This window comes from Halocola ammonii, assembly GCF_049334165.1.
GTDB lineage: Bacteria > Bacteroidota > Bacteroidia > Flavobacteriales_D > Sanyastnellaceae > JBEGHD01.
Window position 1 is genome coordinate 1 of record NZ_JBEGHD010000016.1, and the last position, 57,671, is coordinate 57,671.

Sequence of the window (57,671 nt, forward strand, 5' to 3'; positions counted from 1 at the left end):
TTAACTCACCTTAATGTTTCAGGTTCCAGCGCTGAGTAGCCTGCTTTCAGCTACGGAAAAGGAAACACATAGGCACATAGGAAATCAAAGGCACATAGTCAGAGCTCTAATTTCTATGTGTCTTCGAACGATCATGAACAGTACTGGGAATTACTTCGGCTGAAAAATGCAGGTGAAAGAAGAAGAACTTCTATTGTGCCTATGTGGTTTTATCCTTTTGAAGTTACTCGCAAAAGTCTTAAAGTTCCTCCACTCCTTAGCTGAACTTAATATTTCAAGTTCCCAGCACTGAGTAGGTAGAAGCCTGTATTTGTCTGTAAAACAATTGATTAAAAACTTTTTTAAACCCTTGTCCAACACGATTGTTATTATTGGCAAAGCCAAACATTTCAATGAAAAAACTCAACAATCAAAAGATAGAAGGAAGCAGCGGAAGGCCAATTGTGCTTGACGCATTTTGGGAGGACCAATCGCAAAACATGCCAATCGTGATTTTTAGTCACGGCTACAAGGGCTTCAAAGACTGGGGTGCCTGGGATCTGGTAGCGCAAAAATTTGCCGATGCCGGTTTTCTCTTTATCAAATTTAACTTCAGCCACAACGGTGGTACCGTTGAAGATCCAATCGATTTCCCCGATCTCGAAGCGTTTAGTGAAAACAACTACTCCATCGAAAAAGGTGATCTAAACATGGTGATCAACTGGGTGGAGTTCACCAATATTTTACCCAAGAGCCGAATCGATCAAAGTGGCGTATTTCTCATTGGACACAGTCGGGGAGGAGGGATTTCACTGCTGCAAGCTGCGAGCGATGAACGTGTCAAGAAAGTCGCTACCTGGGCAAGTGTGGCCGATTTCGGAAAGCGATTCCCGGATGAGGATGCTCTGAGAGAATGGAAAGAGGAAGGCGTTTACTACGTGAAAAACGGTCGCACCGGACAGCAAATGCCGCACAAGTATCAGTTTTACGAAGATTACCTAAAAAACAAATCCGCACTGAATATCAAAAAGGCTGTGACAAAATTGAAGGTTCCACACCTGGCCATTCACGGTGATGCAGACGAGTCTGTTTCCAGAAATGCCGCCAAATCGCTTTCTCGCTGGGGAGAAAATTCCAGTATGAAAACAATTAAGAAAGCTGGACATACTTTCGGATCTTCGCACCCGTGGGAGAGCGAAGAACTCCCCGAACACCTCGAAGAAGTAACCGAAACAACGATCAAGTTTTTCCGCGGATGATTTCCGCAATTGGAGTAATCAAAATCGCAACGCGACCATGAGCACCAAAGACGCAGATGTAATAATTATCGGGGGAGGCATAGCAGGATTGACCTGCGCTCACTATCTCCACAAGGGTGGAAAGAAAGTGAAAGTCCTCGAAGCTTCCGATAGAATTGGAGGTCGTGTGAAAACCGATCGCTACAAAGGCTTTTTGCTCGATCACGGTTTTCAGGTCTTACTGACAGCTTACCCAGAAGCGAAAAAATTGCTCGACTACAAAGCACTTGACTTAAAGGAATTTGGCTCGGGCTCTTTGATCTACACCGACCGCGGAGACTACAAGCTCTCGGATCCTTCGCGGACTCCCGGAACCATGTTTAGTATGATTTTCTCCAGGGTGGGAACGCTTAGCGATAAAATTTTGCTTTACCGATTGAAGAATCGCCTGAAGCGAGATTCGCTGGAAAAGATTTTTTCCCGGCCGGAGAAAACCACAATGGAATACCTTCAGGACAAGGGCTTTTCTCACAAGTTTATCCAGCGTTTTTTCAAACCATTTTTCAGTGGGATTTTTCTTGAGCACCGCCTCAAAACTTCCAGCAGAATGTTTGAGTTTGTTTTCAAGATGTTTTCTGAAGGCAGTGCAGCAATTCCAGCAGAGGGAATGGAAGCGATTCCCCGTCAAATCGGAGACAGTTTGCCAGAAGGGTCGATAATTTGTGATGCTCCCGTTGAATTCTATGAGGAGGGAAAGGTAGTTTGCAAAGACGGTAAGGAGTACACTGCAGATCAAATTGTGGTTGCTGCCGACACGCCAGAGCTTTTGCCAAACTCCAAGCGTCAGCCACCCGCAGATGTTACCTGTCTTTATTTCGAATCGAATCAGCCGCTTTACGAAGAGCCGCTCATTGCACTTTACTCTAAGTCGGGTCAGCTGACCAACAACATCGCCATCCTGGACAATGTGCAGGAAACTTACTCCAATAGCGATTCTTCACTCATTTCCGTGACAGTGAAGTATCGAAGAAATTATTCCATTCGGGAAATTCAACAACGCGTGAAAGACGAATTGATCGACAATTTTCCTGTGACTACCTTGCAGTTGAGCCACGTGAAAAATTATCACATCGAGTATGCTTTACCCAACCAGAGATCGGTAAGAAACGAGGTAAAGCCAGGTGAATACGAGCTTTCAAAAAACATTTACAGGGTAGGAGATTATTTGCTCAACGGCTCACTCAACGCAGCCATGAAGACAGGACGGGAAGTGGCTGAGTTGATTTTAAACCCTTCGACCATCGAAGTTAAAGCGGAGTCTGAAAAGGCGTAAAAGAAAAACCCCGCGAAATTCGCAGGGTTTCTCCGTAAGTTCTCATGTAGAAAGAACTAGCTAGCGTACCACCAATCTCTTAGTGGTCGTTCCTTTTTTATTCACGATTTGGAAAAAGTACATTCCTCTCTGCCAATCGTCCACAGCAATCTCGTGGATCAGGTCGCTGCCGACAGTTGATTCGAATACTTTCTTTCCGGTCAGATCAAATGCCGAAATCTTGTCTCCATTCTGAAGTTTTGAAGCATCGATTTTTACCACATCGCTAGCCGGATTTGGATAAACTGTGAATTCTGGTTTCTCGTTTTCTTCAATTCCAACGGTGGTGTCCACTACATTGACGTCATCGATGTAGTAGAGCCCGATAGTTGTTTCGCCACCGTAAGCGAAGAAATTGATTCCTCCTGCAACAGGTTCTACGTAAGGGATTGAACCCAGCGGCTCTTCATTGATCACAAAGTTGATTTCGTCATTGTCCATAGACACAATTATTGTGACAGTGATCCACTCATCGTGGTTGAAACTTGTCGATGCCTGTTCAGTGCCTTGAACCTGAAGGCTTAAGCTTCCCTGGTCCATGTAGATGTCCCAGGCCCAGCCATCGCCAGGAGTGGTGGTCGTCTGCATATTGAAATAAGCTGCTGCGTCTGAGGGTACGAAAATTTTAAACTGGATGGCGTAGGTACCTGTTTCTACACCGAGAGGCATAAAAATGTCGGTTGGGCCTCCCTGAACCGAAGATGCTTCAAATTTCAAAGAGTTAGAGCCACTGGCTGCGAGGTCATCCGAAACTGGGGCATCTTCGTTTCCTCCTTCCGTCCCAGACCAGGTGGTGAAATCAGCTGATTGTTCGGCTATCAGATCTCCAGGATTGTAAGATTCAAAATCCTCATTGAGCAGGATTGTTTGTGAATAGCTAAAAGTGGCAGCAAAGACCGCTGCCAAAAAGAGTAAAGGTTTCTTCATGGTGATAAATATTGAGTTAGTAATCCATGAAAGTTAAGAAAAAGTTAAGCGACCTTGAAGCCATGCAATAAAAAAAAGCCACTGAAGTGCAATGCACGCCAATGGCTCGTTAAGTAGAAGTGTACTTTTGGTTGTAGTTCTTCCGGGACTCTTATTTTTTCAAAAGTCCGATTTCTATTAGTCTTTCTTCGAGGTAGCCACCTGCTGAAATTGGTGCATACATTGGCTCTTCACCTTCTGGAACGCACTCTTCAAGGCAGTCGAGGCGCATGTCGCTCCGTGGATGCAGGAAGAAAGGAATTGAGTAACGCGATGTTCCCCATTTTTCTCTCGGTGGATTGATAACTCGATGTGTGGTCGATCTCAATTTGTTGTTCGTCAGTCTCTGTAGCATGTCGCCAACATTCACCACAATGTGGTCGGGCAAAGCTGTCACGTCAACCCATTCACCTTTTTTGTTCAACACCTGAAGGCCTTCAGCAGAAGCACCAATCAATAGCGTGATGAGGTTGATGTCCTCGTGCTCACCGGCTCTCACAGCCGATTTCGGCTCTTCTGTAATTGGAGGGTAGTGGATAGGACGAAGGATGCTGTTTCCATTTTTGATCTTGTCGTCAAAGTATTTCTCATCCAGCCCGAGGTAAAGTGCGATTGCGCGAAGCATCGACTCACCAGTTTTCTCAAGGGCTTTGTAAGCCTTGATACCGACCTTGTTGAATTCAGGCAATTCGTCAACATAAATGTTGTCAGGGTATTCTTCCTTGATTGGGTCTTCGCCTTCAACCTCCTGGCCGAAGTGCCAAAATTCTTTGAGATCTCCTGCATTGCTGTCTTTGGCGTGTTCTTTACCAAAGGAAACATAACCGCGCTGTCCTGCTAGCTCTTCTTTCTCGTATTTCTTCTTGGTATCTTCGGGCAAGTCAAAGAACTTCTTTACTTCGGAGTAAAGCTTCTCAACTGTAGATTCGTCAATCAGGTGGTTTTTAACGGCCACGAACCCGATACGCTCGTAAGCCTCTCCCAATTTTTTCACAAAAGCTGCTCTCTGCTCTTCGTTTCCTTCGGTGAATTCCTTTAGATCAACACTCGGAATTCCCATCACTTCGTTGCTCATGATTTGCTTGTTTTAAAGTTGCGTTTGTAGGGCAATTTACAAAAATGAATGTTATCTTTTCTTTGCCCGAGGTGCCGGCTTACCGGTCTTTGATGACTGTCGATACTTCATACTCAATTGGAATCTCCATTCCGTTAGGCGCCTGAGGTCCTGGCTGCAGTTCTATAGTTCCACTAAACTTTTGAGAGATGTCTCCTTCAACAGTCCACAAGGTTTTTCTGTCGAGCTTGAGAGTTGCTGTTCCAGTACCAGAGATTAAGTACTTTGCCTCGCTGCCACCAATTTGTACATAGGCATCCTTATCAGCAGTGGCTATTTCCGAATTCATCCTAATAGTGACAAACTCATCTGTTACCTCCACCAGCTCAAAGGTAGCGTCTTGAGTTGCTTCCATGCCAGACTGAAGCTCTATGGATTTTGTCCAGGTATCGCCTATAGAAACCTTTTTTGAGGGGAAAATGGATGAGAGTTGCTCAACGCTTCCCTTTATGGCTGCCTTGCCGTAAGCCTGACTCATTTGAGCTCGTACCTGCTGCTTTTCCATTTCAGACATTTCGGGAAATTGACTCAATGCCTGTGAATATAATTCGTCTATTCCAGAGATGGCGGTTACTTCACCCTTCGAAGTCATTTCAATCGAAAAGGGCTTTTTGGTCAATTCCTTCAGGATTTTCGACATCATGTCTACGTCATCGCCTTCTCTTCTCGAAGAGAAGGATTGATTGATGACGCCTGATTCCATTGACAATTCCATCCACACAAAAGAGACGTCAAAAACATATCCATTTTCGGTGACAGAAACCACTTCGAACTTCGAATTGCTGGAGCTTTCCATATCTACATTCTGCGTAGTACCCTGAATGTTCTGAGTCATGGTGCTCGTTGCAGTAATGTTTTGATAGTATATTTCTCCTTCTTTGAGATTGAGCTCGAGCTCGTATTTTTTTGCCGGAGAGAAGAGCAAAAAGAGCATGCTTAAAATGTAAATCATGGTAAATGGTAGTTTGGATTAAAATTATTCTTCACTGTCAGAATCTCCCTGGAAAAGCCTGAATGAAACTCCGGCCATAAGAGAAATTCCGTGGTGGTGAATGTCGCTTCTTTCAAAGTACTCTGTGTCGCTCACGCTAAGAATGCTGTATTGATATTTCGCGAGTACGTAGCACAAAATGTTATCTGAAATCTGATAACCTGCACCAAGCTCTGCCAATCCGGCCAGGTCAATTCTATTGGCCTCTTCGGTTTTATTCGCTGTGATAGGTTCTCCTCCGTTGTAGGAGAATAGCTCGGGAATGTCAAACTCTGTTTTGATGAGGTAACCTGGAGCGACACCGAGATTTCCGAAACCGTAGAGTTTGTCGGTGACATTAAGTCGATAGCCCGCTTTAATCGGTAGGGTCACGTAGTGAAAGTCGAAAACTGTGAGCGAGTAAACACTGTTAAACTCGTCTTCCCTCGAATAAAGAACTACCGAATTAAACCCGCGCTTTTCATAAAGCAGGTCTGCACCAATCGTAATATTTTCGTTGAGTCGATACTGATAATTGAACCCAGCAGTAAAGCCGAATTCGTAGTCGGTACTTTCCAAAAAATCGTTGTGAATAACATCGGTGACATTGGGGCCACCGGTAAGACCAAAAAAGTGATCTTGCGAAAATGCTGTTGAAGAAATCAAAATGGTAAGCGCCAGTAAAATGTTTTTCATCTTTGAAGAATATGAAATTAGAGTGCTCAAAGATGTGGAAAACTGGTCGGTTTCAAAAATTAAATCTTTGCTAACTTCCTTTGCTCAACCACCGTTTAACGTGAAGCGTAAAATGACAATCTTACAAGGACAAAAAATAATAGTCAATCGAAAACCGTTGGAAAAGCTTTTTACTTTTGCCACAACTGTAAGACGCCCTAAATTTTAAAGACAAATCGCATGAAAATCAGTAAGCTCAATTTTCTTTTGCCACTTCTAACTTTGGTATTTTGTGGAAACATAGTACTCGCACAAGATGAGCAGGAAGAAGAACTTTCGCTCGAGAGCGGACCGCTTCAAAATCAGTTTGAGTATCTAATAGAAGAATCTAACAATTACCAGCAGTACGAAGTAATTCCAAAAGACTGGATGCAAACTTTTAAGGCGAGTTTGAAGGATTCTCTTGCAGCTATCAGTACCGAAATCAAGGATCTCAACTCACAGATAGACGAGCAGGAGGAAACTATCTCGAGCCTGGAAACAAAGTTAAAAGGCACAGAAGGCGAGCTGGCGGAAACGCAAAACGCCATGGATAGCATGAACTTCGTTGGTACGGTTCCAATGAAGAAACCATTTTATCGCGTAGTGATTTGGTCGATAATTGGTGGCCTTTTGTTGCTGTTACTCATTTTTATCTTCAGATTCAATCGGAGCAACAGCGTGACAAAAGATGTAAAGGGAAAACTTGCAGAGCTTCAGGATGAAATGGAGCAGCAAAAGAAACGCGCCCTGGAGCGCGAGCAAAAGCTCAGCCGCGAACTACAGGACGAGCGCAACAAGAATAGAAAATAGAACAGACCTTCCTGCGACTGACTCATTTTTTTTGAGTTGGTACGTTTTCGGGATATTATTTTTAAAAAATGGGTAGAGCATTTGAATACCGAAGAGCCGCTAAGGAAAAGCGGTGGGACAAGATGTCCCAACTTTTTCCAAAACTCGGAAAAGCTATCACGATCGCAGCTAAAGAAGGTGGCCCTGATCCCGAGATGAATGCCAAATTGAGAACGGCTATTCAAAATGCGAAGTCGGAGAACATGCCCAAGGACAACATCGAGGCTGCCATCAAGCGTGCGTCAGGGAAGGATGCCGACCAGATGGTGGAGATGACTTACGAAGGAAAAGGTCCTCACGGAGTGCTCGTTTTCGTAGAATGCGCGACAGACAATTCCACCCGGACTGTAGCTAACGTAAAGTCATACTTCAACAAGGCCGGAGGCTCGCTGGTGCCGAATGGCTCTCTGGAATTTATGTTTGATCGAAAAGCTGTTTTCGTGATTGACGAACAAGAGAATTGGGACCCCGAAGAAATGGAGCTCGAACTGATCGATTTTGGCCTCGAAGAAATAGAAGAGAACAACGGTCAGTACTACCTCTACGCTGATTACACCCAGTTTGGAGCACTTGGTCAGGCGCTTGAAGACAAAAACATTGAAGTGTCGAAGTCATCTCTCGAACGCATCTCCAACAATCCACAGGAATTCACTGAAGAACAGTTGGAAGACATCGAAAAGCTTCTTGACAAAATCGAAGATGACGAAGACATTCAGGCAGTTTACACCAACGTGGCATAAGCCGCTGCAAAATTGTTCTTCTTTAAAAATTCTCAGTGAACTGATTCACGCGCTTCTTTGCGCTGCTTCTCTATTCGTTTTTTACGCTCCTTTCGCCTCAGGCGCATGTTGAGCACTTCGACCAGAAGCGAGAAGAACACCGCAAAGTAGATGTATCCCTTGGGCACGTGCTGATCGAAACCTTCGATAGCAAGCATGAAACCAATAAGAATGAGGAATGCCAGAGCCAGCACCTGGAGAGACGGGTGTTTGTTGATGAATGTGCTGATCTGACCTGCAAAAATCATCATCACGATGATTGAGACTACAACTGCAATGATCATCAGCAGAATTTCGTCTGTTAACCCGATGGCCGTTAAAATTGAGTCGAAAGAAAAAACAAGGTCGAGAATAACAATTTGCGTGATGGCACTTGCAAACCCGCGCGTTTTCACCGCTCGATCCTCGTGATCTTCACCTTCAACCTTTCCGTAGATTTCCGTGGTACTTTTTCCAAGGAGAAACAGCCCACCGGCAATCAATATCAAATCTCGTACACTGAAGTCTACTTCAAACAAACTGAAGATCGGCTCTTTTGCCTGAATGATAAATGTGATTCCAAGAAGCAATGCCACCCGCATAATCAAAGCCAGGCTGAGTCCTAGCAATCGTGCTTTTCGCTGTTGTTCCTGCGGCAATTTGTTCGATACGATTGAGATAAAAATGATGTTGTCCACTCCGAGGACGATCTCTAAAAATGTGAGCGTTAACAGTGCAATCCACGTGTCTCCCTGAAGAAATATTTCCATTTGGCAAGTTTGATTTGTCGTGCCAAATGTAGCAGAAATCACGATGACGCTCTTAACATCAATAATTCGATTCAGAAAAATATTCGTGTAACTTCGCCCGAACAGATCGCCCCGATGATTGAACAGGTAGCATTTTATATTTTCGCAGCAATATCTTTTTTATCTGTGGTCATTCCTATGATTCGTCACGACCACTGGACTTTTCGAGCACTCGAGTTTCCCAGGATTCAGAAATTCATTTTCGTTCTTGCAGTTTTCATAGTTGGGGTCATTTTCTATGTGCCCATTTGGTATTATCAACTGGTATTACTTGTGATGACAGTGATGTTGGCCAGAATTGGTTACCATATTTTTCCCTTTACCCCACTTTCGAAAAAGACGCTAAAGAGCACCTCCGAAAAATCTAAATCACCTGACGTTAGGCTAATGATCTACAACGTGTTTCAGGACAACACAAGGTTTGACGATTTTCTGGGAGAGGTTGACAAATACGACCCCGACATGATCATGATGGTGGAGACAGATCAGAAGTGGCTCGATGGGGTAGAGCTGCTGAGTTACAAATATTCCTATTCAATTTTGAAGCCTCTCGACAATACTTATGGAATGCTTCTCTTCTCAAAGTTTGAATTCGAAGACGATGAGATTCGCTATTTGATAAAGGATGAAATTCCCAGTATGAAGACGAAGGTGAAACTTAATGATGGGCGTAGCTTCTGGTTTTTTGGCCTTCATCCGGAGCCACCATCGCCAACGGAAAACGAATACTCAACAGCTCGCGATCGGGAACTGATGAAACTTGCCGAAGAATGCAGCGAAATGCACGATCCAATAGTTGTTGCAGGAGATTTGAACGATGTGGCCTGGAGCTACACCACAACCTCGTTTATTAAAGAGTCGGAACTGCTCGACCCGCGAAAGGGCAGGGGGTTCTTTTCAACTTTCCACACTAAGTCGGTTCTGATGCGCTGGCCCCTCGACCATATTTTTTGTTCTCAGCACTTCGAGCTTGTTCGGATGAAGAAGTTAAAAAACATCGGATCTGATCATTTCCCAATTCTCATTGAGTTGATGCTCAAGTAATCATTCTGTTTTTCGGTGCAGTTTCATACCGGGCGTAACTTCAGTCACAGTCTTTCCAAAGTTTACATCTCAATTTTGCACCCACATTCAGTCGAGGGATATCGGTTGGGTGTTTTTTGTTTTTTAATCTAACGCACTTAGAAATTTATGGAATGGATTACACAATCGTGGCCATGGTATGTAGCCGGGCCAATGATAGCATTGGTGATGTTTGCACTGATTTATTTTGACAAGACTTTCGGGTTTTCATCCAACTTGCGGACACTTTGCTCAGCAGCAGGTGCCGGCACGGTTTCCGAGTTTTTCAATTTCGACTGGAAGAACCAAAAGTGGAACCTGATTTTTTTGGCTGGAGCAATACTCGGTGGATGGATTTCCTACGAGTTTTTGATGGACTCAGAATCTGTGAAAATTGCAACATCCGTAGAGCAAACCCTTCAATCTGAGCTAGGCTTCGAAAAGGTGGGCGAGAAGTATCTCCCAATGGAGATATTTGGACCCGAAGCGTGGAAGTCGGCAAGTGGCATCTTGATTTTGATTGTCAGCGGATTTCTGGTGGGCTTTGGAGCTCGCTACGCTGGCGGTTGCACCTCGGGGCACGCCATCACTGGGCTGAGTAATTTACAGTTGCCATCCCTTATTGCCGTTATAGGCTTTTTTATCGGAGGCCTTCTGATGACCTATTTCGGCTTACCTCTTATTTTCTAAAGCCAGTAATTCACAAGTAGTTCCCTACAGTTTGTCTGTGAGGGAAGCACTGGTCATTTTTTCACAAAGGACAACAACAAAGAGCATGAAGTATTTGAAATTTATTTTGACGGGAATCGTCTTCGGAATTGTAATGGCTAAGGCGGAAATCATTTCCTGGTATCGCATTTACGAGATGTTTCGATTCGGCTCGTTTCACATGTATGGTGTGATCGGTAGCGCTGTGGTACTCGGCATTATCATCCACCAAGTAATCAAGCGAACAAACATGACTTCATTTTCAGGTCAGCCGATTGTATTTGCACCAAAGAAAAAATCTATTGCACGCTACCTGATTGGAGGAACGTTCTTCGGTCTCGGCTGGGCACTTGCCGGAGCTTGCCCCGGGCCCATGTTTGTTCTCATCGGGTTCGGCTATTTACCCATTTTGCTGGTGATTTTAGGAGCTCTTTTGGGGACTTTCTTTTATGGTTTGGTGAAAAAGTATTTACCGCACTAGGTAAAAAAAGCCGGAGCTGATCCTGAATTTCAGGATCACCTCCGGCAATCAAAATTATATTGACTTGAGCCATTAGATCTCATCCGCAAAGCGGTCGATCTTCTTTTCTTTCTTGTCGAGTTTGATCAGAAATTTTTTTCCTCCTATTTCTACTTCCACAGCCGTGTAAACTACGGGCTTCTGCGGATGCTCAAACTCGAAACTATCGTGATCGAATCCGTGTGGGTATCTCTTATCTACTTTTTCTTTTACTTCATTCGGTAAGTTGCTGTAACTAATAATAACGTTTTTCATAACTGTAACAGGTTTTTGGTGTTCCTATCACTTACGTCTTGTTAAGAAAAAGTTTCGTAAACTCCAAAAAATCAGCAGTTAAACTTGTGAGGTTAGGAGCAGATCGGGCTAGAATTTATTTTGAAGTGAAAGCTTTTCGTCATCCGAAACTACGAGTTCGCCACTGTCGATTTTCCACTGAATTGTTTTTCGAAGCAACTCGGGATCGGCTTCTGGAAAAGTAGAGCTCAACTGATCAATTCTGAGCTTTTTTGTCATGATCTTCTCGAGAAGTGTTCCTGAAATCTCATCCCAGAGAGCAGGTGAAATTCCCTCTTTTTTGGCTTTTGTACATACGTCACAGTGCCCACAGTGTGGAGCTCCGGTTTCTCCAAAGTATCTCAACAACACGCGACTTCGGCAATCAGTGGCGTTCAGGTAATCGATCATTCCAAGAAGTCTAATCTCTTCCCGTTGTTGACGGTTTTGAAAAATGTCAGCCGGTAAATAAAGTTTGTCCTCGTGAACTCTTTCGTAAGTGTAGCTCAAGCGAGGGCTGTCCGACTTTGGGATATACTCCAGGACCTTTTGATCGTGCAATTCGCTCAGCCACTTTACAATTTGCTTCTGGTCTACTTTGCACCTACTGGCCAGCAAATCTTCGCGAATTGAGGTGTAATACTCGAACAAACCGCTGTAGGAGCGCAGCAAGACAGTTATAAAAGGGTCGATCTTTGGGTGGCTCACCTGATAGCTGTAAAGCGCTCTTTGCTCAATTTTGAACATCACTTTCGAAGGGCTATAAACAGCTTCAGTCAATGAAAGGTAGCCCGCCATTTCGAGAAGCTTGAGCGAACTGAAAGTCTTAAATGCCGGCAGGCTGTATGTTTTCAAAAAGTCATCCAGTCTGAACTCCCGGCTGGCTCCAGTTCCTGCGCCAATTGCGATCGAGTAATAATTTCCCAGTGACTTATACACGGTTTTGATAAACTCCTTTTCCGGAAATCGATCTTCATGGCGCTTTTTCAGGAAATCCATATCCTGGTCGTTCCACAGCATTACACAAAAAGCCCGGTTTAAGTCCCTTCCAGCACGGCCGGCTTCCTGGAAGTAAGACTCAATGTTGGCGGGAATATCCATGTGAGCCACAACTCGAACATCTGGCTTGTCGATTCCCATCCCAAAAGCGTTGGTGGCCACAATGATCCTTGTTTCGTCTTTCAGCCAGCTTTCCTGCACTTTTGCTTTCCACTCAGGCTTTAGTCCAGCGTGGTACCACGAAGCGGAGACCTTGTTGGCCAACAAAAATTCCGCAATTTCTCTTGTTCGTTTTCGAGTTCCCACGTACACAATTCCACTTCCTTTTACTTTCGAAACGATTTCGAGAAGCTTATTGTATTTGTCATCGCGCTGCATTACCACGTAGGCAAGGTTCTTCCGCTCGAAGCTTTTTCGAACAACATTGGATTTTTCAAATTGGAGCTTTTCCTGAATGTCCTGAACAACGTCTTCGGTGGCTGTCGCGGTGAGGGCGAGTACAGGAACTTTAGGGTGCCACTGTCTGATCTCGGCAATTTCGAGGTAAGGCGGGCGAAAATCATAGCCCCATTGAGAAATGCAGTGAGCCTCGTCAACGGCAATGAGGTTGACGTTCATCTTTTTGAACCGCTCGAGAAACAAGTCGGTTTTGAGTCGCTCAGGCGAAACGTAGAGAAATTTCGTGTTGCCGTAAATCGAGTTGTCGAGCGCTCTGTCGATTTCGTTGTAGTGCATTTCCGAAGTTATGGCATAAGCTTCAATGCCCTTCTTCTTTAAGTTCTCTACCTGGTCTTTCATTAGAGCAATGAGCGGAGAAATAACGATGCAAATTCCTTCCCTACACATCGCAGGGACTTGAAAACAAATGCTTTTCCCACCACCGGTAGGAAGCAAAGCCAGCGTATCCCTACCTTCGAGAGCGTGTGTAATAATCTCTTCCTGGCTGGGACGAAAAGATCCGTAGCCCCAGTAATCACGGAGAATATGTAATGGGTTTTCGCTCATAAAATAGGATGAGAAGAAGGGAAAGTACAAATTTAATTTGCAGCAAACTTCCTTAAATAATTCCTTTATTTTGCCTCCTGTTAGAATCAAAATTCGCTTTTATGAGAAAGAAAATGGTAGCCGGCAACTGGAAAATGAATCTGCTCTGGGACGAGGCAAAGGAGCTCGTGAATGAACTCGACAAAAATCGAAGTCAATTTCCGGAGGATGTTTCCGTGGTGATCGCTCCGCCTTCGGCCTACCTGTCGGGAATTGCGGCTCTTTCAATAGACGTGCTCACGCTGAGTGGACAGAATTGCAGCGATCAAAAATCTGGTGCGTTCACTGGCGAGATCAGCGCAGAAATGTTGAGGTCAATGACCGTAGATTACTGTATCGTGGGCCACTCAGAGCGCAGGAGTTTGTTCGGTGAAACTGATGAACTCGTGGCGAAAAAAGCCAAAGCGTGTCTGAATGCATCCGTGCATCCCATTATCTGTTTCGGTGAAAAACTCGAAGAGAGAAAAGCTGGAAATCACTTCGAGGTTGTGAAAAACCAGGTTTCGGCTGCCATCGATCAGTTGAGCGAAGAAGAAATGAAACAGAGTGTTTTGGCCTACGAGCCGGTTTGGGCCATTGGAACTGGCGAGACAGCATCTTCGGAGCAAGCACAGGAAATTCACGCTTCAGTAAGAAAGTTGGTGGCAGAGAAATTCAATGATTCCGTGGCCGATTCAATAACCATACTTTACGGTGGAAGTGTGAAGCCCGCCAATGCCGAAGAGCTCTTTTCTTGCGAAGATGTAGATGGTGGTCTGATAGGGGGAGCGTCATTGAAAGCCGAAGACTTTTTAGCAATCATAAAAGCAGCCAAATAACTGTGGATTACGTTAAAGTCACCTTCACAATTTCACCACTTCAGCCAGCCAGAGAAATTCTCGTGGCAGAGCTCGGAGAGATCGGCTATGAGAGCTTTGTCGATACCGAAACTGGTATGGAAGCTTACATCCAAAAGCCCGAATTCGATAAATCAGCTCTAAACGATCTGCAGACTTCGAACCTCGAGGGAGTTGAACTCTCGTTCGATATTGAAAATGTACCCGACCAAAACTGGAATGCAACCTGGGAAGAAAATTTTTCTCCGATAGATGTAGACGGGAAGTGTTACATCAGAGCGCCATTTCACGAGGCTCCCAAAGAAGGAGTGCTGGACTTGATCATCCAACCTCAAATGTCCTTCGGCACCGGCCACCACGCCACTACCTTTTTGATGGCCAAAAAACTCATGGCAATAGACCTTCAATCGAAAGCCGTTTTGGACATGGGCTGCGGAACTGGCGTTCTGGCAATTTTAGCGCAAAAGCGTGGCGCGTCAAAGGTATTGGCTGTAGATATCGACCACTGGTCTTATGAGAACACGATAGAAAATGCGAAACTCAATGGAGCCGAATCAATTGAAATTCTGGAAGGCGGAGTGGAGCAAATCCGTGGAAGAAAGTTTGATGTAATAATTGCCAACATCAACCGGAATGTGTTGGTCAACGATATGTCCGCTTACGTTGCAACGCTCAACACTGGCGGGTATCTTCTACTCAGTGGGTTTTTCACGGTCGACAATCAAATTTTGGAGAAAGCCTGTGCCGAACACGGTTTGCAAAAAGTTGGAGAAGAGGAAAAAGACACCTGGTCACTTTTGCATTTTGCCAGGAGCTAGTTTCGCCTGACAGGTGAGTATAAATTTTTAACAACTTGTCGAAAATCCCCTACACGCTAGCAGCAGATTTTCCGTTACTTTGGTCAAAACACACGGGAAAATCATGTCAAAGTCGATTCTACTTTTAGCAGTTTCTGTTTTTCTTTTTTCAATCGTAAATGCTCAATCGAGGAAGGAGTTTACGCACAGTGCCGAAACTTATATCGAGGAGTTATCAGACTTCATGAGTGACTCAAAAAAGCGCGAAGGAAAAGATCTGGTAGAAGACAAGTTTGAACCGATTTTCCTCTCTGGAGCTTTTTCAGCAGAAGACTACGAGGTTGTGTTTACTCTTTCGGATCGAATGCTGGAGGAACGCCACAAAGCCTATCCAGAATTCGAGAACCTGATCCATTCTTTGATGGCTCTTTCCCAAAAGGAAGATTTTTCACAAAAGCTTAAAGAGTGGAGTGCTTTTCTCATAGAGATGATGGAAGACAGAAGGGCCGATCGCTTTGTTACCGATGTGTTAGCCAACAGCCGGGCACTTTTCGAGGAAGATATTTTCTTTCAATCGCGTGCAGTGGAGTGGAAGTCATCGTCAAAAGATTACCGCTTTGTGATCGACTCCTTGCCAAAAATTGAAATCGAAAATCACATGATTACCTGCTATTCCAAAGGTGACAGTTTGAGGATTTTCAATACAAGTGGATTTTATGCTCCTACAGAAGAAAAATGGTACGGATCGAAAGGAAAGGTAACCTGGGAGCGGGCCGCGCTCGACACGCAATCGACTTATGCTACCTTCAATGATTACGAGATTACCCTTAAGAGCCCGAGTTTCATTGTGGACTCTGTGACGTTCTACAACTCCTTTTTCGATCAGCCGCTTATCGGGCAACTAACCGAAAAGGTTTTGGCAACCAAAGGGCCGGAGGATGCCTCTTATCCGCGATTTGAATCGTACAACCAAAGATTGAAAATTCGCAATATCGTTGAAGGTGTGCATTACGATGGTGGTTTCACTATGGCTGGTTCTAAACTCTACGGCTCGGGAACTCTGGAAGATCCCGCAACCATGACTTTCATGAGGGAAGACATGCCGTTCTTGCACGCCAAAGCACTTGAGTTTGTGATTCGCCCTGATCGATTTACCTCTTCAAACACTGAAGTCACAATCACGCTCGAAGAAGACAGCATTTTTCACCCCAACCTGAATCTCAAATTTTCGAAACCAAACCGACAGCTGGTACTTTTACGAACTGATGAAGGTACTTCTCGCAGTCCGTACTACAACTCTTACCACGAGCTCGAAATGCACTTCGAAGCATTTTACTGGAACATCGATGACCCGCTAATCAGGATGGGCGCGCTCGAAGGGAGTACGCAGCGACAGGCTTACTTTGAGTCGGATCGATTTTACCGCGAGCAGCGCTACGATGAACTAATGGGGATGAGCATGACCAATCCGCTCATCGAAATTCTCGACTACACAAAAGAGTACAACACAGAGCAATTCACGGCCAAAGATCTTGCGCATTTTCTGCGGATTTCTTCAGAGCAAATTCACATGATGCTCATCAATCTAAACAACCAGGGTTTCGTGAACTACGACATCGAGTCTCGATTTTGCGTAGTTAAAGAAAAGCTTCACAACTACGTTATGGCCAGTGCTGGACGCGAAGATTACGATGTGCTTCAGTTTGGATCTCAAGTGAGAAGCGGTCCAAATGCACAACTCAACCTGCTCAACAATACCTTGTTGATGAAAGGAATTGACCGTGTGGCATTGAGCGACAGTCAGCAGGTTTCGATTTACCCGAGAGATCAGGAGTTGATTATGAGTAAGAACCGCGACTTCAAGTGCGGTGGAAAGCTTCAGGCAGGTAACCTCGAGTTTTACGGAAGTGAATACCAGTTTTCTTACGATGATTTTCAGTTTGATCTGGCCAATGTGGACTCCTGTAGAATTTATGTAGAAGATCCTGAGTCGCCCAAAGATCGCTATGGTAATCACAGGCTGAGGAGAGTGAAGAACGTGATTGAGGGAATTGCCGGGACGCTAAAAATTGATGCTCCTACGAACAAAGGCGGTGTGCACTCGCAGTACTATCCGCAGTTTCCAATTTTCAATGCTTCAAAGGAAAGCTACGTTTATTACGACAGCAAAGGAATTCAGGATGGAGCGTACAACCGTGATGAGTTTTACTATCAAATCGAGCCGTTTACGATCGACAGCCTCGACAACTTTGACAAAGATGAGCTCAACCTTGAAGGAGTATTTGTCTCTGGTGGTATTTTTCCCGACATTCATGAGCCACTTGGTCTTCAGCCGGATTACTCACTTGGTTTTGTGAAAGAAACACCGGAAGGCGGCTATCCGGCTTATGGCGGAAAGGCGAATTTTAATAACGACATCAGGCTCGACTACAACGGACTTCAGGGTGATGGCGATTTAACCTATCTCACTTCACTGGCGAGCTCAGAGAACTTTGTCTTTTTCCCGGATTCTACCAAAGGAACCACCAACAGCTTTGTAAACAACGAACAAGGCGGTAACATGAACGTCCCAAAAGTTAGGAGCGATGTAGTGGAGCTTTCCTACTATCCTACCGATGACTTCCTGGTGGCTGACTCTAAAGACAAACCCATCGACTTTTTTGAAAAAGAAGCCACACTTGATGGTAGCCTGAAACTTTCGCCAGCCGGAATGACTGGTGAAGGCGAAATGAAATTTTCCGGAGCATTCCTCAATTCGGATTTGTTCGATTACACAACCAGAAAAATTCTTGCCGATACCAGCGATTTCAGACTTTCTCAGGCGGACATGTCCAATCTCGCATTTCAGACAACCAACGTAAATTCCGAGATTAACTTCGATGAGCGCGTTGGTAATTTCGAATCGAATGGCGATGAAACTACAGTGGAGTTCCCTGCTAACCAGTACATCTGCTACATGGATCGCTTCAAGTGGTTTATGGATGAAAACGAAATGGAGCTGGCCTCAGATCGAAAAATCAAAGACGACTTCGTGATCGATACAGACGAAGGAAAGGCAGCTTCGAACTTCTTCTCGGTTAATGAGATGCAAGATTCGCTGAACTTCCTTGCGCCCAAGGCGATATACGATATCAAAAACACAGTCATTCGAGCCAACAAGGTGAAGTTTATCACGGTGGCAGATTCTAAAATCACACCCGACAGTGGAAAAGTAGTGATCCGTGAAAGAGCGAAAATGGATCCATTGCAAAATGCCACGATCGTATCGAACTACGTAACACAGTACCACCGCATTTTCGATGCTACGGTTGAAATCCGAGGGCGAAAAGAGTACAAGGCCGAAGGCGACTACGCCTACACCGACATGAACAAGCGCGAGCAGGTTTTCCACTTCAACGAGATTAGTGTAGACTCTACCCTGCAAACGGTTGCTGAAGGCCATGTGGCTCAGGAAGATGGATTCATGCTGAGTCCTTTCTTCGAATACTTTGGACAAATTAATCTGGAGGCTAACCGGAAGGATTTGGAGTTTGAAGGTGGTGTCCGGATTCTTCATACTTGCGATGAGGTGGAGCGAAACTGGCTCGAGTTTGAATCAGTTATCGACCCCAACGAGATTTACATTCCAGTAGACACCAACATGCGCGATAACATGTCGCAGAGACTCGGTGCTGGCGTGATGTACTCGCCCAATGTGCCAATCGAACTTTACGGGACTTTCCTCAGCAAAAAGAAAGACAACAAGGATGTTGGGTTAATTTCTGCCTACGGCTATCTGCACTACGACCAAAACAGCAAACAGTACATGGTGGGTGCAAAAGAGAAAATCAAGCAGCCAAAGCTCCCGGGCAACATGATCTCGCTCAAAACGGAGAGTTGCAAGATTACCGGTGATGGAAATATTGAGCTTTACGAAGAGCTCGGTGCCGTGGACATCGATCCGGTTGGATTTGTGACTCACGACATCAAATCCAATGAGACCACAGTGAAAGGCGCTGTTGGAGTAGATTTCTTTTTTGATCAGAAAATCTTGAAGAGTCTGGCTGAAAAAGTGAAAGGCTGGAGCGGTTTGCAAAACGTAGATATCGCCAAAACCCAGTACGAAAAGAGCATTCAGGAAAAGCTCGGCCTGGAAGAGTCTGACGAACTCATCTCAGAGTTGAGCCTGAAAGGTGAAATCAAGAAACTTCCGGATGCTCTCAATCAGGCATTTTATCTGGCGGATGTGACTTTTAAGTGGAGCGAGGAAGACGAGTCATACATTTCTGAAGGTCCGATAGGAATTGCTTCGATGGGCGAGACACAGATTTTCCGATACGTGAAAGGAAAAATCGAAATTGTAAAGTCGCGCAGCTACGATGTTTTCAGAATGTACTTTGAGCTCGATGCCGCTAACTGGTATTACATCGAATACAAAAACGAGATTCTGACAGTAACTTCTTCTGACGAGGAATTGCTAACGGCCATCAACGAACTTGATGCAGACGACAGGAAATTCAAAGACGATGACGGCAACAAATTCAGTTTCATGACATCGATGAATCAGCGACTTCGCCAACGATTTATCGAACGGTTTGATGAATTCAAATAAAAGTGAAGAAACAGAGGGGAAAATCGCTAAACCACTTCGGTCACACGGTCGTTTAGTAGGTTGGTGATTTTTCTGGCTGTGTCGTTGAAGTAGCGTTTGGTGCGGTAGCTACTTACCCATTGCACTCCACGCACTGCGTTGGTGAGAAAAATCTCATCAGCTGCAAGTAAGTGCTGCGGTGAAAGGCTGCACTCGTAAACTTTTATGCCAGCGTCCAGTGCCACGTTAATTACTTCCATCCGCATAGTTCCGGCAATGCATCCGTCATTGAGTCCTGGTGTGTAGAGCACACCGTTGCTCACAATAAAGATGTTCGAAGTAGTAGCCTCGATGATGCCGTTTTTAGTATTTTGAATTAGAGCGTCATCAATGTTTTTTTCTCTCGCGAAAAGTGCCGCCTGAATGTAGATCTCACAGTTGACAGATTTGTAAACGCTGAGAGGCGTAATTTGCTTTTGAATATCAGGGAAAATGTCGACTTTCTTTCCGTGACCGTTTAGCTCAAAAAGGTTATTGTCCATCGGGAAAGCCTCAATTACATATTCTGCCTCGTTGTCTTTTGGCAGGTAGTAGCCACCGGATGAGCGAGAGAAGGTAACTCGAACGCGGCCTCCTTCTCGTATTTCGTTTTTGTCTATCAACTGCTGAATTTCATCGCGCCATTTTTCCAAACCAAATCCTTCCGGAGCTTTCATTTTGTATGCCTTCAAACTGTCTTTTACTCTTTCGAAATGCCCCAGAAGAAAACACGGCTTGCCATTAATAACGCGGATAGTTTCGAAAAAACCATCTCCGTATCGAAAAGCGCGGTTCTGACAGCTAATTGTAGGTTGGCTACTGTCGAGGTATTTTCCTTTGTAAAAAACGTAGTTCATTTTTCGTTGTCAAAGTTGGGGCACTACATCTAGCAATGGTGCATTGGTTTCGATTTTTATTCCTTTCACGCCAGCTCCGGCTCCGGCCTCGAGGTCGCGATCTTTGTCACCTATAATAAAGGACTTTTTGGGGTCGATATTGTAGCGAGCGACAGCTCTTTCTACCATTAGGCTACCAGGCTTTCTGGAGAGTGATTTCCCAAAATTGTCGTGGTGGGGAGAAAAGTAAATGGCCGTGATCTCTACTCCGTTCTTTTTACACTCTTCCACAAAGAATTTGTGGATTTCCCTTACGTTTTCCTCGGGATAAATTCCTTTGGCAATTCCACCCTGATTAGTTATCAAAATCAGTTGATAGTCCTTTCTCCTCATTTCCTGAAGCGCTTCCATCACCGTTGGTAAAATGTGAAACTCCTCTAAGCTCGTTGTGTAATCTCCGGGATCGTGGTTGATTACCCCATCGCGGTCCAAAAAAATCGCTTTGTTCATCGGCTATTCTAAATTCGGCTTAAAGGTAGTAAAATGGGCAACTGAAGAAAAAAACAAAGCGACACAAGCTTTGGTGAAAAACACCTTTCACTCAGTTAGAGGCTAAATTGAATCATCTTTAGTATTATTATGCTCAATCACAAGATTTAATGACAGACAAGCAAATCCACTTATCCTCAACTGAAGCACTTTTTGTTTTCCACCCGAATCGTTGCACTAGTTTGGAGTTATTGCAGTTGGCGATTTCTAGTCTTGTAGTCAATCGAGTTATCAGGTTGAATTGTGAGCATAAAACAATTCACAGAAAACGAGCTGGTAGTATCAGAAGACATTTTTTCTACTTGTCATTAGCTGAGACTGAAAATGATACTGAATTTTCTTCTTTCGAAAACCTAATAGTTTCTCAACTTGGAGAAAGGCAGATTCTGCTCCAACACTTTATTAAGGAGCTGGATAAAAAGTTGAATGGAATTGAAGTTTTTAAGAGCTATGTTTTTGATTCTCTAAGGGCAAAAAGTCTTGTATGGAGTTCATTCAGTTTTTTTGGTCTGATAACTCCACGGTACTCACTTCGGAAAGATGGTAAATTCCTTCTTGAAGAGTTAAAGAGAAGATTTGATAATCGGAGGTTTGAGGATCCAACATTTCATCTCGTTTCTGTCGACCCCGAAGTCCGCGTTCTTGAAATGAGTGAAATGAAAGAGCTGCCAGAAGATCTAAGAGATTTGAGGTTGATGAGCTCATCAGACTGGAAAAGTGCCGCTACAGCTTCAGGTTTGGACCCACGAGGTTTTTTGCCAATTTAGCCGAAGCAAACTAAGTAAATCAGATGGCTCAAAACCGAAAGACGAAAAGAGAAAAGAAAAGGTCCAAAGTTGGCAGAATTGTGACAGGCCTGTTGGATTTTCTTGACTCAGTGATTTCTTCCCTGACCTAGTCCCAATATCCGACTTCCTCATTGAGCGGTTTTTTCGAATAGGCAAAAACGCCACTTCCCTTACCTACAAGTTTGCCATCAACGGTGAGCACACTTTTGGCCATTAGCTCTCTTCCTTCTTGAGAAACGAATCTTCCGGTGGCTACAACTTCACCATCGGTGATTGGTCTCAAGAACTGGATTTCATAACTCTTAGTCAACAGGAAAGTATCTCGAACCTTTGTAGCTGCAGCAAAATAAGCCGAGTCATCGAGGAGTTTGAAGTAGATGGCACCGTGAAGGCCTCCGCCAGCGTGAAATAGCTTTTTGTCGATCGGGTAGTGGATCTCACAAAACCCATCTTCAATCTTCATCTCCGAGCGCACAAAAACATCCTGATTGATGGGCGCTTTCAAATACATGTTTTTCAATTTCTCGAAATGCTCCTGGTCGGTCATGTCAGCTCAGTTTGTTTCGGCAAATTTATGACCGTCAAATTGAATTGTTTGCTTTTGCTGACCTGAATTAATCTCCAAATTGAATGGAGCTGGTTTTGAAGGAATTTCTGTTGGCATCCAGTTGCGGTCGGTCGGCACCAAAATGATCAGGCCATGCGCATCTCCCACTGCAGTAAACGAATCGCTGAAGTCTGAATACTCACTCAAACCAGTGAGTTCCTTTAGCTCTTTTCTGAGCTCAGGAAGCCGATCAGTTGGAGCACCAATTTCGGACAATTCAGTAATTAGACGAGGGTGAAAAGGTTCTTCTGAGGCATTGCTGAGCGTATGCCTGGCAATAAACTCGAGGATGTTACCATCTGCATCGGTAAAGTAAATGGCGTGAGCATCCCAGTTGGCAAAGTGCACCACCCGATCTCCTTTGTAGTCAAATAAATCGACTTTACCGGAGAGCCATTCTAGTGCTTGCTCATGAAGATTTTCTGGAATGTTAAAAGCAAAATGATAAGGTGTAAATTCTCCTTTTAGCTCTTCAAAAACTAATTCACTATTTCCACACTGGACTATCAGGGTCTTGTCGTTTGGAGTGGAAGTTTGTAACCCTAAGATGTTTTCGTAAAACGATTTTTGATCTGAAACTGACTGACAGAGCAGGGTGAGTTTACTTAATTCCATGTCGAAATGTTGATAAGCTTGTTCAAATCCTGTAGCACAAAAGGCCCTTTAATTCTACAATTTTGCGTTTCTTAGTTGGCGCTAAATACAGCGTAAACCTTTTGTAAATCCACATACGGAAAAAGACTTTTTTAATGGAGTCACTCAAATCATCTAAGCTTTCCAGTAGTGATCAGGACCAATTCAGTTTGCTTCCATTTGCTGTACTGGAGTTTAGCGAAGATTTGCGCTGCATTCACTACAACCATGAAGGTAAGGATAATTTTATAGGTCTCGAGGCCGATTTCCTTATAGGAAGACTCGTTACGGAGCTACCTCTTGAAGTTTCTACAAAAGATCGTTTCTTAGACCTTTTCGCAACCACTGCAAAAAGAAAGTCGACTGTTGTTTTCAATACGCTTAATGTGGAAGGAAGTGAAGTTCGAGTTCACATCAAACCATTGCTCAGTGAAGGCAAAATTTCTGGATACCTTACATTTTCCGAAATCGTAACAAAAGTTATTGAGCAGCCGGTTTTGACCAACGACATTGGAGAAATGAAACGGATGAACCAGGAGCTTTCTGAAAAGTCAAGGCTCTTCGAATCTGTTCTAAAAAATATTAGCGATGGGGTAATAGTTTCTGATTGTGACGGAAACTTCACCATTGTCAATCCTGCTGCGGAGAACATGTTTGGCTTTCGGCCACAATCTTCGGAAGCGATTATTTCGGATGATGCAATTCATTTGGAAACCTACGACCGCACTAAGGTTTTGGGCAAAAACGAATTGCCGATTCAGAAGGCCTTGCGAGGAGAGGTCATCGATCAACAAGAGCTCATTCTGGCGACAAGTGCTTACCCCGGTGGAATTGCATTGAGCTTCACAACCCGTCTCCTCAAAGACAGCAGGGACCGTCTGGAAGGTGCTGTTCTTGTGATGAGAGATATGAGCAAAACGAGGAAGGCACAAGAAAAACTCGAAGAGGTGAACCGAAACCTCGATAGCTTTGTGCAGGCTACAGCTCACGATCTGAAGTCTCCTGTTATTAACATGAAAAATCTCTTTAGCCTCATCGAACGCACGGAAGACGAGCAGAAAAAGGAGAAGATATCGCTAAAAATCCGTGAGTCTGTAGACAAGCTCGATGATCTGCTCGGGGCCCTTATGGAAATTGTAGATGCTCAGAAAAATGAAAACATCGGCATCGACCGGCTGTCTTTCCAAAAGACGTTCGATTTCATTGTGGATTCATTGCAAGAGCAAATCGAAGAAGCGCAACCGCAGTTTGAATTGAATCTTGAGGTTTCGCACATCGTTTACAACAGAGCTTATCTGCGAAGCATTTTTCACAATTTGCTCACTAACTCAATGAAGTACAGAAATAGAGACAAGCCACTGAAAATTAGGATTTCTACCTTTAAGAAGAATGGTTTTGTTGAGCTGGCATTTAGCGATAATGGAATAGGCATGAATCTTAAGAAAGATGGTGAAGAGTTATTCAAACCTTTCAAGAGATTGACGTCTCAGGCTCAGGGAAAGGGAATAGGCTTGAACCTCATAAAAAGTTTTGTAGAGAAAAATGGGGGAGAGGTGAAAGTTGAAAGTCAAAAAGGTCGTGGCACCACCTTCAGGTTATTTCTCAGGTCTTACCAAAAAGGCCACAAGCAAATTACATTATTTTAAGTCCGTCTTTCACAGTTCGGTTCGGTCCGAGTAGTGTCACGCCATCTTTGCCAACTGCTCCTATCACCAGACATTCCGACATAAAGTTGGCAATTTGTTTTGGTGGAAAATTCACCACAGCCACCACCTGGATACCAACCAGTTCCTTGGGTTCGTAGTGGTCGGTGATTTGAGCGCTGGTTTTCTTTGTGCCGATTTCATCGCCAAAATCTACCCAAAGTTTATAAGCTGGTTTTCGCGCTTCTTCAAAAACTTCGGCTTTTGTTACTGTTCCGATTCGCATGTCGATTTTCTCGAAATCGCTCCAGTTGATGTGTTCCATTTTTTAGAGTTTGTCGAGGTTATTCCTGATAATTTTCACAGCTTTTTCTAGCTCCTCATCGGTGATGTTCAAAGGAGGTGAAAGCCTGAAGCTCGATGGCTGAGACAAAAACCAAAAACCAATCAATCCATCATCGAGACAGAGCTTTGCAAGTTTTAGGACTGTTTCAGTCGATTTCATGTCCAGCGCAAAGAGTAACCCACGATGGCGAATTTCAGAGAATGCCTGGTGCTTCAATTTTTCGGCTAGTTCTCGTCCTTTCACTTCAGCGTTCTCCCAAAGCTTTTTCTCAGTGATCTCCTGCAGGCTGGCAAGAGCTGCTGCACAACTCACTGGGTTGCCACCAAAAGTGGTGATGTGACCGAGCATTGGGTCGCTAGTGAGCTTTTCCATTAGCTCAGTTGACGAGACCATTCCACCGATAGGCAATCCACCGCCCATAGCCTTGGCTATAGTGAAAATGTCTGGCACTACATCGAACTGCTCAAATGCGAACAGCGATCCTGTGCGCCCGAATCCCGTTTGAATTTCGTCCAAAATCATGAGGGCTCCAACTTCGTTGCATCGCTGGCGAACAGCCTTCAAATAATTTATTGAAGGAATCCGAACTCCGGCATCGCCCTGGATGGTTTCCAAAACCACACACGCAGTTCTCTCGTCAATCTTATCGAGGTGCTCGAGATTATTGAATTCAATGAAGTGAACATCGGGTAGGAGCGGACGAAAAGCCGATTTCTTCGTTTCGTTGCCTGAAATGCTGAGTGAACCGTGAGTGCTGCCGTGATAAGACTTCAGGCAGGAGACAATTTTGGTTCTACCGGTTGCGCGCTTTGCCAGTTTGAGTGCGGCTTCATTGGCTTCAGTTCCGGAGTTCACGTAGTAAATGCAATCGAGCGGTTGGGGTAGGTGATCCGTTAGCAGTCGCGCAAATCCATCTGCGCTTTCACTTGCGTATTCTCCATAAACCATGGTGTGCATGTGCTTGTCGACCTGATTTTTTATGGCTTCTACAACCCGCGGATGGCTGTGTCCGAGGTTGCTGACTGCCACTCCCGAGATCATGTCCATGTAAGACTTACCCGATTTATCGTAAAGGTAAATACCCTCTGCTCGCTCGATGTCGAGAGCAAAGGGAAATGGCGTGGTTTGCGCCTGGTTTCGGTCGAAGAAAAAACGCGAAGGTTTCATGATGGCAAAAATAATTGAATCAGCTAGCTTGTCTCTACTGAATTTGAGAAGGAGTCAACTAATTTCTATTTTTCTTGTTTTGAGAGATTAAACAGAATCTGAAAATCTATGTCTTCTCTTTCCAGTTCCGCCCAGCGGTGGTTGCTCGTCTTGTTTTTGGTTCCACTCATTCTGGCAGCGGCCTATTCTTCCTGGAGAGTGTACGATGCCTCCACCACAAGGGCAAACATCAAGGATGATTTTAGCGAAGTAAATGGAATTCAAAATGGAATTCTTTCAGTAGAGAGCTGGAAGGAGGAAATCAAGTCGATCATTGCCGGACAAATTGAAAGCTTCGAGCTTACAAAAGAGCAAGACAGCATTTTGCAAAGGCAAATCAGCGATGTGCTGGTTACGGTGATTGAGAAGGGGGATAGCGTAGTTCAGGCAAATGACGACACTTTTAAGAAGAAGCTCCGCAAAATCGGCTACAACATGGTGGTCGACAAAGAAAACCTCAAGTCGAAAGTTCCCGAATTCAGCCGATCGATAGTTAATGAGCTGACCAAAGAAAAGAGCAAGGAACGACTTCGAAAAATTGCTACTCAAAAACTGGAAGAGTTTGCCGAGCAAACGCAGGAAGCTGAAGTTTCGAGCGAAATTGATCAGATTGTCGAAAAGTACGACATGGCAGATGAAGCCAGTTTCAACAAGTTCGCGAAGCAAGAAACGGACAAACTCGAAGTTATAGCTTACCGCTTCACGTTCATCGTAATCGGAATTGTTTTTCTATTTCTCATTCCCTGGATTTTGCTTTACAGAAAAAAACTCAAGTACCTCCGGAAGCCGCTCTTCATCCTCTCTGTAATTTTGGCATTTGTGGTTTTGATGGCTGGGTTGATGTGCTCCATGATTGAGATTGATGCGCGAATCGCAAAACTTGAATTTATTCTGTTAGGCGAGAAAGTAACCTTCAACGATCAAATTCTCTTTTACCGAAGCAAGAGCATTTTGCAAGTGGTGCAAGTCCTTTTACAAACCAAAAAGTTCGACTCGATTTTGGTTGGTGGATTAATCCTCGCTTTCAGCGTGCTGCTTCCAATGTCTAAGTTAATCTCGACAGAAATTTACCTACTGGGCAACAACAAGCTCAGGAAAAATAAGCTCGTCTATTGGCTTTCTATGAAATCCGGTAAGTGGTCGATGGCCGATGTGATGGTTGTGGCGATCTTTATGGCTTATGTCGGTTTCAATGGAATTTTGGACAATCAGCTGGAAATCTTTAATACCTCCTACGAATCTGTGAATTCGATAGCGACCAACCTGACATCCCTTCAGCCTGGTTTTATTTTGTTTCTCGCCTTTGTACTCTTCAGTTTGTTGCTCTCACACTTGCTTAAGTGGATCACACCAAAGCTCGCAGATCCATTCGATAAGTAATTAAGTCCCGGTTTATCGAACGACAGTGATAATTCCCGATTGAGTTTGAAGGTCGATATCGGAATCGCTGGATGACTCGCCCCATTTGTAAGTGACGCGATAGTTGTAAACGTCAGGCTTAACGAAGTATCGACTTTCAGTGCCACCTTCCCACACTTGCTCAGGGTCGGTAGACTCAAAGATTAGTTTTCCCCAGCGATCGTAAATTCTCAAGTGAAACTCGCTGACCGGACAAGAAGCTACTGTTTTAAAAACATCATTTAGATTATCGCCATCGGGAGTGATTGCGGTCGGTACAAAAAGCTCGCACGGACAGTCATCGTCCAGGGCAATGTAAGATCGATTTATCTCAAAATCATACGTGAGTTCGCACCCGGCCTGGTCAGCCATGTGAAGCGAATAAGCGCCAACAGATAGTCCTTCGTAAATTCCCTGTGGCTGTGGATCGCCATCGTTCAAGGTGTATTCTACAGGTGGTTCAGCTCCCAGAACGGTCACTGCAATAGCACCGTTATCAAACCAGGGGCAGTTCACCGGCTTCAGTTTGTCGATACGCAAGTCGAGATCACTTTCGTTTTCTACAGTCGTTTCTACGATTCCAGAACAGCCTGCAGAGTTTCTCACAGAAACTGTGTAATCGCCAGAAGGGAGATGGTCAAAGATCGGAATGTCCTGCCAGTCCGTTACTCCTTCGAGTTTGTATTGAAAAGCTCCTGCTTCATCCACCATCACTTCGATGTAGCCGGTTGTGTCGCTACAGTATTCGCCTTCGACACTCACGAGAGAAACGTCAGCAGCTTCTTGTGTGATTTCAATAGTTGTAGCAAAATCGCATTCCTCTTCGTCAATCACATAAACATCATAAGAGCCAGCACTCAGATTCTCGAAGGATCCATTACCTTGACTGTTGGCTCCACCGGCAATGGAGAAAGAGTAGGGCTCGGTGCCACCTGCCGCTTCGATAGTAATTGATCCGTCATTGCCTGGACAGCTTTCGTTGCTGAAATCGGTTGTCACTTCAAAGTCGTTGCAAGCAGCTTCCTGGCAGGTAGTCACGGAGTTGTTTAGCAAGTTTTCAAGATTCGTATTCACGTAAGCTTCCATTCGGTCAACCTGGCCCTCGGTGAACATGAAAAGGCACTGGTCATCGCAGTACTCCATGTAAGTAGGCCAAAGGACCGGGTCGCTGCAATTCACAAATTCGTCTTCGGGGCAGCCGTAAGTTGCTTCATCCGTCACTGGAGTGTCAGCTACTTCATCGGTGCTGGCACAGCCGCCACCGCCCCAGGGATGCTCGAGGAGTAGGTAGTGACCAACTTCGTGCGTCATGGTTCTACCCAGGTTGTAAGTTGGATTAATATTGTTTCCATCGCAGCTAATAGAACTGAAAGCGGTCAGGGTGCAAACCACACCATCGCCATTACCACTTCCACCAAGGGGAGAGTAGCCAAGTGTTCCACCGCCCACTTCGCGAACCCAAAAATTCAGGTATCCGCTCCAGGCCGGATCGTTGTCACCATCAGTTTCATTGATTGTCACCGCGTAGTCTCCATCAGAAAGGCCAAAGCCATCAGGGTGATTCAGTGTTGCAAGGCAAAACTGGATGCACGATTCTTTATTAGAAACTGAGGGCCAAACCTGAGGTTGAAGTCCTTCCCAGTTGCCAATGTCGTCATTGGTGGCAGCAAAGTCGGCATTTAGCCTTGCCACCTGATCGAGAGCCATATCTATAGCGCAATCTTCACTGAGTCCGACATCCTGGAAGTGAACTGCTACAGGGATGAGTAGTACTTCATCGCAGTCGGAGCGCTCGTTACCCTGTTGATCCAGGTAGTTTCTAACAGATTCAATTTTCGCCTGGAATTGCTCAGCATAGTCAGGGTTTTGCATTTGCTCTGCATGGTATTCATCCGTGCTGCATCGTACAATTTCCGGTTCTTCCTGACTTAGTGCCAGACTGATATTAAGAAAGAGGAGTAGAGATGTGAGAAAAAAAGGTTTCATCTTGTAGGTTTGGAATGCAAAAATGCAAAGTTCTTTCCCAGTTCTAAAACATTCATCACAGAAATACTGCAATTGCATTAATCTTAAAATTTCAAGATTAGAATTGTTCAAAGCAAAAAAAAGAGGGGCGTCAACCCCTCTTTTTATTGAACCTAAATTATCTAACACATAATCTACTGCTTGAGCACTTTTCTGGAAAGCACCACTCCTTCTACCGTTTGTATCTCGATGAAATACAAACCATTTTCCATTCCTGCCAATGAGAACGTTCCGTTACTCCTTGTTTGGTATGATTCAACGACTTTTCCAGAAATGTCCATTATTTTCACCTTCTCAATCGATGAACTCTCAATTCCATCTATCTGAAAAACTGCACTCGTTGGATTCGGGAAAATCTTGAGGTTCGCTTCGTAGTATTCTTCAACAGACTCTACTATCCATTCGAACGGTGGTGAAACTACGGTACATGGCTCAGGGTTGGTGACTTCCACTGTGTAAGTTCCATCGGCCATATCATCTTTGTAGAGCAACCAGGGTGTGTCTTCCGGGGCCTCAATTGGTTCACCATCCAGATACCACTGATAGGTATAGAACCCCTCTTGTGGAAGGGCATAAATTAAAGTCTCTTCTTCGACAATTTGCGCTTCCAGAATTGTAACTATGGGCCCAACCCCAGACGACATTCCAAAATCAGGACACTCTTCTCTGTATACGCTTACCACGTACTGTCCTGGTTCTGTGGCGTAAAGTGAATCGTTGTTCTCTCCTTCGATTAAGGTTCCGTTGAGAAACCATTCTACATTAGCATAGTTTCCAGGGAAAGAAACGTGAATAAGAGTAGAATCACCTGCTCCGCAAAGCTCAGAGTTGTTGTAAGAGGTAATGGTCGGTGGTGCAAATACCCAGGTGTCCAACAAAATTGGATCTGATACACCCACACAACCGGAAGAGTCAACAATGGCTGTATACCAATCAGCGCCTGTAGCGGTCACATCAGTGCTCGCTCCGTTTTCACCTTCGATAGCATCTCCGATTTGAAAGTCATCATCTCCGGCATAAAATTCATGGTGCCATGAGTAAGAGTCGTATCCTTCGGGAACAGAAAGGGTGACAGGTTCACCAACACAGTAGAGGTAAGAGGCAATAGAATCCCAGGGTGCAACATTCCATCCGTTAACGCCATAGTTTGGTTCGGCTGTTATGTCCGGATTTACTCTGGGGCGAATATCAATGATGTTACTTGTGAGCTTGATACCATTTGGGCAAGTGTAGTGTCGTGCTTTCACCTGGTAAGAGTTAAACTCTGTGACTTCTTGAGAACTGCTGCTTCCTGCACCTATAAGCGGAGAAAACAGCTCCTCATAGCCCTGGTTTCCTATTTCTATGGTTTCTTCGAACCACTGAATACTGTTCCAGTTTTCTCCTGCTGACATAACAAGCTCAGCAGTGTCGCCCATGCAAAGTTGTGCATTGTCGGTGTAAATGCTGAGGTTGCGTTCTGTGTAATCCTGAATTTCGATCGGGCTGCTCATGATGAAAACGTTATCGCAAGCATCTAGCTCTCCTTCAACTGCATAAACTCCGATTTCTGAAGTTGAATAGGTGGTTTCAGTGGCGCCTTCAATGATTTCGAATTCACCGTCAACTTCCACAAACCACTGAAAACTGTTGTAATCCCCTTGAGCCCAACTCGGTACTTCCATCTCTGCTATGCTATCTACACAGAGGAATTGATCTTCCCAATTGACTAGGTTGGCAGACAGGTTTGCGTCAGCTGCGGCATTAAACATCGAAGTCGAGCTTGATGAGCATCCTTCGAAGGTTGCTACAACTGTCACTCGCACCTGCTCCTCAAAATTGAATGTAAGAGTGTTTCCATCGAATTCAACTATGTCATCTTCTGTGTAGTCAAATTCGGTGTGCATGTACCATGTGTAGTCATAACCTTCATCGGCCAGGGTGACATTTATTTCATCACCAACGCAACTTTGAAAGTCGGCATCGGAAATCAGGTTAGGCTGAGTTACCTCAAAGAAATCTACCTCTTGCGGTTCAGATTCGATAGTGATCTCTGGCCAGCCTACAGGAGTCACCTGTACGGTATAGTCTCCTTCTTGCCAGGCTTGCGCAATAGTGTAAGTAGGATTTGTATAGAATGCATCCATTCCATTATTGAACCAGGCATAACTTCCGTAAACCTCGTCCGTGGAAAGTGTTACTTCCTGACCTTCGCAAACATTGCCAAATTCATTTACTTCCTGATCGATGTGCACTTGCGGAGTGGTAAAAGCTGATTCCGAAACCGGGCGTGCTTCTGTCTGAACAGTGCAGCCATTTAATGTAGCCTCTGCTGCGTAATACACAATGTCAGAAGTAATATTAACGGTTGTTGATGAAGCCGTTTCACCATCAATATCGGATAGGTTTGAAGCATCAGGTCCTGAAAGCCATTGATAACTGTCAAAACCGCCAGTGGCATCAATTTCCAATTGGCTGGAACCTGATGTGTAAGAACCGCTTATGGAGATTTCAGCATCGATAACATTGAGGGTGTTAGAAAAAATGAATTCCCCATCCTGTTCGACTTCGACCTTGTAAGCTCCAGATTCAGTAGCTGAGTACGAGTTTTCTGTTGCTCCTTCAATGGCTTCACCATCGAGATACCACTGATAACTATCGTAGGTGTCTTCAGCTGACAGTAACTCTATCCCAGAGCCATCAGGGCACACAATTCCATCTTCATAGCTGATAGTTACACCAGAGGCGATCTCAATATGATAAACCTCCGAATAAGCCCAGCTGCCAAAAAACATTTGGAAGAATCCTGCCCAGACCCACATCTCTTCGTTGGCTGTGACGGTGAAGTTGTACGTGCCATCACCATTGTCAACAACATTGCTGTATTCAGACCATTCTGGGTCTGTTCCAAAGTCGGGCAAGACAGGCTCTTCATCGTGAGTGAAGTAGGAGGTAGGCGGATCGCTGTACCAATCCCACTGAAAAGTAATTTCAGTGCCGGGCGCAACTTCGTATGGCGCAGAAAGTCCCTCTGGAGAAACAATTGTCAGGTCTTGACTCATTGCTACTAATGCAATGAAACATGTCAAAAACGACAGAGTAATTTTTCTTCTCATAATACTTTTGGTTTAAAAATTATTTAGAAGCTCCATTTTTTTGGAGCCCGTTTTAAGACTCTGCAAGCTATTAAGAGGTTGAATAAATAAATGTTAATCACCGTGACAAAACGTGACACATAACTTGACAAAGCGTGACAATTGAAAGTTACGGCTTTCCAAATTTGAAATAGGATTGAAAAACAGGATCAATTTAAAGCTAACTAAAACAGGAAGATAAGATCTGTTTTATTTTTGCGATTCATGAAGAGAGTCTTTACTCAAGAAAAGTTGTGGTGTGAGGTGTAAGTAAATTGGCGTGACTCGGAGTAGGTTATCTGTTAGAAAGATTTCGGAGCAGCTCTGAGAGGTTTTTATCAGATGAAACATCCATTTTTTCTCGCAGCCTCTGTTTCCTTTTTCGAACTGATTCAGGTGTGATGTTAAAAATTTGTGCGATCTCTTTAGAAGATAGATTGAGAGTTAAGTAAGCACACATTCTCAGGTCGTTTGAGTTCAGTTCGGGAAAGTCCTCGCTTAGTCGGGAAAAGAAAACAGGATGAATCTCTTCAAAGTGAAGCTTGAAGGTTTCCCAATCCTGATCCATATTTCTGGCTGTTTTCAGTTGATTGATCGCTTCTGAAACTGCCTTCTCACGATGAGCCTCTGGTTTGCTGCGCCAATTTTCGAGTGTTCTCATCAAATTGGTGAATACTTCATTTTTGTTAACCAGATGCATGGCTTTTCCCAAAAGCTCACGATTTTTAAATTCAATTTCTTGCTGAAGTTTTTGTCGCTCCAGAGCATTGACACGCTCTGCAGTTTTCATTTCTTGTTCAAGGCGTTGTTTCTGAGCTTCATTTCTTTCTATCGATAGTTTGGCAACTTCCTGGTCCTGCTCAAGAATTACATTTCGTTGTCTAAGGTTCTGGTTAGAAGTACGCATTGTGATGATGAGAAGTACTACAATCAACAAGCCTCCGCTCGCGGCCAGAGTCCAAATAGTTTGTTGCCTTTCTGAGGTTTCTTTCAGCAGTTCGAGTTCCTTTTCTTTTTTACCAAATTCGTAGTTCATCTGGATTTCAGAAATCCATTTCGAGGTCTTGTTTTCCAGGAGTGTGTCTTTTAGGGCAAAAGTTTTTTGCAGATGGTCAAAGGCACTAGCGTTGTTCCCCGATTCTCGTTCAACTTTTGCCAACCACTGGTGAGCATCTATGAGCATAGAAAGGTTATCTGTTGTTTGAAAACCGTCAATTCCCTGGTTGAGGTAAATTTTGGCAGAATCGAGTTTTCCAATTCTGAAAAGAACCTTACCTAAGTTGAGGCTGTATTCCCATCGATACCAAGCCTGTTTGTTGTCATTTGAGAGTGAATATGCTTTTCTATAGTAATGAAGAGCCGAGTCAAGATCGTTATTGTCAAATAAAATGTTTCCGACATTATTAACGGCTGCACTCAGGTTAATAGAATCGTTCATCTCTCTGAATATTACAGCTGCCTCGTTGTATCTGGCAATGGCTGTGTCTGTCTGTCCCGTATTTTCATACGTGTTTCCCAGGTTGATGAGGTTGGTGCCTACGCGCCAGGCTTCACCTTCCTCACGACTCAGCTCCAGAGCTTTTTGCATGTAGTCCAGGGCTTTTTCGTGGGCCCCGTTTTGCTGATAGATAATTCCAATATTATTATAAATTGAATTCAGGTATTTGTTAGCCTTATTCACCTGGGCAATTTCGAGGCTTTCGAGAAAATAACGCAAGGCCTCTTCCTGCGCATTAAAATGATGATATAGAGCTCCGAGATTTAGGTTGGCGAGAATCTGGTACCTGATGTTTTGTTCGTCCTCTGCCTTGGCCAGCAGCGAAGTGAGATGATTATGGGCCTCCTCAAAGTTGAGTTTTTCTGTGGCCAATACACCTTTCATCAAAAGAGAGTCGAGGCTTTCGACTTTGCGATCTTGGGGTTCACTGGAATTATCGCAGGAGAAAATGCTCAAACCCAGGGTCAGACAGAAACAAAAGATCAAAAATCTATTCATGCTCCAAAGTTAACTATTCGGGCTGAATCGATCGCCAGCAGGCACTTTTCGAAGAAAGGGGTAAACATTTTCTTTGCTGTTGTGTTTCCACTTACTTCTATCGAGGGTGGGAAAACTTTTTACCTTTGATTCATCAAAATAATCAGAAATAAAACAAGAATACTTTATGAAAACTCGAATTTTAACAATCGCCTTGTGTTTTGCTGCATTCACTGCAATGTCACAAGTAAAAACCCCAGCTCCAAGTCCCGGTGCTGAAGTAGAACAAATTATTGGACTCACTGAAGTTCAGGTAGAGTATTCCAGACCTGGAATGAAAGGACGTGAAATTTTTGGAGGACTGGTTCCCTATAATGAAATGTGGAGAACAGGTGCTAACAAAAACACCATCATCGAATTTGAGCACGATGTAACCTTTGGAGGTAAAGAAGTTGCAGCCGGAGAGTATGCAATTTTCATCAAGCCAGGTGAGACTTCCTGGGAGATTTACCTCTACACAGATACAGAAAACTGGGGAACACCTGAGAAGTGGGAAGAATCAAAAGTTGCGGCCTCCGTAAAAGCAAAAGTGAATAGTATTGAGCCCGCTGTTGAAAACTTCACTATTGGATTTGATCATCTGTCAAACAACGATGGCCATCTTGTATTCAGCTGGGCAAAAACGATGGTAAGTGTTAAAATTGAAGTTCCCACTGCTAAAATTGCAGGTGAGAGTATTGAAATGACACTTGAAGGTCCAGGAGCACGTGACTACTACTCAGCTGCTAAGTACTACCGTCAGGAAGGTCAAAATCTGGAGCAAGCCAAGGATTGGATCAATATGGCTGTGAAAATGTCTGGTGATGATGCTTACTGGATGTTGCGCGAAAAGGCGCTAATCCTTGCTGAAATGGAAGATTACAAAGGTGCCATTGAGGCAGCTCAACTTTCCAAAAAATCTGCGCAATCTCAAGGAAATCAGGGATATGTTCGCATGAACGAAGAGTCTATCAAAATGTGGACGAAGATGAAATAAGCGAATTTCTTCTCTTAATAGAACTAAGGCCTCCGGACTTTCCGGGGGCTTTTTTTGTCTGATGCTGTGAACAAATTGAAGTAAAGTCCATTTGCACCAGCATAACAAATCGAAAAATCAACTAATCATGAAAGCAGCAGGAATAATCCTCACTATCTTAGGTCTTATCGGATCTGTAGTTTTTGGAATTCAGGCCATGAACGAATCCAAATCATTTAGCCTTTTTGGAGCAGAAGTAGCTGTCAGCAAAGCCGACTGGACACCACTAATTATTTCTGGCGTTGTGCTGGTTGTGGGAATAATCATTCTTGTTGCCAGAAAGAAAGGTTGATTTCAACCCGCCTACAATTCTTCTTTCTTTTTTAGAATCCAGCTCAATACGAAAAAGAAAACGGCTGAAGTCGCTATTCCAAACACATTAGGATCTAGCCCAAATGGCAGGTAAAAGTGAATGTCGCCCCAGGGGATGTGAATCAATTGCGAGGCATTTACATGCTGAGTGATTTCAAACTTGCGCATGCCTTCTATGCTCACGTCAGGAATTGGCATATGCTGCCTGAGGTTGTCGAATTGTTCGATGAGTTTTTCGCGCTCCACGTTGGGTGACAGCGAGACTTTAAACCACTGAAGACCCGCGGTGACAGCCCCGCCAGAAAGCATTGCCGCAATTGCGCCAATCCAATGACTGCCTTTCCAAAACAGTCCTCCGATAAGCGGAATGGTCAATCCAGAGACCATAAAGGCGTAGGAGGTAAGCATCACATCAAGTACCTGAGTGACCTGAGAGGCAATAAGCAAGGCGATGACTCCGATGATGAGAGTCATTACCTGAGAGAGGCGAAAGAACGATTTCTTCTCATGGTCCATTTTTTTGAAAAAGCCGATCACATCAGACACAATGTTTCCAGATGAAGCCATCAGGCAGCTGTCTGCAGTAGAAAGAATTGCAGAAAAATAAGCCGACATCATCAGTCCCATCAGTCCAACTGGTAGAACCGTTCGCAAAAGCATAGGTAACCCGGTTTCGGGGTCGGCCTCAGCAATGCCTGCTGTGCCCAGGTACTCAAACATGCCCTGGTCTGCCGCAGAGCGGGCCATTAGGCCGAGTGCCACGCCCATAAACGCCATGATCGGCCACTCGAAAAATCCCGCGTAAAACCATGCTTTCTTCGCAGTTTTTTCATCACGACACGAATAAATTCGTTGGTAGAGTGTCATTCCCACAAACCAAATGGGAATGATTGTGACAGCCCAGTTCGCCAGGTCTTGCCATCGCAGGTTTGTCATGCTGAAAAACTCATCTGGAAGAGAGTTGGTGAGCCCTTCCCATCCGCCAACCGCGGAGTACGAAACTGGAATCCCGATAAAAATCAGTCCACCCATGAGAATTATCCACTGCACGGTGTCGGTGTAGATCACAGCCTTTATTCCTCCCATCACGGTGTAGACAACAGCTATGGCGCCCATAATCCAAAGAGCACTGTCGAGGTTCAAATCCTGAAAAGTTCCAGAGGCGAGTTTGGCACCAGCCAGTAGTTGAGAACTTGTAAATCCTATGTAGCCAATAGCCGAAATGATTCCCGCAATCAGCGCCACCCAGGGATTAAACAGGTAACCAAAAATCTCTGGGAAGGTGTAGAAGTTCTCGAATGCTTTTGTGTTTTTGACTCTGGGAATGAGCACTACCGCACTGAGCCAGGCTCCGAGCAGTCCTGTGAAAAGCATCCACGAACCGGAAATCCCCATCATAAAACCCAATCCTCCCAGACCGATGGAGAAGCCGCCACCAACATCTGTGGCCACAACAGAGAGGCCCACGTGCCAGCTACTCATATTTCTTCCGCCTACGTAGTAGTCGTCCGCGCCCTTGTTGTTTCTCAAAAAGAAAAAGCCAACACCAAGCATGGCGACCATATAGACTATGAAAATGGTTATGTCGATCCAGTTCATCAGTTCAGGTTTTGATAAGAACTTTCGGAGATACCATTTTTTTAAACAAATTCCAAAAAGGATTTTGTGCAGTTAGCCTGATGTGGCTAAGGATTTCGGAGAATTTCCAGTAAAAACTCTAGTTGTGTATCGCGTTCGTGAAAAAGATCTCTTGGATCGAAGGGGACATAAAAGTCTGGAGCTAGAGGAGTTGGGTCTGCTTCAAAACTAGAAGTGGTATTCGAGCGAATAGTAGAAATGTAAACATTGAGCCCGCTGTTTTTCATTTGATAGGGTGCTGGGTTGCCCCAGGTACCGCAAAGTGGTCCAAGGCAAGGTTCTCCTATGATTGCCCCCAGTTCATACTTCTTAAAACAACCGGCAAAGTTGACTCCTGCAGATCCGGTTTTCCCATTGACCAGGAGAAATACTTCACCATCAAAAAAGTTTCGTTTGGAACGTTTCTCAGGTTCGTTGTAGTAAAGTGTATCTGTAGTGCCAACCGGCATTTCGATGATTTGCATGTAGTTTCTCGCTTCTTCGTTGCCTCCAAAAAACAGCTTCAGCATGAACCGCTGAAAGTTGTTGAAATTGTTTTCGTAATTGGCTTTTGAAATTTCGCTTTGTTTGGCGATGATGCTCTTCGGGACTGTGAATTTCTCTTCAGAAAAATAATTGAAAACTTCTTCCATCCTGTTGGTCTGTCCGCCCATGTTGTCGCGCAAATCGATGGCGAGATATTTTGTGTCGCTTTTTCGGATGTCGCGAAACGACCGCTTTAAAAACCTGTAGTACTTTCCGCTGCGGCCTTTGGCAAAAGACCCGATTTTTAAAACTGCAAGACTGTCTTCCGGATAAAACTCAAGGTCGTAGGTTTTGGCCCGATCCTCTTCAGGTGTGACCTTCCACTTTTTCTTTCCTTCCGATTTTAGCGTCTTGTAATCCTTTCCGGGGTAATCGATTCGTTGAGGGAGTTTGTCTCCAGGCGAGATGTATTCGATTTTGTTAATTGTATCCACCGGAATCATCATCGAGACTATCGAAGAGAAAATAGCATCTGTAATTCTTCGATTGCCGCGAATAGAGTTGCCTTCAAAAATTGAAAACTGCTCCACTTCCTTGTAGAGTTCATAGACATTATGACCGTTGATAGTAAAAAGTAAACTCCCGGGAGGAAGAATGTCCTGGCCGTCTTTTTCAATTATGAGATCTCCTTTGTCGGATTTCAAAACTGAAAAGTTCAGGTAGAGCCCGCCATTTCTCTTGTAGTGCTTTCCGAGCATGGAGAAATTGAGGTAAGTGTGGGAATCTTTCATCACGCTTAGTGCGGACGCCACAAATCCGGCAAAATCCAAAAAAGTAGCTCCTTCCATTACCGAGTCAGTTGCTGCAGCAAAAGCACTGTCGAGCTGAGCTTCGGTGCAGTAGGTAAAAGGATTTTGATGAGTTTCCCTGACGCGCTTTTCCAGCAGCTGCAGACCTTCTACCAAATCGTTGGCAGAAAAGACGCTGTCCATGGTTACTGCTTTTTGTCCATTTGCCAGAGCAGGGCAGAACACAAGCAAAAGAAAAACAGCCCGGAACAAAAGTGAAATTCCGGGCTGAAAGTGAAAAGGCGTTTTATTGAGGATCATCCTTAGTCTTCCTGGTTGCGTTTCTTCACCATTGTTAGAATCGTAGCAATGGCAACGGTTTCATCTTCTTCGTCATATACGTCAACGAGGAACTTAACGATACCTTTTGCAACATCGTCTGCTTCGCGCTTTTCCTGATCGATTTTTTCTTTCACGGTCAGTTTCACACCTATGGTCATTCCCGGATACACCGGTTTTGTGAATCGGCATTCTTCGATTCCGTAGTTGAGCAAAACGGGTCCTTTCTTAGGGTCCACAAACATTCCCGCAGCTTTAGAAAGAATGTAGTAACCGTGAGCCACTTTGCCTTCGAAGATTGTTCCGTCCAGCGAAGTAGCATCTACGTGAGCGTAAAAATTGTCTCCGCTCACGTTCGCGAAGTTGGTAATATCCGCTTCAGTCACAGTGTGCTTGTGAGTGAACTCTGTCTCACCAATCACGAGGTCTTCGAAGTGCTGGCGGAAAGGATGCTTCTCAGCTTCTTTCTGTTTCCCTCCGCGCTGATAAACCTGTGTGATTTCCGAAATGCTCGTAGGCGTTCCCTGCAAGGCTGTTCTTTGAAGGTAGTGCAAGACTCCTCGTTTTCCTCCGAGTTCTTCGCCACCTCCAGCACGACCGGGACCACCGTGAACCAACAGCGGCATTGGCGAACCATGACCGGTTGATTCTTTGGCGCTTTCGCGATTTAAAATCAAAATTCTTCCGTGGTGAGAAGCTGCACCGAGTACAAATTCTCTGGCCAGACTGTCGTCAAAAGTTGCCATGGTGCAAACCAGCGAACCTTTACCCATGTTGGCCAACTGAATTGCTTCGTCCATGTCTTTATAAGGCATCAGCGTGCTCACAGGTCCGAACGCTTCTATGTTGTGACTCTCCATGTTTTGGAGCGGGTTCTTGTTGAGCAGCAGAACAGGGGAGAAGAATGATCCTTTGTTTTTATCAGCTCCGCTAACCTCAAAGTTCTCGAGATCACCGTAAACCATGTCGCTGGTTTTGTTGAGCTCTTTTAGCTTTTGGCGAACTTCTTCAACTTGTTCTTTTCCAGCAAGTGCACCCATTTTCACGCCTTCCGTTCTGGGATCACCGATCACTGTTCTGGAAAGCTGTTTTCCGAGAGCAATTTGCACGTCTTCAATGAGTTTTTCCGGAACAATCACTCTTCTAATTGCGGTACATTTTTGTCCACATTTAGAAGTCATTTCTCTTCGAACCTCCTTGATGAACAGGTCGAACTCTTCTGTTCCGGGCACGGCATCTTCGCCAAGCACCGCGGCATTGAGAGAGTCCGCTTCCATGTTAAACGGAACGGAGTTTTCGATGATCGCCTTGTGGGTTTTGAGCATTCTACCGGTATCGGCAGATCCAGTAAAAGTCACTACATCCTGTGGCTGTACAAAGTCGAGGAGATTTCCTGCCGACCCACAAATCAATTGTAGCGCTCCATCGGGAAAGATTTTTGATTCGATCATGTCTTTCACCACCATCTCAGTGAGGTAGGAAGTGAGTGTTGCGGGTTTCACCACAGCTGGAACTCCAGCTAGAAGGTTTACCGCAATTTTTTCGAGCATTCCCCAAACCGGGAAGTTGAATGCGTTGATGTGGATAGCCGCACCTTCTTTAGGTACCAAAATGTGGTGACCAATAAAAGTTCCTTCTTTTGAAAGCGGAGCGGCATCGCCTTCCACGTAGTAAGGTTTGTTCGGGAATTGTTTTCTGAGGCTTGCGTAAGCAAAAAGATTTCCGATTCCACCGTCAATGTCTACCCAGCTATCGGCTTTGGTGGCACCAGTAGAGTAGCTGAGATCGTAGTATTTTTTTCTTCGTTCGAAGAGGAAAAGCGCCATGGCTTTGATCATGCGGCCGCGCTCGTGGAAAGTCATTTTCTTGAGAGCCGGGCTACCGATATTTCTGGCGTAATTTAGAACTCCCTCGAAATCGATACCAGCTGTGCTGGCTACTGCGAGTTCCTCTCCAGTAATTGCATCATAGAGTTGCTTTCCGTCTCCTTCGCCTTCAATCCATTTTCCCTGAACGTAATTCTTGAGTTTCATCTATTCGGATTTTTCTGATTGTCTAAAAAAGTAAACTGCACTTAGAGCATTCCAACAACAACTTCTTCAGCGCAGTTCAATTTGGGTAAAATTAGCCCAATTCGCGAAGTTGGCAAAAGACAAACTTCCGGGAGTTTGGAATCTGTGATGGATTCTGGTTTTTATCCTTTGATCAATTTTTCCAGAATTTGCACTGAACTTTGCCAATCGAAGTTTTTTCTTACCCAGGTTCCTCCTGCTTTTCCCATCTCCTGAGCTTTTTCTGAGTCTTTCAGCAATTGGCTGATAGCTTCGACATATCCTTTTGTGGATTTAGCAACGAGCAGGTGCTGGTCTGGTTTGCCACCCAGCGCGTTGTTGGCCAGGGGAGAAGTTATGCAAGGCAATTCCATGCTCATAGCCTCCAGGAGCTTGTTTTGAAGGCCAGTACCGATGAGCATCGGAGCAACAAAGATCTTCGACTCGGCATAGGCATCTCGGATGTCTTCCATCCACCCCGAAACAATCACCGAGTCGCTTTTTCTCTCCAGGATGCTGCGATGGGGCCGGACTCCGGCAATCAGTACTTTTATCCCAGGGAATTCCTTTTGTAGCTCTGGCAGAATTTCATCGATAAGGTAAATTGCCGAGTTCACGTTAGGAGCATAGCTCATGTTTCCTGTGAACAGAAGGTCAAACCTCTTCTCTTTTTTCTGGGGTTTAAAGAATTCGAAATCGACACCGTTTGGGATCACTTTAATTTTATCGCGATCGGGATGAAAAATGAGCTTGCGATCCTGCTCAGAAATGATTGTGTGGTTTTCGAAGTAGTCAAAAATCAAATTCTCGTAGGCTACCAATCTTCTCGATTCCTTGCTCAGGAACCATTTTGAATACCACTTAGCGTCTTTAATCCTGCGATCCATCCCTTTGTTGAAAGCGTCCATGTAATCCAGCGTTTTCGGAATGGTGTGCAGGTTTTTCACGTATTCGGTAGTGCGAATCAACTGGCAGTAAATGTGATCTGGTTTTACGTTTTTTATGAGCCGCTCAATCTGCCTGTGAATTTTCCACTGGTAGAAGTAGTGGACCTGAAAAGGCTTATCTGAGAAAAAAGCCATGAACATGCGCCAAATGATCAAAAGCCTGTTGAGCCTGATAATGGTTACTTCAGCGCAGATTTGCTCTAGCTCTTTCCTGGCTTCTGGATGCGGGACGGTGTCGGTAAGGCAGCACAGGTGAACATCGTGCTTTTGCGCCAGCAGTCTCACCTGATGGTAAGCACGCAACTTGTCTCCTTTTTCGAGAGGGTAGGGAATACGCGATAGGAGTACGAAGAGCTTCATTAGGCAGACAGCGATTTGTAAAATTCAACGAGCTCTGCGCTCAACTTGTGATTGTCGTACTTTTTGCTGACCAATTCTCTTGCTCTTTCGCCCATCTGAGCAGCCAGTTCCGGATTGTCGACAAACTTTTGGATAGCTGCTACAAATTGTTTGGCATTTGACGCAATCATGATGTCTTCACCGTTTTTACAGTCGATTCCCTCGGCTCCAACAGAAGTGCTGATGATCGCCCGGCCGAGAGCCATTCCTTCGATGATTTTTACTCGAATTCCACCGGCAGACAGCAAGGGGACTATCATTATCGCATTTGAGCAAATGAACTTTTTGGCATCTTCAACTTCACCAATGATGTGAACGTTCGGCTGAGGCTCATCCATCAGATCGTCTGGCATTTCTCGCCCAGCAAGGTGAAGCTCGAGTTCAGGAAACTTTTCGTGAATGGTAGGCCAGATATCTTCTAAAAACCATAAAACTCCTTCGAGATTGGGCATCCAGTTCATGCTACCCAAATGAAAAAGGGCGAGCCTGGGCTTGTTATCTACCGGGCAAACGTAATTGTTGAAGTCTATCCCAAAAGGGATGTTCACCATTGACTTTTCGAAGCCGAGTTTCTTGTAACGTTTTAGGTCTTCATCGCTGATGGTGGCGATTCCATCGACTTGCTCCATCACGTCCAGTTCATACTTTTTCAGTTTTCTCGACAAATAGCGCAAATAAGCTTTTTTGGCAATGCTCCTCGTGCCTCGCGCTATCCGATCCCAAATTATGTATTCGAGGTTGTGGCTTCGCAAAACGATTTTCGCATTTGAACTTCGCCTGATCGTACCGATGTAAGGTGTCATGAAAAGACTTTCGAGATGGATTACGTCAAACGATTCCTCTTGCAGAAGCTCGGTGAGTTTGATGTCGAAGTCGGTCGAAAAAAACCGGCTGATGTTGTAGGAATCCTGAGTGATGAGGCTGCTGAAGGCGTCAACGATATTGACTCTGGTGTCTACAAAAACGCCTTCAATTTTAGTCTTTTCAAGTATGTCCTTTGGGACGTTCTCCAGTTCAAGTCGGTGCTTATGCGTAGAGATAGTGAGCAACTTCACATCACAGCCCTGTTCGATTAATCCACGGGTTATGTTTTCCATGGCAATACATCCACCATCTACAGCAGGAAAAGGTGGTTTGTGGCAGAGTTGCAGAACCTTCATTCTCCGATCTTTTTCTTTTTTCTAAAAATTTTGTCAATAAACTTCGAGTACGCTTCTCTGTCGAGAAGAGTAGAATCCGTTGCAGCCTTGTAGGTCAAAAATACTCCCAATGGAAAGAGGATCACAGAGCTCATCCACATTCCTACCACAGGCTCAAAAACATCTTCACGCACGAGCTTTTCGCCAATGATAGTGAGAACGTGGTAAACAATGAAAAGACCGAGTGCAACCACTGTGGGCAATCCCAGTCCTCCTTTGCGGATGATGGCTCCGAGAGGTGCACCCACAAAGAAGAGCACGATACAGGCAAAGGCAAGGAAAATTTTTCGATGCCATTCAATTTTGTGTTTGTTGACGTAGTTGAGTTTCCCCTCCATGTCTTTTTGAACTCTTTCAATGTAGCTCTTTGCTCCGCGGCTCAGGTCTTGAGCTTGCTCGATAGCTCTGGCTTTTTGTGAAGGAGTGAGTCGCTCCAGGAAGAACTGCCGGTTTGCAACACTATCTGGTAGCACAGCAAGAGAATCGCTGTAGCGCTGAAACCTGATGCTGTCTCTGGTGATGTACATATTTTTCAATACGTACTTCTGAATATCGACTTTTCGCTGCTCGACCCTGTTTTTAATCGAGTCGATGGCAAAATCCAGTTGCCCCAGTGTCATCATCTCATAAGAGTTTCTGAACAGGTCTTCATCGGTCTTGCCAAATTCAAACCCGGAGAGATCTATCCTAAGAATTGCCTTTTCGAAATGATTAGTAATACTTGGGTAGCCCGGCTGCGGGCCTGATGGGGCGGTTTGCTCATCGTAACTGTGGCCGTCAAAAAGAGTTAGCACTAAAAATCGCTTGTCTTCAGTCTGCTGCATCTTCCCATTCTCAGCGCGAATCACCGTTCGGTTTCCCTTGTACGCTTCGCGGTGGTCGTAAATCAACACATCTGTCAGCTCGTTGGTGTCTTCATCTTTGTGACCCACGCGCATGCTGATTCCTTCGATTCCGTTGTAGAAAACCCCATCAGTTAGATTGAGTGCAGGCCGTTGCTGAATGATGCTGTAGAGCAGCGACTTAAATTTAAGGTTGGCAATCGGCCAAACATTATTGGCAAAGAGGAAAGCTCCCAGGGCAAAAATTGTCATGAAGACGATTAGCGGACGCATAATCCTGAGCAGAGATAGTCCGCTCGATTTCATTGCCGCCAACTCGTAGTTTTCGGCCAGCCCGCCAAAAGTCATGATTGAGGAAAGCAAAATGGCCAGTGGCAGAGAAAGGTTGACCAGTCTGGCAGACGCGTAAACCAATAGCTCCAAAATAATGTGGAGTTCAATTCCTTTGCCCATCATGTCATCCACATACTTCCACAAAAACTGCATCACGAACATAAACATGGTCACCAGGAAGGTCACCAGAAAAGGTCCGATAAATGATTTGAGTAAAAGTTGTGAGAGTTTCTTCACGGATGATGCTTTTTTAGAAGCTGCGCAAATATAGGAGAATGGCGGTCATGAGGTGAATCATTTCCTTTTCTCTAATTCATTTTCTACAAAACAAAAATCTAAACTTTATTGCGTAAAATCTGACGGCCTGTCCCAATTTGTTTTAAATCGGCAGACGGGTAACAATCCTCGAACTGCACATCATTGTACTCAGTCAAAGTCGCACATTCTCTTATTTTTGGAATTCAAACCAAAAAAATAGAAAGTATGCTTAACCGATTGATAGCGTTTTTAACTATTTCTCTTCTTGCGTTTACGGCCAATGCTCAGGAACCTTCGCCCCTAGAGATTGAACTGGAGCCATTTATTTCCGGACTCAGCAACCCTGTTGGTTTAGAACATGCAGGTGACGAAAGGCTCTTTGTGATTCAAAAAAACTCAGGAATCATAGAGATTTACAATCTCGATGGCGATTTTATCGGAGACTTTCTAGATATCGATGGTCTCTCCACGGCCAGCGAACAAGGGCTTTTGGGGTTGGCGTTTCACCCTGATTATCAGGAGAACGGTCGGTTTTTCGTGAACTACACAGATGGTAGTGGCGACACCGTCATTTCGGAGTTTACGGTTTCCTCCGATCCCGATGTTGCAGATGATAGTTCCGAGCAAATCCTTTTGGAAATTTCGCAGCCATTTAGCAACCACAACGGTGGTGGTCTCGAGTTCGGACCAGACGGTTACCTGTACATTGGAACCGGAGATGGCGGAAGTGGAGGTGATCCACAGAACAATGCACAAGATCCACAAGAGCTTTTGGGAAAGATGCTTCGAATAGATGTTGACAGCGGTGATCCTTACGGCATCCCGGCCGACAATCCTTTCGTAGACGATGCTTCTACGCTTGACGAGATTTGGGCCATAGGGATGAGAAACCCCTGGCGTTACACTTTTGATGACGAGAATGGCGATTTGTGGACCGCAGATGTTGGTCAAAACCAATGGGAAGAAATCAATGTGGAGCCCGGTGATTCTGAAGGTGGGCTGAATTATGGATGGCGCTGCTACGAAGCTTCTTACGAATACAACACCGATGACTGCAGTGGCGATTTTTTCTTTCCCATAGCCGAATACTCACACAGTGGTGACAATTTCTGCTCCATTACTGGCGGCATCGTTTATCGCGGTTCTCAATTCCCAAGACTGTTTGGACACTATTTCTTCACTGACTACTGTGCTGGAGACATCATCAGTTTGGTGGAATCCGAAGAAGGATCATTCGAGGAGAACACTCTTCTGGAGACGAGCACTTTTGGATATGTGGCTTTTGCTGCTGACATCAACGGACAGCCCTACATCGTGGACATTAATGGAAATGTTCAAAAAATTGTGGATCCCTGCGGTGACTTCGACCCGGAGATTTCGGCAAACGTTGATTTCAATGCTGCCAGCGCAAGTGAAGGAGCACAGTACTATTGGTACCTCAATGGAGAGCTGGTAGAAGGTGAAAATGATCAGGTGTTTGCTCCGTCCGAAAATGGAGAAGTCTATGCGGTGGTAGAAAACGAAGATGGCTGTGCGATTCAAACGAACACAGTAGATCTAACAAATGTTTCTGTTGAAGAGAACACCAAAGGTGAAATCAAAGTCTATCCAAATCCAACTTCCGACAGCATTTTTGTAGAAGGAGTTGAGAAAAACTCTCGGCTTGAAATTGTCAATTCTGCAGGCCAGATTATTGAAGTGCAATTCAATTTTCAGGATGCCTCCAGGGCTTTTGCAGATGTAAGTAATCTACCTTCCGGCATGTATTTTATTCGTGTTCAGGGAAGTGATTCAAGCGTGGTCACACCATTTTCAAAGAGATAGATAAATAATTGTAAACCAGTCATTTATATTTACTCATGTAAAGCTTTAGTTTGAGTGTCTTTATTTGATTCCAGGTTTTGTTGAAATTGCTAACTTTCAGCTTTTAACCTAACCTATTACAAATGAAAAAGATTTCAATTCTAGCTTTACTTTCTTTAGTCATTCTCTTTTCTTGTTCCAATCCTTCGGAAAAGCCAGAGGATCAAAATCCCAAGGTAGAAGCAGCCAAGAAAAAGGAGTGGTCGATTGTGCTGCACGGTGGTGCGGGGTACATGACTCCAGAAAATATGGATGGTGAAAGAGAGCAGGCTTATCGGGCTCATCTGGACACGGCCTTGTCGATTGGTGAAGAAGTCCTCAAAAACGGAGGCTCAAGTTTGGATGCGGTTGAGCAAACCATCAACTATCTCGAAGACTGCCCTTTGTTTAATGCCGGAAGAGGAGCCGTGCTTACAAGCGATGGCAAAGCCGAAATGGACGCATCCATCATGTGGGGAAAAGATCGTAACTGCGGGGCAGTCACAGGAATTGGAAATGTTAAAAATCCCATCTCAGCCGCACGAAAAGTCATGGAAGAAAGCGATCACGTTTTTTTTAGTGGCAGCGGAGCAGAAATTTTTGCCGAAGATCAGAATCTCGAATTGCGCGACAACTCCTATTTCATCACTAAAGACAAGTCTGATCGATACGAACGAATTAAAAAAGAGAAAGAAGCTGAAGCCAATGGAGAAACTGCTGAAATCCCAAAGTCATTTAAATTCGGAACTGTGGGCTGTGCCGCTTTGGATAAGGACGGAAACATTACAGCTGCAACTAGTACAGGTGGAATGATGTGGAAAAAACACGGTCGAATTGGGGATTCGCCAGTAGTGGGTGCAGGAACGTATGCCGACAATCGTACTTGCGGAATCTCCTGCACCGGTCACGGTGAGTATTTTATCAGAGCTGCAGTGGCTCATGAGATTTCAGCCAGAATGCTTCACGGAGAAGAAACGCTCCAGGAAGCCGCAGATGCAGTCGTGATGAAAGAACTGGTAGAAATGGGAGGAGACGGAGGAATCATCGGAGTGGATTACCTTGGTAATGCCGTGATGAGTTTCAACACCAGCGGAATGTTTCGAGGGTTTTCCGACAGCGATGGAGCACGTGGTGTGATGATTTTTAAAAATGAATAAGTGAAAAAATCGATGTCTGACAAGATTAAAAATATTGGAGTTCTTACCTCCGGAGGTGACGCCCCTGGAATGAACGCGGCAATTCGCGCAGTGGTGAGGTCATGCGCCTACTACAGCATCGATTGTACTGGTGTTTATCGCGGCTACGATGGGTTGATCGATGGAGATTTTAAGACTTTAAATGTTCGATCGGTAAACAAAATTTTAGGACTAGGTGGAACGATGCTGAAGTCAGCTCGATCTGAAGAGTTTAGAACAAAAGAGGGAAGGGCTAAAGCTGCTCAGAACCTAAAAGACGCTGGTGTAGATGCATTGGTGACTATCGGTGGTGACGGAACCTTCACCGGAGCGCAGATTTTTCACAAAGAGCACGGAGTTCCCGTGATTGGCATTGCCGGAACAATCGACAACGACCTCCACGGAACGGATTACACCATTGGTTTCGACACGGCAACTAACACGGTCATAGAGGCGGTGGACAAAATTCGCGACACAGCCAGTTCTCACAATCGTCTCTTTTTTGTGGAAGTGATGGGCCGCGATTCGGGCTTCATCGCACTGCGATCTGGAATGGCCACAGGCGCCATTGCCATCATGCTACCCGAAGAGGAAATGAGCATTGACGAACTGATCGAAATTCTCGAAAAAGGAGAACAGCGAAAGAAAACCAGCAGCATTGTTATAGTTGCCGAAGGAGATGCCAACGGAGGCGCCTATCAGGTGGCCAAAAAAGTGAATGAAAAATACAGTCACTACGAAACCAAAGTGACAGTGCTCGGACACATTCAGCGCGGTGGAGCTCCATCGTGCCTCGACAGAGTCATTGCCTCCAGAATGGGCGTTGCAGCAGTAGAAGGATTGCTCGATGGTAAAACTGATGTGATGGCGGGAATTATTAATGACGAGGATGTCTACACTCCTTTTTCCGATGCCATTTCTAAGAAATCGAAGTTGAATGAAGAAGAAGTGAGGATGTCGAAAATCCTCTCAATTTAAACAAGATTGAATATGAAAGTTGCTATAAATGGATTTGGCCGAATCGGCCGGTTGGTACTGAAAAGCTTGCTCGAAAAGAAAAACGTAGAAGTGATCGCAATCAACGATCTCACGGATGTAGAAACGCTGGCTCACTTGCTTCGCTACGATAGCGTTCACGGCAAGTTTCCTGGCAAAGTCGAAGTGGATAGAAAGAAGTTAATTGTTAATGGTCAGCGCATCACAGTGCTCTCGGAAAAAGATCCATCCACTCTGCCATGGGATAATCTGGGCATTGATGTGGTAGTGGAATGCACGGGCCAATTTCGCAAACGCGAAGGAGCCTCGAAGCACCTGGAAGCAGGAGCCAAAAAAGTGGTGATTTCCGCTCCCGGCTCCGCAGACATCCCGATGATTGTACTGGGAGTGAATGACGAACTGCTGGAGGAAAACCACGACATCCTTTCGAATGCTTCTTGCACAACTAACTGCCTGGCTCCATTGGCAAAAATTCTGGATGATGAATTTGGAATTGAAAAAGGCTACATGACCACGATTCACTCTTACACTTCCGACCAAAGGCTGCAGGATGCGCCACACAAGGATTTGCGGAGAGCCCGTGCGGCCAGTCTTTCGATGATTCCTACCACAACAGGAGCTGCCAAGGCTGTGGGTAAAGTGATTCCGCACCTCGAAGGAAAACTCGATGGATGTGCGGTGCGCGTGCCCACACCTGATGGATCCATGACAGATTTGACTGTGGTACTTAAGCGGGAAACCACAGTTGAAGAAGTTAACGAATCAGTGAAGAAAGCTGCTGAAGGCGCAATGAAAGAGTACGTGGAGTATTGCACCGACCCCATAGTTTCGGTTGACATTATCGGTAACAAACATTCTTGCATTTTCGATAGCGAAATGACGAGCGCCAATGGAAATCTGGTGAAGGTAATGGCCTGGTACGACAACGAAATGGGCTATGCGCAAAGACTTGCTGATCTAGTAACAAAACTCTCTGCTTAAATGATTTTAATTGCCGATAGCGGATCTACAAAATGCGACTGGGCACTGGCCGATGCATCTGGAAAAACGATAAAGGTTCTGAACACAATCGGCCTGAATCCTTATTTCCACTCAGCCGAAAACGTGGAGATGGAGATTTGCAAAAATCGGGAGCTCGCTGAACTGTCAGGCGAAGTTGAAAACATCTTCTTTTACGGTTCTGGTTGCTCCAACGACAAGTTGAAAGGAATCATAAGAGAAGGGGTGAAGTCTGTTTTTCCAAACGCGAAGATCGAAGTAGATCACGACATGGTGGCCGCTGCATACGCCACCTACACCGGTGAGCCGTGCATTAGCTGCATTCTGGGAACTGGCTCCAACAGTTGTCATTTTGATGGTGAAGAGGTTTACGAAGAAGTGCCTTCGTTGGCCTACATTGTTGGTGATGAAGCCAGTGGTAGCTATTTCGGTAAGATTTTGCTTCGGGAGTTTTTCTATAAGAGGCTTCCCCTCGAAATTCACGAAGATTTTGAAAGAGAGTTTAAATTGGACAAAAACGAGTTTTTGGAACGCGTTTATCGCCAGCCGCATGCCAACGTTTACCTGGCGAGTTTTACCAACTTCATCGGTAAACACAAGGAGCATCCTCACATTCAAAAATGGCTGGTGAATGGCATGAGAGAGTTTTTGCGCTACCACGTGCTTTGCTTTCCCGATGGCCACAACGTACCGGTTCATTTTATCGGTTCGGTGGCGCATCATTTTTCAGCTTGTCTCGAAGTGGCTTGCCTTGAAGAGGAGGTCGAGCTTGGCAGAATTGTCCAAAAGCCGCTCGAGAATCTGGTAAAGTATCACTTTGAGTACAACAAAATTTGAAATGTGACTGTTGATGTCGAGATAATCGAATCTGAATTCGCGTATTCACAAATAAAAAATCCATGCCGAGAATTGCAATCGTAGCCCACAACGAGATGAAGCCAAAGCTTGTTAGCTTTTTAAAAGAGCGAGAAGACTGGCTTTGGGGAAGAGAGCTGGTAGCCACAGGGCTCACAGCAGATTTTGTAGAAAAGGAAGAGCTCAAAGTTCCTGTAGAACATCTGAAAGCTGGTAAGGAAGGCGGTTATCGTCAACTCACAGATTTGGTGAAAAATGGCGATATCAGTTTGGCTTTGTTTTTCCGCGACCCGGAAATTGTGCAGGACTACGAAAAAGAAGTCAGTGATTTTGTCCGCGAGTGCAATCGCCAGAATGTGCCACTGGCAACGAATCCGGCCAGTGCCGAGCTATTGATTTTAGGACTTATCAGAAAAGAATCATCGGAAAAGCAGAGAAGTAGATAGTTACTTCTTTCTTCTTATTTTTTTCTCTGGATTTTGTCTGTCGTCCCAAATGGATAGCACAAAAAACATATTCTCATCAAACTCATAAATAATAGAAAAGCTCCCGAGAACCAGTACTCTAGATTCATCGTCCTTGTTTTGTATGCCGAGAAATGGGTTTGAGGTTAGTAACTTAATGGCTTCATCAAATCGATTAAGGAGTTTTTTAAGTAGTCAGCAGAGTCATTTCGAATTAAGTAGTACTCCAGGATTTTTGCAAGTTCGTGTTTTGACTGGTTGGACCATTTTATTTGTCTTTCAGCCATTGCCTCATTTCTTTCATAACCTCATTGTGATCTTGCGTTTCACCGCCCTGAATTTGCGAACGACTAATCCTCAGGCTTTCTTTTTGCGAATCGTTCAGCAATGAATAGGAGTCATTTGAACTTATGTTGAGCAAGTTGAGAACCGATTCGAGAATTACCGGATCATTTTGCTCTTTAAGCTCATCAATGATTTTCTGTTTGAGTTTCTGAACAGTCATACTTCAAAAATATGAATAAAACAGGAGTGAATTGCTTTTTGTCAATTGGTTATGGTTTCTATCAATTCACTCTTGAACATCGCCTGAGGCGAAATCATAGGTTCGTCCAGAGGCCAATCTGAACCGTGGATTTTATTCAATTGCAGCTTCACCAATTCGTGGCTGAGGTCATAAGTTTTCAGCGGTTTTGGCTCTCCGATTTCGATGTTTGCAGCGCGCCTATAAATCTTCCACACCAATTCCGAGCAGTACATTTCCTCATCCGACCAATTGAAAGCACTGTCGTAGTTTTTCCCAATTTGAGCAGCTCCAATTTTTCGCATTTCTGCTAACACTTCTGATGTCAGAATCTGGTTGGCATTTCTCAATCTCTTCACGATGAATTTATCGCCCACTCCACGATCGATCCAGTCTTCGATTGGGGTAGCTCTCACAGGTTGAACGGCTTCAAAAACAAACCATTCACCGTCTTTCTCGAAAAGTATTCCCATGTGACTGTATTCCGATTTTGTGGCGAGTTTAATTGCCTGACTGAAGTCCGATGAACCACTTTGGAAAATAATGTCACCGTTTTGCCAGGGGACAACTTTACCTCTATCAGGTGAAGTGCTTCCGGCCGGTGAGCAAACGGTGAGGGTAGCACTAATAAAAAGTGCGAGAAGTACTGTCGAGATCGATTTCATGGCTGGCGAATTGTTTTTAAATAAAACTGCCAAAGCTTCATTAGATTGTTTTTGACACTGAAATCGAAGTCCAGTTTTTAAGAGCCTACCTTGTAGCTTAGCATGATTTCTATTGCCCCACGACCGTTGGTGTATTCTTTCAGTCCGGAAATGTTGACATCGTAAGCAAGTCCAGCTCCAAAGCTACCAGTTTCGTAAAGCACTTTACCTATGATAGCGTCATCCCATCGGTAGAATGCTCCAGCGGAAATTGACTGTCCGCTGATCGATTGAAAACTAGACCCTTCAACCAAAGTGAATTTGTAAAAAGATCCAAAAAGAATCTGCTGTGAAGGCCCCTGTCTGTTATAATAAACTGAGGGTTTTAACGCACCACCCAGTGATTCAATACGGAATTCAAACTCTGCGAAACCGCTCCACCTGATGGCCTTCCGGTCGGTAAATAATACCTCGTCAGTGAGAGGTATTTGACCAGCATGATAAAATGCAGCACCCACTGAGTAGGAGCGAAGTGTTTTAGACTGACGACCACCAGGATCAGATTTCGAAAAGACGAGTCCGCCACCAACATCGATGCTAGACTGCTGCATGTTGGTGAGATTTTCTCCGTGTGGAGCATCAGGGTTGTATTGGCCGTTAACATATTGGCTTCCCCATTCACCGGAAGCTTCATCGAGTGACATCGTGTTGAATCCTACGTAAATGCCACTGCCCAGCGTTGTCCGGTTGTTGAAGTACACCTGATAGGCTCCGTTTAAATTCACTGATGAATGCTTTAATTGCGGGCTGCCGGAGCGGTCAGTCATGAAATTGATTCCTACTGCCGGACGACCTTTGTTGCTTTTTCGGTCCCTGGAACTTTTTTGCAAAGCCATATCGAAAGAGGCAGCAGCTGTGGTGAAAGGTGCTCCTAGTTGTCTCCATTGTGTCCTGTAATTTACAATTCCACGGTATTGAACTCCTGAACCGGTGAGTGCCGGGTTGATCATGAGTGGAGTGCTTCCCTGCTGAGAAAACAATGGATCTTGCGAAGCTCCCCAAAATGGGAGCACCGCCAGAACCAAACCTGCAACTACAGACTTGAAGTTTGTTGATATGTGATCAGTCCTCAATCTCATCTATGAATTCTCACGTTTCCTGATTTTTCTACAACTGTTCCGTCCTCCAAAACTGCTCGAAGCGAGTAAGTGAAATTTTGCGAACTCACGGGCTCACCACGGAAACTACCGTCCCAGCTGCGATCGGGGTCATCAGTTTCAAAAACAATTTCTCCCCAGCGGTTGAAGACAGCAAAGTCCATTGTTTTGATGCAGTTATTGAAAACTTTCAGCTTGTCGTTATTTCCATCTCCATTTGGCGAAAAGACTGTCGGAACAAACACGTCATTGCAGCGAACTTCAATATTCACAGACAAAGAGTCAACATTCTCGCACCCTTCAGGAGAAATGACAGTGAGTAGATAGTCCGTGCTTATTGATGGAGAAGCCCATGGGTTGGGACAATCGTCACAACTCAATCCATCAGACGGTTCCCAGACGTAGAGCAAGGGTTCAGTCTCGGGGATAGTGGTTACTTCTACCTGAACAGAATCACCGAGGTCGATAGTCGGGCTTGACGGATTGATGTTCAAATCCAAAACACCAAGATCCGGGATCGTGATAGTTTCAGAAAGCATACAGCCGTTGGAGTCTGTAATTTGAATGGTGTAGTTTCCTGCCTCAAGGTTTTCTACAGAATTTGTTGTGTCTGCCAGCGATGGCCAATAGTAAGAATAAACCGGAGATCCGCCCAGAGCTGTAATAATAGCACGACCTCCAGCATCTCCGCACGTTGCTGGTTCGATGATAGATTCGATGCTGAGCGAGTCGGGCTGGCCAATCGTAAAACTACCTTGCGCTTCGCAGCCCAGTGAATCCACTACGGTAAAATTGTAATCATTGGCTTCAAAACCTTCGAGAGTCGCTGTAGTGTCTTCAAGAGTTTCGAAGTAGCTACCCTCAACTTCCACATCTACTGGTGTTGAGGCGTTGAAAACTGCGATGTCAACTGATCCGCTTTCCTCTCCAAAGCAAAGTGCGTCATGGACAGTTTGAACAGCTACCTGAATAGAGTCAGAAGAAAGAATTTCAAAGCCAATCGTTTCGGTGCACCCTGCAGTATCTGTGATCATCAACTGATACTCGCCCGAAGCCAGATCCGAAATTGAAAGGTCAGTAGATTCCGAATCACTCCATTCGATGTCATAGTCTCCGGAAGGGTCGATGAGCTGGGCAGTTGCCGATCCGTTATCGAAGCCGCAACTAGTAGGATCAATCAACAAACTGTCGAGATAAGAGGGAGGTTCTTCGATGTAGATGGAGTCTTCCACAAAGCAACCAATTGGATTTTCCACGTGGAGTAGGTACCCACCGGCTTCGAGGCCAGAAAGGGAAGTGCCTGTGAGAGACGGGTCGCCCCAGGAAATCATGAGGGAATCTGCAGTGAGCGAGTTGACTTCGATAGTTCCATCTGCTGCATCCCAGCAACTAACCGGACTGGCTTCCCATTCGAAAGCTTCGAACTCAAGAAGATTTAGGTAGGCCGAATCGGTGTCGAAGCAGTTTGGTGCATTGGAAAGCATGACGTGGTACCAACCTTCATTTTCAGCTACGAGGGTGTCGATGGTTGGAAGTGAATCTTCACTCACGAAATCATTGGGCCCGGTCCATTCAAACCAGCCTTGACCTGATGCGTCTAGTGTGAGAGAATCTCCTGGACAGAGGGTGTCAAGAGGAGCAATTTCTGTTGTTGGGGGAGTAACAACGTGAACGGTGATGTCGGAGCATGAACTGACGTCATCGAGACCTTCGGCCCTTACAAAATAAGTCGTTGTTGTGTCGGGGGTAATAATGGCGACATTTCCGGTGTCCACAAGAGTGCCACCACCCTCGGCTCCACAGCCATCGGCATACCACACCCATTTTGATCCATATCCTGTTGCACCGCCCACAGTAGAGAGAAACATTGTATCACCCAGGCAAAGGTTGATCTGATCTACGGCTTCGTTACCACCGCCATAATTGCCATTACCTCCTCCGCCACCTCCGCCATAGCCTCCGGAAATCCCATCAGCAGGTGTGCTTTGCTTTTGTATAAATTTACCCATAAGCGCATCGGTGTTGCCGCCAAACTCAAGCCAGTCAGCGGGGGCACCGACCATGGTTTCAGGAGAATTGGTATGACCAGTGAAATACACTACGGTGTAACCATACACATCGATGTGCGTGGCGACATCTACAGAGTCACCTCCGTAGTAGGTTTGCCAAACGGGTTCTCCAATTGAGTCAAGTTTCATAATGAATGCATCTGAAGCACCGCCAAATAAAGGTTGAATAGCATCATTAACCTCAATCAGGTCATACTCTGATTCTGTTCCCCCGGCAATGTAAATTGAATTGGCGCGGTCTCGGGCAATGGCATAGGCGCGATCATTTTGATCTCCGCCAATGTATTTCGACCATTTGAGCTGTCCCAATGTGTCGAGAGCTAATACAAATGCATCTTCCTGTCCGCTTATCGAAGTAGAGAGAGAATCTGGAGTATCTGGACCAACAATTCCATTTGTAGATCGTGTGTATCCCGTGGCGTGTACTTCGCCAGAAATGGATGTAATGCCAGTAGCTACATCAAGTGAATCGCCTCCAAAGTAGGTACTCCAAATCCGAGTCCCCGCTGTGTCAAATCTGGTTAAGAAAGCGTCTTGCTGTCCAGCTAGAGAGGTCTGGAAGGCACCATCAGTTGCAATACCTTCTGAAGAAAATGAATATCCACACGCATAGAGATTTAGCAGTGAGTCTACATGAATATCGTCAACGTAATCGTCCTCTAGCCCTCCAATAAAAGTCGACCAAACAACCTGTCCGGCCGTGTCAAACTTTGCGATAAATCCGTCCAGACCACCGGCATAATCACTGTCGGGAGCTTCAGTGGCAAAACTGAAAAGATCAGGACTGTTGGTAACTCCAGAAATGAAAACATTACCGAGGGTATCAATAGCACAAGCGGTAATTGTGTCTTGGTTGGAACCACCCAGGTATGATGACCATTTCATACGGCCTAGCGTATCAAGCTTAGCCAAGAAGCAGTCTGATCCTCCTACAGGTGCTGACATAAAAGAAGTGTCAGTAGCTAATCCCTCAGAGCCGCTTGTATTTCCTGCAATTATTATTTCGTGGTTTCTCGCATCTACGGCCTCGAGAAAATCGTCTCCTGTTCCTCCGATATAAGTGCTAAATACGCGAAAACCTACGAAGTTTCTTCGGGTTAGAAATCCGTCAAACTCTCCACCGCCAAATTCTATATTGTAAGTTATAGTTGAGTCCAGACTACTTGTAGAGTTTGCTGTGGCTATGTTCATCATCATTTGCGTGTTTCCAACAAAATAGGGGTGACCTCTATCCTGGGCAACGGCAGTTCCGTAATCAACCAGGGAATCGCCAAAGGCAAAGGTCCAATGCAAGTATGGCTCTGGATCGACCACGAGTTGTTGATTGGGATGTTTTTCGCTCACCAATTTCAATCCGACTGTGATAAACTCATCTGACTTTTCAATAAGTTCGTACTCCACCTGGGCATCACTTCCCGAAGGAGCAAACCAACTTGCAGGAATCGACTCTGTGAGTAAGCCCTTTTCCAGTCCGAACCGAATTTCGTCTTTGCTAAAAGCAACATCCGTAAAGCCCGAGTAGCGCAACTTTACTTGTGAAAGGTCAGCATCTTCGTCCACCA

The 57,671-nt window shown here is 44.9% G+C and carries 47 protein-coding genes (1 of these 47 running past the window's edge); 21 read left to right on the forward strand and 26 right to left on the reverse strand.

Annotation, left to right across the window (positions count from 1 at the left end; genetic code table 11):
- Positions 1 to 392 precede the first annotated feature (392 nt).
- Both ABHV44_RS14450 and ABHV44_RS14455 read left to right on the forward strand, forming a co-directional pair.
- The gene (locus ABHV44_RS14450; RefSeq protein ID WP_459075422.1) at positions 393 to 1,238 is read left to right on the forward strand and encodes an alpha/beta hydrolase family protein; all 846 of its coding nucleotides are present in this window, start codon (positions 393 to 395) and stop codon (positions 1,236 to 1,238) included.
- Between the two features lie 37 nt (positions 1,239 to 1,275).
- Complete coding sequence (locus ABHV44_RS14455) at positions 1,276 to 2,550, forward strand: NAD(P)/FAD-dependent oxidoreductase (protein ID WP_459075423.1); 1,275 nt, start codon at positions 1,276 to 1,278, stop codon at positions 2,548 to 2,550.
- A 60-nt stretch (positions 2,551 to 2,610) separates the two neighbouring features.
- Here ABHV44_RS14455 and ABHV44_RS14460 read toward each other — a convergent pair whose 3' ends face one another.
- The 4 genes from ABHV44_RS14460 to ABHV44_RS14475 form a co-directional block, all read right to left on the reverse strand.
- Positions 2,611 to 3,516, reverse strand: a complete 906-nt coding sequence (locus tag ABHV44_RS14460; RefSeq protein WP_459075424.1) for a T9SS type A sorting domain-containing protein — start codon at positions 3,514 to 3,516, stop codon at positions 2,611 to 2,613.
- A 151-nt stretch (positions 3,517 to 3,667) separates the two neighbouring features.
- Positions 3,668 to 4,630 (reverse strand): isopenicillin N synthase family dioxygenase, encoded by a 963-nt coding sequence (locus ABHV44_RS14465; protein ID WP_459075425.1) that lies wholly within the window; start codon positions 4,628 to 4,630, stop codon positions 3,668 to 3,670.
- A 79-nt stretch (positions 4,631 to 4,709) separates the two neighbouring features.
- Positions 4,710 to 5,621: a DUF6263 family protein gene (locus tag ABHV44_RS14470; RefSeq protein ID WP_459075426.1), complete on the reverse strand. Its 912-nt coding sequence runs from the start codon at positions 5,619 to 5,621 to the stop codon at positions 4,710 to 4,712.
- A 24-nt stretch (positions 5,622 to 5,645) separates the two neighbouring features.
- Positions 5,646 to 6,335: a porin family protein gene (locus ABHV44_RS14475; protein WP_459075427.1), complete on the reverse strand. Its 690-nt coding sequence runs from the start codon at positions 6,333 to 6,335 to the stop codon at positions 5,646 to 5,648.
- Between the two features lie 219 nt (positions 6,336 to 6,554).
- Between ABHV44_RS14475 and ABHV44_RS14480 the strand changes: the two genes are divergently transcribed.
- Positions 6,555 to 7,166, forward strand: a complete 612-nt coding sequence (locus tag ABHV44_RS14480; protein WP_459075428.1) for a tRNA (guanine-N1)-methyltransferase — start codon at positions 6,555 to 6,557, stop codon at positions 7,164 to 7,166.
- A gap of 68 nt (positions 7,167 to 7,234) precedes the next feature.
- The gene (locus tag ABHV44_RS14485) at positions 7,235 to 7,945 is read left to right on the forward strand and encodes a YebC/PmpR family DNA-binding transcriptional regulator (RefSeq protein ID WP_459075429.1); all 711 of its coding nucleotides are present in this window, start codon (positions 7,235 to 7,237) and stop codon (positions 7,943 to 7,945) included.
- Positions 7,946 to 7,977: 32 nt separating this feature from the next.
- Here the strand turns inward: ABHV44_RS14485 and ABHV44_RS14490 are convergent, their stop codons facing one another.
- Positions 7,978 to 8,733: a TerC family protein gene (locus tag ABHV44_RS14490; protein ID WP_459075430.1), complete on the reverse strand. Its 756-nt coding sequence runs from the start codon at positions 8,731 to 8,733 to the stop codon at positions 7,978 to 7,980.
- Between the two features lie 114 nt (positions 8,734 to 8,847).
- On the opposite strand from ABHV44_RS14490, the gene ABHV44_RS14495 reads away from it, so the two are divergent.
- The 3 genes from ABHV44_RS14495 (at position 8,848) to ABHV44_RS14505 (ending at position 11,023) form a co-directional block, all read left to right on the forward strand.
- Positions 8,848 to 9,816 carry an endonuclease/exonuclease/phosphatase family protein gene (locus ABHV44_RS14495; protein WP_459075431.1) on the forward strand — a complete coding sequence of 323 codons (969 nt, stop codon included), beginning with the start codon at positions 8,848 to 8,850 and terminating at the stop codon, positions 9,814 to 9,816.
- A gap of 147 nt (positions 9,817 to 9,963) precedes the next feature.
- A complete protein-coding gene (locus ABHV44_RS14500; protein ID WP_459075432.1) occupies positions 9,964 to 10,524 on the forward strand; it encodes a YeeE/YedE family protein in 561 nt (186 codons plus the stop codon).
- Positions 10,525 to 10,609: 85 nt separating this feature from the next.
- Positions 10,610 to 11,023 carry a DUF6691 family protein gene (locus ABHV44_RS14505; protein ID WP_459075433.1) on the forward strand — a complete coding sequence of 138 codons (414 nt, stop codon included), beginning with the start codon at positions 10,610 to 10,612 and terminating at the stop codon, positions 11,021 to 11,023.
- Between the two features lie 72 nt (positions 11,024 to 11,095).
- Here ABHV44_RS14505 and ABHV44_RS14510 read toward each other — a convergent pair whose 3' ends face one another.
- Together ABHV44_RS14510 and ABHV44_RS14515 are read right to left on the reverse strand one after the other, a co-directional pair.
- A complete protein-coding gene (locus ABHV44_RS14510) occupies positions 11,096 to 11,317 on the reverse strand; it encodes a hypothetical protein (protein ID WP_459075434.1) in 222 nt (73 codons plus the stop codon).
- A gap of 108 nt (positions 11,318 to 11,425) precedes the next feature.
- Complete coding sequence (locus tag ABHV44_RS14515) at positions 11,426 to 13,339, reverse strand: RecQ family ATP-dependent DNA helicase (protein WP_459075435.1); 1,914 nt, start codon at positions 13,337 to 13,339, stop codon at positions 11,426 to 11,428.
- A 101-nt stretch (positions 13,340 to 13,440) separates the two neighbouring features.
- Between ABHV44_RS14515 and tpiA the strand changes: the two genes are divergently transcribed.
- The 3 genes from tpiA (at position 13,441) to ABHV44_RS14530 (ending at position 19,602) form a co-directional block, all read left to right on the forward strand.
- Complete coding sequence (gene tpiA, locus ABHV44_RS14520) at positions 13,441 to 14,196, forward strand: triose-phosphate isomerase (RefSeq protein ID WP_459075436.1); 756 nt, start codon at positions 13,441 to 13,443, stop codon at positions 14,194 to 14,196.
- Positions 14,197 to 14,198: 2 nt separating this feature from the next.
- Positions 14,199 to 15,032: a 50S ribosomal protein L11 methyltransferase gene (gene prmA, locus ABHV44_RS14525; RefSeq protein WP_459075437.1), complete on the forward strand. Its 834-nt coding sequence runs from the start codon at positions 14,199 to 14,201 to the stop codon at positions 15,030 to 15,032.
- A 103-nt stretch (positions 15,033 to 15,135) separates the two neighbouring features.
- Complete coding sequence (locus tag ABHV44_RS14530) at positions 15,136 to 19,602, forward strand: hypothetical protein (RefSeq protein WP_459075438.1); 4,467 nt, start codon at positions 15,136 to 15,138, stop codon at positions 19,600 to 19,602.
- Positions 19,603 to 19,628: 26 nt separating this feature from the next.
- On the opposite strand, the gene ABHV44_RS14535 is transcribed toward ABHV44_RS14530, so the two are convergent.
- Both ABHV44_RS14535 and ABHV44_RS14540 read right to left on the reverse strand, forming a co-directional pair.
- Complete coding sequence (locus tag ABHV44_RS14535; RefSeq protein ID WP_459075439.1) at positions 19,629 to 20,477, reverse strand: aminotransferase class IV; 849 nt, start codon at positions 20,475 to 20,477, stop codon at positions 19,629 to 19,631.
- A gap of 9 nt (positions 20,478 to 20,486) precedes the next feature.
- On the reverse strand, positions 20,487 to 20,966 hold the full coding sequence (locus ABHV44_RS14540) for a D-glycero-alpha-D-manno-heptose-1,7-bisphosphate 7-phosphatase (protein ID WP_459075440.1): 480 nt from the start codon (positions 20,964 to 20,966) through the stop codon (positions 20,487 to 20,489).
- Between the two features lie 341 nt (positions 20,967 to 21,307).
- On the opposite strand from ABHV44_RS14540, the gene ABHV44_RS14545 reads away from it, so the two are divergent.
- Positions 21,308 to 21,772, forward strand: coding sequence for a hypothetical protein (locus tag ABHV44_RS14545; protein WP_459075441.1), 465 nt, complete (start codon positions 21,308 to 21,310; stop codon positions 21,770 to 21,772).
- A 127-nt stretch (positions 21,773 to 21,899) separates the two neighbouring features.
- Here the strand turns inward: ABHV44_RS14545 and ABHV44_RS14550 are convergent, their stop codons facing one another.
- Together ABHV44_RS14550 and ABHV44_RS14555 are read right to left on the reverse strand one after the other, a co-directional pair.
- Positions 21,900 to 22,340, reverse strand: a complete 441-nt coding sequence (locus ABHV44_RS14550) for a PaaI family thioesterase (protein WP_459075442.1) — start codon at positions 22,338 to 22,340, stop codon at positions 21,900 to 21,902.
- Positions 22,341 to 22,346: 6 nt separating this feature from the next.
- Entirely contained in the window at positions 22,347 to 23,015 is a 669-nt protein-coding gene (locus ABHV44_RS14555) for a VOC family protein (RefSeq protein WP_459075443.1), read from the reverse strand.
- 134 nt (positions 23,016 to 23,149) lie between these two features.
- Between ABHV44_RS14555 and ABHV44_RS14560 the strand changes: the two genes are divergently transcribed.
- Complete coding sequence (locus ABHV44_RS14560; protein ID WP_459075444.1) at positions 23,150 to 24,679, forward strand: sensor histidine kinase; 1,530 nt, start codon at positions 23,150 to 23,152, stop codon at positions 24,677 to 24,679.
- Here the strand turns inward: ABHV44_RS14560 and ABHV44_RS14565 are convergent.
- Complete coding sequence (locus ABHV44_RS14565; RefSeq protein WP_459075445.1) at positions 24,666 to 25,001, reverse strand: tRNA-binding protein; 336 nt, start codon at positions 24,999 to 25,001, stop codon at positions 24,666 to 24,668. The genes ABHV44_RS14560 and ABHV44_RS14565 overlap by 14 nt on opposite strands.
- A 3-nt stretch (positions 25,002 to 25,004) precedes the next feature.
- Complete coding sequence (locus ABHV44_RS14570; RefSeq protein WP_459075446.1) at positions 25,005 to 26,189, reverse strand: aspartate aminotransferase family protein; 1,185 nt, start codon at positions 26,187 to 26,189, stop codon at positions 25,005 to 25,007.
- A gap of 108 nt (positions 26,190 to 26,297) precedes the next feature.
- On the opposite strand from ABHV44_RS14570, the gene ABHV44_RS14575 reads away from it, so the two are divergent.
- Complete coding sequence (locus ABHV44_RS14575; protein WP_459075447.1) at positions 26,298 to 27,608, forward strand: paraquat-inducible protein A; 1,311 nt, start codon at positions 26,298 to 26,300, stop codon at positions 27,606 to 27,608.
- 12 nt (positions 27,609 to 27,620) lie between these two features.
- Here the strand turns inward: ABHV44_RS14575 and ABHV44_RS14580 are convergent, their stop codons facing one another.
- The 3 genes from ABHV44_RS14580 to ABHV44_RS14590 form a co-directional block, all read right to left on the reverse strand.
- Entirely contained in the window at positions 27,621 to 29,612 is a 1,992-nt protein-coding gene (locus tag ABHV44_RS14580; RefSeq protein WP_459075448.1) for a M43 family zinc metalloprotease, read from the reverse strand.
- A gap of 173 nt (positions 29,613 to 29,785) precedes the next feature.
- Positions 29,786 to 32,746, reverse strand: a complete 2,961-nt coding sequence (locus tag ABHV44_RS14585) for a T9SS type A sorting domain-containing protein (RefSeq protein ID WP_459075449.1) — start codon at positions 32,744 to 32,746, stop codon at positions 29,786 to 29,788.
- Between the two features lie 313 nt (positions 32,747 to 33,059).
- Complete coding sequence (locus ABHV44_RS14590) at positions 33,060 to 34,760, reverse strand: tetratricopeptide repeat protein (RefSeq protein WP_459075450.1); 1,701 nt, start codon at positions 34,758 to 34,760, stop codon at positions 33,060 to 33,062.
- A 166-nt stretch (positions 34,761 to 34,926) separates the two neighbouring features.
- On the opposite strand from ABHV44_RS14590, the gene ABHV44_RS14595 reads away from it, so the two are divergent.
- Positions 34,927 to 35,775 carry a DUF2911 domain-containing protein gene (locus tag ABHV44_RS14595; protein ID WP_459075451.1) on the forward strand — a complete coding sequence of 283 codons (849 nt, stop codon included), beginning with the start codon at positions 34,927 to 34,929 and terminating at the stop codon, positions 35,773 to 35,775.
- A 127-nt stretch (positions 35,776 to 35,902) separates the two neighbouring features.
- On the forward strand, positions 35,903 to 36,106 hold the full coding sequence (locus tag ABHV44_RS14600) for a hypothetical protein (RefSeq protein WP_459075452.1): 204 nt from the start codon (positions 35,903 to 35,905) through the stop codon (positions 36,104 to 36,106).
- Positions 36,107 to 36,117: 11 nt separating this feature from the next.
- Here the strand turns inward: ABHV44_RS14600 and ABHV44_RS14605 are convergent, their stop codons facing one another.
- The 6 genes from ABHV44_RS14605 to ABHV44_RS14630 form a co-directional block, all read right to left on the reverse strand.
- Positions 36,118 to 37,725 carry a sodium:solute symporter family protein gene (locus ABHV44_RS14605; protein ID WP_459075453.1) on the reverse strand — a complete coding sequence of 536 codons (1,608 nt, stop codon included), beginning with the start codon at positions 37,723 to 37,725 and terminating at the stop codon, positions 36,118 to 36,120.
- A gap of 86 nt (positions 37,726 to 37,811) precedes the next feature.
- On the reverse strand, positions 37,812 to 39,338 hold the full coding sequence (locus ABHV44_RS14610) for a S41 family peptidase (RefSeq protein WP_459075454.1): 1,527 nt from the start codon (positions 39,336 to 39,338) through the stop codon (positions 37,812 to 37,814).
- Positions 39,339 to 39,340: 2 nt separating this feature from the next.
- The gene (gene paaZ / locus ABHV44_RS14615; RefSeq protein WP_459075455.1) at positions 39,341 to 41,389 is read right to left on the reverse strand and encodes a phenylacetic acid degradation bifunctional protein PaaZ; all 2,049 of its coding nucleotides are present in this window, start codon (positions 41,387 to 41,389) and stop codon (positions 39,341 to 39,343) included.
- 161 nt (positions 41,390 to 41,550) lie between these two features.
- Positions 41,551 to 42,714, reverse strand: a complete 1,164-nt coding sequence (locus ABHV44_RS14620; RefSeq protein WP_459075456.1) for a glycosyltransferase — start codon at positions 42,712 to 42,714, stop codon at positions 41,551 to 41,553.
- Positions 42,714 to 43,913, reverse strand: a complete 1,200-nt coding sequence (locus ABHV44_RS14625; protein ID WP_459075457.1) for a glycosyltransferase — start codon at positions 43,911 to 43,913, stop codon at positions 42,714 to 42,716. The genes ABHV44_RS14620 and ABHV44_RS14625 overlap by 1 nt, the downstream gene beginning before the upstream one ends.
- Positions 43,910 to 45,364 carry an LptF/LptG family permease gene (locus ABHV44_RS14630; protein WP_459075458.1) on the reverse strand — a complete coding sequence of 485 codons (1,455 nt, stop codon included), beginning with the start codon at positions 45,362 to 45,364 and terminating at the stop codon, positions 43,910 to 43,912. Before ABHV44_RS14630 ends, ABHV44_RS14625 begins: the two co-directional genes overlap by 4 nt.
- A gap of 246 nt (positions 45,365 to 45,610) precedes the next feature.
- Between ABHV44_RS14630 and ABHV44_RS14635 the strand changes: the two genes are divergently transcribed.
- From ABHV44_RS14635 to ABHV44_RS14660, 6 genes are all read left to right on the forward strand, one after another.
- Positions 45,611 to 47,209 carry a PQQ-dependent sugar dehydrogenase gene (locus ABHV44_RS14635; protein WP_459075459.1) on the forward strand — a complete coding sequence of 533 codons (1,599 nt, stop codon included), beginning with the start codon at positions 45,611 to 45,613 and terminating at the stop codon, positions 47,207 to 47,209.
- A 122-nt stretch (positions 47,210 to 47,331) separates the two neighbouring features.
- Complete coding sequence (locus ABHV44_RS14640) at positions 47,332 to 48,384, forward strand: isoaspartyl peptidase/L-asparaginase family protein (protein WP_459075460.1); 1,053 nt, start codon at positions 47,332 to 47,334, stop codon at positions 48,382 to 48,384.
- A gap of 12 nt (positions 48,385 to 48,396) precedes the next feature.
- On the forward strand, positions 48,397 to 49,380 hold the full coding sequence (pfkA, locus tag ABHV44_RS14645) for a 6-phosphofructokinase (protein ID WP_459075461.1): 984 nt from the start codon (positions 48,397 to 48,399) through the stop codon (positions 49,378 to 49,380).
- Positions 49,381 to 49,392: 12 nt separating this feature from the next.
- A complete protein-coding gene (gene gap, locus ABHV44_RS14650; protein WP_459075462.1) occupies positions 49,393 to 50,379 on the forward strand; it encodes a type I glyceraldehyde-3-phosphate dehydrogenase in 987 nt (328 codons plus the stop codon).
- On the forward strand, positions 50,380 to 51,234 hold the full coding sequence (locus tag ABHV44_RS14655; protein WP_459075463.1) for an ATPase: 855 nt from the start codon (positions 50,380 to 50,382) through the stop codon (positions 51,232 to 51,234). It begins immediately after the preceding gene.
- A gap of 62 nt (positions 51,235 to 51,296) precedes the next feature.
- Positions 51,297 to 51,698, forward strand: a complete 402-nt coding sequence (locus ABHV44_RS14660) for a methylglyoxal synthase (protein WP_459075464.1) — start codon at positions 51,297 to 51,299, stop codon at positions 51,696 to 51,698.
- 286 nt (positions 51,699 to 51,984) lie between these two features.
- On the opposite strand, the gene ABHV44_RS14665 is transcribed toward ABHV44_RS14660, so the two are convergent.
- From ABHV44_RS14665 to ABHV44_RS14680, 4 genes are all read right to left on the reverse strand, one after another.
- Positions 51,985 to 52,221, reverse strand: coding sequence for a hypothetical protein (locus tag ABHV44_RS14665; protein ID WP_459075465.1), 237 nt, complete (start codon positions 52,219 to 52,221; stop codon positions 51,985 to 51,987).
- 41 nt (positions 52,222 to 52,262) lie between these two features.
- Entirely contained in the window at positions 52,263 to 52,904 is a 642-nt protein-coding gene (locus ABHV44_RS14670) for a YiiX family permuted papain-like enzyme (RefSeq protein WP_459075466.1), read from the reverse strand.
- A gap of 77 nt (positions 52,905 to 52,981) precedes the next feature.
- Complete coding sequence (locus tag ABHV44_RS14675; RefSeq protein WP_459075467.1) at positions 52,982 to 54,022, reverse strand: PorP/SprF family type IX secretion system membrane protein; 1,041 nt, start codon at positions 54,020 to 54,022, stop codon at positions 52,982 to 52,984.
- Positions 54,019 to 57,671: the 3' portion of a DUF7948 domain-containing protein gene (locus ABHV44_RS14680; RefSeq protein WP_459075468.1), read on the reverse strand. 541 nt of this gene lie beyond the right edge of the window; the window shows 3,653 of its 4,194 coding nt (coding positions 542-4,194); its start codon lies off the right edge, out of view — the gene reads right to left on this strand; it ends in the stop codon at positions 54,019 to 54,021. The genes ABHV44_RS14675 and ABHV44_RS14680 overlap by 4 nt, the downstream gene beginning before the upstream one ends.

Coding starts and splice junctions, on each gene's coding strand:
- ABHV44_RS14665 (WP_459075465.1), bottom strand. CDS start 52,221: ATGACTGTTCAGAAACTCAAACAGAAAATCATTGATGAGCTTAAAGAG.
- ABHV44_RS14655 (WP_459075463.1), top strand. CDS start 50,380: ATGATTTTAATTGCCGATAGCGGATCTACAAAATGCGACTGGGCACTG.
- ABHV44_RS14475 (WP_459075427.1), bottom strand. CDS start 6,335: ATGAAAAACATTTTACTGGCGCTTACCATTTTGATTTCTTCAACAGCA.
- ABHV44_RS14500 (WP_459075432.1), top strand. CDS start 9,964: ATGGAATGGATTACACAATCGTGGCCATGGTATGTAGCCGGGCCAATG.
- ABHV44_RS14480 (WP_459075428.1), top strand. CDS start 6,555: ATGAAAATCAGTAAGCTCAATTTTCTTTTGCCACTTCTAACTTTGGTA.
- ABHV44_RS14470 (WP_459075426.1), bottom strand. CDS start 5,621: ATGATTTACATTTTAAGCATGCTCTTTTTGCTCTTCTCTCCGGCAAAA.
- ABHV44_RS14530 (WP_459075438.1), top strand. CDS start 15,136: ATGTCAAAGTCGATTCTACTTTTAGCAGTTTCTGTTTTTCTTTTTTCA.
- ABHV44_RS14635 (WP_459075459.1), top strand. CDS start 45,611: ATGCTTAACCGATTGATAGCGTTTTTAACTATTTCTCTTCTTGCGTTT.
- ABHV44_RS14490 (WP_459075430.1), bottom strand. CDS start 8,733: ATGGAAATATTTCTTCAGGGAGACACGTGGATTGCACTGTTAACGCTC.
- ABHV44_RS14535 (WP_459075439.1), bottom strand. CDS start 20,477: ATGAACTACGTTTTTTACAAAGGAAAATACCTCGACAGTAGCCAACCT.
- ABHV44_RS14670 (WP_459075466.1), bottom strand. CDS start 52,904: ATGAAATCGATCTCGACAGTACTTCTCGCACTTTTTATTAGTGCTACC.
- tpiA (WP_459075436.1), top strand. CDS start 13,441: ATGAGAAAGAAAATGGTAGCCGGCAACTGGAAAATGAATCTGCTCTGG.
- ABHV44_RS14455 (WP_459075423.1), top strand. CDS start 1,276: ATGAGCACCAAAGACGCAGATGTAATAATTATCGGGGGAGGCATAGCA.
- ABHV44_RS14540 (WP_459075440.1), bottom strand. CDS start 20,966: ATGAACAAAGCGATTTTTTTGGACCGCGATGGGGTAATCAACCACGAT.
- pfkA (WP_459075461.1), top strand. CDS start 48,397: ATGTCTGACAAGATTAAAAATATTGGAGTTCTTACCTCCGGAGGTGAC.
- ABHV44_RS14585 (WP_459075449.1), bottom strand. CDS start 32,746: ATGAGAAGAAAAATTACTCTGTCGTTTTTGACATGTTTCATTGCATTA.
- ABHV44_RS14550 (WP_459075442.1), bottom strand. CDS start 22,340: ATGACCGACCAGGAGCATTTCGAGAAATTGAAAAACATGTATTTGAAA.
- ABHV44_RS14580 (WP_459075448.1), bottom strand. CDS start 29,612: ATGAAACCTTTTTTTCTCACATCTCTACTCCTCTTTCTTAATATCAGT.
- ABHV44_RS14485 (WP_459075429.1), top strand. CDS start 7,235: ATGGGTAGAGCATTTGAATACCGAAGAGCCGCTAAGGAAAAGCGGTGG.
- ABHV44_RS14505 (WP_459075433.1), top strand. CDS start 10,610: ATGAAGTATTTGAAATTTATTTTGACGGGAATCGTCTTCGGAATTGTA.
- ABHV44_RS14590 (WP_459075450.1), bottom strand. CDS start 34,760: ATGAATAGATTTTTGATCTTTTGTTTCTGTCTGACCCTGGGTTTGAGC.
- ABHV44_RS14640 (WP_459075460.1), top strand. CDS start 47,332: ATGAAAAAGATTTCAATTCTAGCTTTACTTTCTTTAGTCATTCTCTTT.
- ABHV44_RS14570 (WP_459075446.1), bottom strand. CDS start 26,189: ATGAAACCTTCGCGTTTTTTCTTCGACCGAAACCAGGCGCAAACCACG.
- ABHV44_RS14620 (WP_459075456.1), bottom strand. CDS start 42,714: ATGAAGCTCTTCGTACTCCTATCGCGTATTCCCTACCCTCTCGAAAAA.
- ABHV44_RS14465 (WP_459075425.1), bottom strand. CDS start 4,630: ATGAGCAACGAAGTGATGGGAATTCCGAGTGTTGATCTAAAGGAATTC.
- ABHV44_RS14605 (WP_459075453.1), bottom strand. CDS start 37,725: ATGAACTGGATCGACATAACCATTTTCATAGTCTATATGGTCGCCATG.
- ABHV44_RS14515 (WP_459075435.1), bottom strand. CDS start 13,339: ATGAGCGAAAACCCATTACATATTCTCCGTGATTACTGGGGCTACGGA.
- ABHV44_RS14450 (WP_459075422.1), top strand. CDS start 393: ATGAAAAAACTCAACAATCAAAAGATAGAAGGAAGCAGCGGAAGGCCA.
- ABHV44_RS14595 (WP_459075451.1), top strand. CDS start 34,927: ATGAAAACTCGAATTTTAACAATCGCCTTGTGTTTTGCTGCATTCACT.
- ABHV44_RS14575 (WP_459075447.1), top strand. CDS start 26,298: ATGTCTTCTCTTTCCAGTTCCGCCCAGCGGTGGTTGCTCGTCTTGTTT.
- ABHV44_RS14460 (WP_459075424.1), bottom strand. CDS start 3,516: ATGAAGAAACCTTTACTCTTTTTGGCAGCGGTCTTTGCTGCCACTTTT.
- ABHV44_RS14675 (WP_459075467.1), bottom strand. CDS start 54,022: ATGAGATTGAGGACTGATCACATATCAACAAACTTCAAGTCTGTAGTT.
- ABHV44_RS14555 (WP_459075443.1), bottom strand. CDS start 23,015: ATGGAATTAAGTAAACTCACCCTGCTCTGTCAGTCAGTTTCAGATCAA.
- ABHV44_RS14495 (WP_459075431.1), top strand. CDS start 8,848: ATGATTGAACAGGTAGCATTTTATATTTTCGCAGCAATATCTTTTTTA.
- gap (WP_459075462.1), top strand. CDS start 49,393: ATGAAAGTTGCTATAAATGGATTTGGCCGAATCGGCCGGTTGGTACTG.
- ABHV44_RS14510 (WP_459075434.1), bottom strand. CDS start 11,317: ATGAAAAACGTTATTATTAGTTACAGCAACTTACCGAATGAAGTAAAA.
- ABHV44_RS14610 (WP_459075454.1), bottom strand. CDS start 39,338: ATGATCCTCAATAAAACGCCTTTTCACTTTCAGCCCGGAATTTCACTT.
- ABHV44_RS14560 (WP_459075444.1), top strand. CDS start 23,150: ATGGAGTCACTCAAATCATCTAAGCTTTCCAGTAGTGATCAGGACCAA.
- paaZ (WP_459075455.1), bottom strand. CDS start 41,389: ATGAAACTCAAGAATTACGTTCAGGGAAAATGGATTGAAGGCGAAGGA.
- ABHV44_RS14600 (WP_459075452.1), top strand. CDS start 35,903: ATGAAAGCAGCAGGAATAATCCTCACTATCTTAGGTCTTATCGGATCT.
- ABHV44_RS14660 (WP_459075464.1), top strand. CDS start 51,297: ATGCCGAGAATTGCAATCGTAGCCCACAACGAGATGAAGCCAAAGCTT.
- ABHV44_RS14565 (WP_459075445.1), bottom strand. CDS start 25,001: ATGGAACACATCAACTGGAGCGATTTCGAGAAAATCGACATGCGAATC.
- ABHV44_RS14625 (WP_459075457.1), bottom strand. CDS start 43,913: ATGAAGGTTCTGCAACTCTGCCACAAACCACCTTTTCCTGCTGTAGAT.